General features: G+C 45.4%; 57 protein-coding genes, 1 pseudogene and 1 riboswitch (1 of these 59 only partly in view). Of the genes and pseudogenes, 28 read left to right on the top strand and 30 right to left on the bottom strand.

Features of this window, described 5'->3' with window-relative positions:
• From btuD to ACHUFZ_RS00250, 9 genes are all read right to left on the bottom strand, one after another.
• A protein-coding gene (gene btuD / locus ACHUFZ_RS00290) for a vitamin B12 ABC transporter ATP-binding protein BtuD (protein ID WP_394125370.1) crosses the window boundary here: on the bottom strand, window positions 1–626 show its 5' portion. It extends 130 nt beyond the left edge of the window; 626 of the gene's 756 nt are visible here — the first part of the coding sequence; it begins with the start codon at window positions 624–626; its stop codon lies off the left edge, out of view.
• Window positions 613–1,608, bottom strand: coding sequence for a vitamin B12 ABC transporter permease BtuC (gene btuC, locus ACHUFZ_RS00285; protein ID WP_394125369.1), 996 nt, complete (start codon window positions 1,606–1,608; stop codon window positions 613–615). The genes btuD and btuC overlap by 14 nt, the downstream gene beginning before the upstream one ends.
• A gap of 108 nt (window positions 1,609–1,716) precedes the next feature.
• Window positions 1,717–2,745 carry a succinylglutamate desuccinylase gene (locus ACHUFZ_RS00280; RefSeq protein WP_394125368.1) on the bottom strand — a complete coding sequence of 343 codons (1,029 nt, stop codon included), beginning with the start codon at window positions 2,743–2,745 and terminating at the stop codon, window positions 1,717–1,719.
• Window positions 2,746–2,944: 199 nt separating this feature from the next.
• Window positions 2,945–4,735 carry a M3 family oligoendopeptidase gene (locus tag ACHUFZ_RS00275; RefSeq protein WP_394125367.1) on the bottom strand — a complete coding sequence of 597 codons (1,791 nt, stop codon included), beginning with the start codon at window positions 4,733–4,735 and terminating at the stop codon, window positions 2,945–2,947.
• Between the two features lie 14 nt (window positions 4,736–4,749).
• Complete coding sequence (locus ACHUFZ_RS00270) at window positions 4,750–5,370, bottom strand: histidine phosphatase family protein (protein WP_394125366.1); 621 nt, start codon at window positions 5,368–5,370, stop codon at window positions 4,750–4,752.
• 4 nt (window positions 5,371–5,374) lie between these two features.
• A complete protein-coding gene (gene cobU, locus ACHUFZ_RS00265) occupies window positions 5,375–5,911 on the bottom strand; it encodes a bifunctional adenosylcobinamide kinase/adenosylcobinamide-phosphate guanylyltransferase (protein ID WP_394125365.1) in 537 nt (178 codons plus the stop codon).
• The gene (locus ACHUFZ_RS00260) at window positions 5,908–6,684 is read right to left on the bottom strand and encodes an adenosylcobinamide-GDP ribazoletransferase (protein ID WP_394125364.1); all 777 of its coding nucleotides are present in this window, start codon (window positions 6,682–6,684) and stop codon (window positions 5,908–5,910) included. Before ACHUFZ_RS00260 ends, cobU begins: the two co-directional genes overlap by 4 nt.
• Window positions 6,684–7,715 (bottom strand): nicotinate-nucleotide--dimethylbenzimidazole phosphoribosyltransferase, encoded by a 1,032-nt coding sequence (gene cobT, locus ACHUFZ_RS00255; protein ID WP_394125363.1) that lies wholly within the window; start codon window positions 7,713–7,715, stop codon window positions 6,684–6,686. The genes ACHUFZ_RS00260 and cobT overlap by 1 nt, the downstream gene beginning before the upstream one ends.
• Before the next feature lie 7 nt (window positions 7,716–7,722).
• Window positions 7,723–8,334: a flavin reductase family protein gene (locus ACHUFZ_RS00250; RefSeq protein ID WP_394125362.1), complete on the bottom strand. Its 612-nt coding sequence runs from the start codon at window positions 8,332–8,334 to the stop codon at window positions 7,723–7,725.
• A gap of 535 nt (window positions 8,335–8,869) precedes the next feature.
• Here ACHUFZ_RS00250 and ACHUFZ_RS00245 point away from each other — a divergent pair.
• From ACHUFZ_RS00245 to cdd, 6 genes are all read left to right on the top strand, one after another.
• Complete coding sequence (locus ACHUFZ_RS00245) at window positions 8,870–9,550, top strand: Rossmann-fold NAD(P)-binding domain-containing protein (RefSeq protein WP_394125361.1); 681 nt, start codon at window positions 8,870–8,872, stop codon at window positions 9,548–9,550.
• A 189-nt stretch (window positions 9,551–9,739) separates the two neighbouring features.
• The gene (locus tag ACHUFZ_RS00240) at window positions 9,740–11,113 is read left to right on the top strand and encodes an L-cystine transporter (RefSeq protein WP_394125360.1); all 1,374 of its coding nucleotides are present in this window, start codon (window positions 9,740–9,742) and stop codon (window positions 11,111–11,113) included.
• 144 nt (window positions 11,114–11,257) lie between these two features.
• Entirely contained in the window at window positions 11,258–12,682 is a 1,425-nt protein-coding gene (gene sbcB / locus ACHUFZ_RS00235; protein ID WP_394125359.1) for an exodeoxyribonuclease I, read from the top strand.
• 141 nt (window positions 12,683–12,823) lie between these two features.
• Window positions 12,824–13,189, top strand: coding sequence for a CidA/LrgA family protein (locus ACHUFZ_RS00230; protein WP_394125358.1), 366 nt, complete (start codon window positions 12,824–12,826; stop codon window positions 13,187–13,189).
• Window positions 13,189–13,866, top strand: coding sequence for a CidB/LrgB family autolysis modulator (locus tag ACHUFZ_RS00225; RefSeq protein ID WP_394125357.1), 678 nt, complete (start codon window positions 13,189–13,191; stop codon window positions 13,864–13,866). Before ACHUFZ_RS00230 ends, ACHUFZ_RS00225 begins: the two co-directional genes overlap by 1 nt.
• Window positions 13,867–14,109: 243 nt before the next feature.
• Window positions 14,110–14,997 carry a cytidine deaminase gene (gene cdd, locus ACHUFZ_RS00220; protein ID WP_394125356.1) on the top strand — a complete coding sequence of 296 codons (888 nt, stop codon included), beginning with the start codon at window positions 14,110–14,112 and terminating at the stop codon, window positions 14,995–14,997.
• Window positions 14,998–15,046: 49 nt separating this feature from the next.
• On the opposite strand, the gene ACHUFZ_RS00215 is transcribed toward cdd, so the two are convergent.
• Complete coding sequence (locus ACHUFZ_RS00215; protein ID WP_394125355.1) at window positions 15,047–16,252, bottom strand: HD-GYP domain-containing protein; 1,206 nt, start codon at window positions 16,250–16,252, stop codon at window positions 15,047–15,049.
• A gap of 295 nt (window positions 16,253–16,547) precedes the next feature.
• Between ACHUFZ_RS00215 and purT the strand changes: the two genes are divergently transcribed.
• A complete protein-coding gene (gene purT, locus ACHUFZ_RS00210; RefSeq protein ID WP_394125354.1) occupies window positions 16,548–17,723 on the top strand; it encodes a formate-dependent phosphoribosylglycinamide formyltransferase in 1,176 nt (391 codons plus the stop codon).
• Between the two features lie 66 nt (window positions 17,724–17,789).
• Here the strand turns inward: purT and ACHUFZ_RS00205 are convergent, their stop codons facing one another.
• On the bottom strand, window positions 17,790–18,437 hold the full coding sequence (locus ACHUFZ_RS00205) for a thiopurine S-methyltransferase (RefSeq protein ID WP_394125353.1): 648 nt from the start codon (window positions 18,435–18,437) through the stop codon (window positions 17,790–17,792).
• 338 nt (window positions 18,438–18,775) lie between these two features.
• Between ACHUFZ_RS00205 and ACHUFZ_RS00200 the strand changes: the two genes are divergently transcribed.
• A complete protein-coding gene (locus ACHUFZ_RS00200) occupies window positions 18,776–19,549 on the top strand; it encodes a nucleotidyltransferase family protein (RefSeq protein ID WP_394125352.1) in 774 nt (257 codons plus the stop codon).
• 102 nt (window positions 19,550–19,651) lie between these two features.
• Window positions 19,652–20,632 (top strand): DUF3187 family protein, encoded by a 981-nt coding sequence (locus ACHUFZ_RS00195; protein WP_394125351.1) that lies wholly within the window; start codon window positions 19,652–19,654, stop codon window positions 20,630–20,632.
• On the opposite strand, the gene ACHUFZ_RS00190 is transcribed toward ACHUFZ_RS00195, so the two are convergent.
• Window positions 20,625–21,368, bottom strand: coding sequence for a sporulation protein (locus ACHUFZ_RS00190; protein ID WP_394125350.1), 744 nt, complete (start codon window positions 21,366–21,368; stop codon window positions 20,625–20,627). The genes ACHUFZ_RS00195 and ACHUFZ_RS00190 overlap by 8 nt on opposite strands.
• Before the next feature lie 189 nt (window positions 21,369–21,557).
• Here ACHUFZ_RS00190 and hutC point away from each other — a divergent pair, with 189 nt between their 5' ends.
• The 5 genes from hutC (at window position 21,558) to hutH (ending at window position 27,919) form a co-directional block, all read left to right on the top strand.
• On the top strand, window positions 21,558–22,268 hold the full coding sequence (gene hutC, locus ACHUFZ_RS00185; protein WP_394125349.1) for a histidine utilization repressor: 711 nt from the start codon (window positions 21,558–21,560) through the stop codon (window positions 22,266–22,268).
• A gap of 107 nt (window positions 22,269–22,375) precedes the next feature.
• A complete protein-coding gene (gene hutI, locus ACHUFZ_RS00180) occupies window positions 22,376–23,587 on the top strand; it encodes an imidazolonepropionase (protein WP_394125348.1) in 1,212 nt (403 codons plus the stop codon).
• On the top strand, window positions 23,580–24,578 hold the full coding sequence (hutG, locus tag ACHUFZ_RS00175; RefSeq protein WP_134836109.1) for a formimidoylglutamase: 999 nt from the start codon (window positions 23,580–23,582) through the stop codon (window positions 24,576–24,578). The genes hutI and hutG overlap by 8 nt, the downstream gene beginning before the upstream one ends.
• A gap of 90 nt (window positions 24,579–24,668) precedes the next feature.
• Window positions 24,669–26,366 (top strand): urocanate hydratase, encoded by a 1,698-nt coding sequence (gene hutU, locus ACHUFZ_RS00170; RefSeq protein ID WP_394125347.1) that lies wholly within the window; start codon window positions 24,669–24,671, stop codon window positions 26,364–26,366.
• Window positions 26,367–26,371: 5 nt separating this feature from the next.
• Window positions 26,372–27,919 carry a histidine ammonia-lyase gene (gene hutH / locus ACHUFZ_RS00165; protein ID WP_394125346.1) on the top strand — a complete coding sequence of 516 codons (1,548 nt, stop codon included), beginning with the start codon at window positions 26,372–26,374 and terminating at the stop codon, window positions 27,917–27,919.
• A gap of 76 nt (window positions 27,920–27,995) precedes the next feature.
• Here the strand turns inward: hutH and ACHUFZ_RS00160 are convergent, their stop codons facing one another.
• Window positions 27,996–28,457: a methyltransferase family protein gene (locus ACHUFZ_RS00160; protein ID WP_394125345.1), complete on the bottom strand. Its 462-nt coding sequence runs from the start codon at window positions 28,455–28,457 to the stop codon at window positions 27,996–27,998.
• Between the two features lie 65 nt (window positions 28,458–28,522).
• A complete protein-coding gene (ydiJ, locus tag ACHUFZ_RS00155) occupies window positions 28,523–31,555 on the bottom strand; it encodes a D-2-hydroxyglutarate dehydrogenase YdiJ (protein ID WP_394125344.1) in 3,033 nt (1,010 codons plus the stop codon).
• Between the two features lie 202 nt (window positions 31,556–31,757).
• On the opposite strand from ydiJ, the gene ACHUFZ_RS00150 reads away from it, so the two are divergent.
• The 5 genes from ACHUFZ_RS00150 (at window position 31,758) to ACHUFZ_RS00130 (ending at window position 35,733) form a co-directional block, all read left to right on the top strand.
• Window positions 31,758–32,444 (top strand): DUF3334 family protein, encoded by a 687-nt coding sequence (locus ACHUFZ_RS00150; protein ID WP_394125343.1) that lies wholly within the window; start codon window positions 31,758–31,760, stop codon window positions 32,442–32,444.
• 250 nt (window positions 32,445–32,694) lie between these two features.
• Window positions 32,695–33,378 carry a DUF2786 domain-containing protein gene (locus ACHUFZ_RS00145; protein WP_394125342.1) on the top strand — a complete coding sequence of 228 codons (684 nt, stop codon included), beginning with the start codon at window positions 32,695–32,697 and terminating at the stop codon, window positions 33,376–33,378.
• Between the two features lie 143 nt (window positions 33,379–33,521).
• Window positions 33,522–34,190 carry a YiaD family glycine zipper/OmpA-like lipoprotein gene (locus tag ACHUFZ_RS00140; RefSeq protein WP_394125341.1) on the top strand — a complete coding sequence of 223 codons (669 nt, stop codon included), beginning with the start codon at window positions 33,522–33,524 and terminating at the stop codon, window positions 34,188–34,190.
• A gap of 155 nt (window positions 34,191–34,345) precedes the next feature.
• Window positions 34,346–35,377 (top strand): J domain-containing protein, encoded by a 1,032-nt coding sequence (locus tag ACHUFZ_RS00135; RefSeq protein WP_394125340.1) that lies wholly within the window; start codon window positions 34,346–34,348, stop codon window positions 35,375–35,377.
• A 170-nt stretch (window positions 35,378–35,547) separates the two neighbouring features.
• Entirely contained in the window at window positions 35,548–35,733 is a 186-nt protein-coding gene (locus ACHUFZ_RS00130; protein WP_134836117.1) for a hypothetical protein, read from the top strand.
• Window positions 35,734–35,850: 117 nt separating this feature from the next.
• On the opposite strand, the gene maiA is transcribed toward ACHUFZ_RS00130, so the two are convergent.
• Genes maiA through hppD form a run of 4 tightly spaced genes read right to left on the bottom strand, consistent with a single transcriptional unit; the run spans window position 35,851 to window position 39,715 of the window.
• Window positions 35,851–36,498 carry a maleylacetoacetate isomerase gene (maiA, locus tag ACHUFZ_RS00125; protein ID WP_394125339.1) on the bottom strand — a complete coding sequence of 216 codons (648 nt, stop codon included), beginning with the start codon at window positions 36,496–36,498 and terminating at the stop codon, window positions 35,851–35,853.
• On the bottom strand, window positions 36,491–37,504 hold the full coding sequence (locus tag ACHUFZ_RS00120) for a fumarylacetoacetate hydrolase family protein (protein ID WP_394125338.1): 1,014 nt from the start codon (window positions 37,502–37,504) through the stop codon (window positions 36,491–36,493). The genes maiA and ACHUFZ_RS00120 overlap by 8 nt, the downstream gene beginning before the upstream one ends.
• A gap of 14 nt (window positions 37,505–37,518) precedes the next feature.
• Window positions 37,519–38,649, bottom strand: a complete 1,131-nt coding sequence (locus ACHUFZ_RS00115; RefSeq protein WP_394125337.1) for a homogentisate 1,2-dioxygenase — start codon at window positions 38,647–38,649, stop codon at window positions 37,519–37,521.
• On the bottom strand, window positions 38,642–39,715 hold the full coding sequence (gene hppD, locus ACHUFZ_RS00110) for a 4-hydroxyphenylpyruvate dioxygenase (protein WP_394125336.1): 1,074 nt from the start codon (window positions 39,713–39,715) through the stop codon (window positions 38,642–38,644). The genes ACHUFZ_RS00115 and hppD overlap by 8 nt, the downstream gene beginning before the upstream one ends.
• Before the next feature lie 411 nt (window positions 39,716–40,126).
• Between hppD and ACHUFZ_RS00105 the strand changes: the two genes are divergently transcribed.
• Window positions 40,127–41,233, top strand: a complete 1,107-nt coding sequence (locus tag ACHUFZ_RS00105; RefSeq protein ID WP_394125335.1) for a M20/M25/M40 family metallo-hydrolase — start codon at window positions 40,127–40,129, stop codon at window positions 41,231–41,233.
• Window positions 41,234–41,373: 140 nt separating this feature from the next.
• Complete coding sequence (locus ACHUFZ_RS00100; RefSeq protein ID WP_394125334.1) at window positions 41,374–42,567, top strand: ISL3 family transposase; 1,194 nt, start codon at window positions 41,374–41,376, stop codon at window positions 42,565–42,567.
• 37 nt (window positions 42,568–42,604) lie between these two features.
• On the opposite strand, the gene ACHUFZ_RS00095 is transcribed toward ACHUFZ_RS00100, so the two are convergent.
• The 3 genes from ACHUFZ_RS00095 to ACHUFZ_RS00085 all read right to left on the bottom strand — a co-directional run bounded on the left by ACHUFZ_RS00095 (window position 42,605) and on the right by ACHUFZ_RS00085 (window position 45,455).
• Complete coding sequence (locus tag ACHUFZ_RS00095; protein WP_394125333.1) at window positions 42,605–44,389, bottom strand: putative bifunctional diguanylate cyclase/phosphodiesterase; 1,785 nt, start codon at window positions 44,387–44,389, stop codon at window positions 42,605–42,607.
• 155 nt (window positions 44,390–44,544) lie between these two features.
• Complete coding sequence (locus ACHUFZ_RS00090) at window positions 44,545–45,279, bottom strand: chromosome partitioning protein ParA (protein ID WP_394125332.1); 735 nt, start codon at window positions 45,277–45,279, stop codon at window positions 44,545–44,547.
• A gap of 17 nt (window positions 45,280–45,296) precedes the next feature.
• Window positions 45,297–45,455 (bottom strand): hypothetical protein, encoded by a 159-nt coding sequence (locus ACHUFZ_RS00085; protein WP_004413776.1) that lies wholly within the window; start codon window positions 45,453–45,455, stop codon window positions 45,297–45,299.
• A 221-nt stretch (window positions 45,456–45,676) separates the two neighbouring features.
• Here ACHUFZ_RS00085 and ACHUFZ_RS00080 point away from each other — a divergent pair, with 221 nt between their 5' ends.
• A complete protein-coding gene (locus ACHUFZ_RS00080; protein WP_394125331.1) occupies window positions 45,677–46,015 on the top strand; it encodes a 50S ribosome-binding protein YggL in 339 nt (112 codons plus the stop codon).
• Between the two features lie 38 nt (window positions 46,016–46,053).
• Here the strand turns inward: ACHUFZ_RS00080 and ACHUFZ_RS00075 are convergent, their stop codons facing one another.
• The gene (locus tag ACHUFZ_RS00075) at window positions 46,054–46,296 is read right to left on the bottom strand and encodes a hypothetical protein (protein ID WP_394125330.1); all 243 of its coding nucleotides are present in this window, start codon (window positions 46,294–46,296) and stop codon (window positions 46,054–46,056) included.
• A 416-nt stretch (window positions 46,297–46,712) separates the two neighbouring features.
• Window positions 46,713–46,828: riboswitch (glycine riboswitch) on the top strand.
• Window positions 46,829–46,935: 107 nt separating this feature from the next.
• On the opposite strand from ACHUFZ_RS00075, the gene ACHUFZ_RS00070 reads away from it, so the two are divergent.
• Window positions 46,936–48,309, top strand: a complete 1,374-nt coding sequence (locus ACHUFZ_RS00070; RefSeq protein WP_394125329.1) for an alanine/glycine:cation symporter family protein — start codon at window positions 46,936–46,938, stop codon at window positions 48,307–48,309.
• Between the two features lie 36 nt (window positions 48,310–48,345).
• On the opposite strand, the gene ACHUFZ_RS00065 is transcribed toward ACHUFZ_RS00070, so the two are convergent.
• Complete coding sequence (locus tag ACHUFZ_RS00065) at window positions 48,346–48,972, bottom strand: LysE family translocator (protein ID WP_394125328.1); 627 nt, start codon at window positions 48,970–48,972, stop codon at window positions 48,346–48,348.
• Between the two features lie 231 nt (window positions 48,973–49,203).
• On the opposite strand from ACHUFZ_RS00065, the gene ACHUFZ_RS00060 reads away from it, so the two are divergent.
• Window positions 49,204–49,371: a hypothetical protein gene (locus ACHUFZ_RS00060; protein ID WP_394125327.1), complete on the top strand. Its 168-nt coding sequence runs from the start codon at window positions 49,204–49,206 to the stop codon at window positions 49,369–49,371.
• 76 nt (window positions 49,372–49,447) lie between these two features.
• The gene (locus tag ACHUFZ_RS00055) at window positions 49,448–50,929 is read left to right on the top strand and encodes a carboxypeptidase M32 (protein ID WP_394125326.1); all 1,482 of its coding nucleotides are present in this window, start codon (window positions 49,448–49,450) and stop codon (window positions 50,927–50,929) included.
• An 84-nt stretch (window positions 50,930–51,013) separates the two neighbouring features.
• On the opposite strand, the gene ACHUFZ_RS00050 is transcribed toward ACHUFZ_RS00055, so the two are convergent.
• Window positions 51,014–51,352 (bottom strand): zinc ribbon domain-containing protein YjdM, encoded by a 339-nt coding sequence (locus ACHUFZ_RS00050; protein WP_394125325.1) that lies wholly within the window; start codon window positions 51,350–51,352, stop codon window positions 51,014–51,016.
• 167 nt (window positions 51,353–51,519) lie between these two features.
• On the opposite strand from ACHUFZ_RS00050, the gene ACHUFZ_RS00045 reads away from it, so the two are divergent.
• Complete coding sequence (locus ACHUFZ_RS00045; RefSeq protein ID WP_167489330.1) at window positions 51,520–51,732, top strand: hypothetical protein; 213 nt, start codon at window positions 51,520–51,522, stop codon at window positions 51,730–51,732.
• Between the two features lie 19 nt (window positions 51,733–51,751).
• On the opposite strand, the gene ACHUFZ_RS00040 is transcribed toward ACHUFZ_RS00045, so the two are convergent.
• From ACHUFZ_RS00040 to ACHUFZ_RS00030, 3 genes are all read right to left on the bottom strand, one after another.
• On the bottom strand, window positions 51,752–52,363 hold the full coding sequence (locus tag ACHUFZ_RS00040; protein WP_394125324.1) for a LysE family translocator: 612 nt from the start codon (window positions 52,361–52,363) through the stop codon (window positions 51,752–51,754).
• A gap of 173 nt (window positions 52,364–52,536) precedes the next feature.
• A complete protein-coding gene (locus ACHUFZ_RS00035) occupies window positions 52,537–52,953 on the bottom strand; it encodes a hypothetical protein (protein ID WP_394125323.1) in 417 nt (138 codons plus the stop codon).
• A gap of 135 nt (window positions 52,954–53,088) precedes the next feature.
• On the bottom strand, window positions 53,089–53,469 hold the full coding sequence (locus tag ACHUFZ_RS00030; RefSeq protein ID WP_394125322.1) for a SpoIIAA family protein: 381 nt from the start codon (window positions 53,467–53,469) through the stop codon (window positions 53,089–53,091).
• A gap of 91 nt (window positions 53,470–53,560) precedes the next feature.
• Between ACHUFZ_RS00030 and ACHUFZ_RS00025 the strand changes: the two genes are divergently transcribed.
• Window positions 53,561–53,767 carry a hypothetical protein gene (locus tag ACHUFZ_RS00025; protein ID WP_394125849.1) on the top strand — a complete coding sequence of 69 codons (207 nt, stop codon included), beginning with the start codon at window positions 53,561–53,563 and terminating at the stop codon, window positions 53,765–53,767.
• Here the strand turns inward: ACHUFZ_RS00025 and ACHUFZ_RS00020 are convergent.
• Window positions 53,665–53,886, bottom strand: a complete 222-nt coding sequence (locus tag ACHUFZ_RS00020) for a VF530 family protein (protein ID WP_394125321.1) — start codon at window positions 53,884–53,886, stop codon at window positions 53,665–53,667. The two genes, ACHUFZ_RS00025 and ACHUFZ_RS00020, sit on opposite strands and share 103 nt — an antisense overlap.
• A gap of 365 nt (window positions 53,887–54,251) precedes the next feature.
• On the opposite strand from ACHUFZ_RS00020, the pseudogene ACHUFZ_RS00015 reads away from it, so the two are divergent.
• A pseudogene (locus ACHUFZ_RS00015) lies at window positions 54,252–55,037 on the top strand (IS110 family RNA-guided transposase); the annotation flags it as partial.
• A 7-nt stretch (window positions 55,038–55,044) separates the two neighbouring features.
• Here ACHUFZ_RS00015 and ACHUFZ_RS00010 read toward each other — a convergent pair.
• A protein-coding gene (locus ACHUFZ_RS00010) for an IS3 family transposase (protein WP_394125320.1) occupies window positions 55,045–56,222 on the bottom strand; the annotation gives its coding sequence in 2 pieces (ribosomal slippage) (window positions 55,045–55,964 and window positions 55,964–56,222; 1,179 coding nt in all).
• A 67-nt stretch (window positions 56,223–56,289) separates the two neighbouring features.
• On the bottom strand, window positions 56,290–56,571 hold the full coding sequence (locus ACHUFZ_RS00005; protein ID WP_394125319.1) for a hypothetical protein: 282 nt from the start codon (window positions 56,569–56,571) through the stop codon (window positions 56,290–56,292).
• Window positions 56,572–56,700 lie beyond the last annotated feature (129 nt).

The raw sequence follows: 56,700 nt of genomic DNA, 5'->3' as shown, positions 1-56,700 counted from the left end.
AATAACAGTGCTTTATCAGCGTGCTTAAGTGTTCGATTAAGGTCGTGATTCGACATAATGACGCTAATGCCCATATCTGCCACACGCCTAATCAACTTATATAAAAGCGTTTCTTGTCCGATATCGAGTGGCGCAGCCGGCTCATCGAGAATAAGCAATTTCGCATAAGGGTTTAGCGTTGGCCATATCTGCAAACAAATGGCGCACAGTCGAACTCGTTGCCACTCTCCCCCAGAAAGATGGTGAATGGAGCGATGGAGTTTGTCATCGATCTCAAGTAGCTGGGATAGCTCATTGATTACTGACTCGATGTCTGGTGAGTGAGAGTCAATATGTGCAGGTAAAGACAGTGCCAAATACTGCACCACATCAAGATTGAATGCTGGTCGATCACTTTGGCATAAGAACGCGCGGCAAGTAGCGAGTGACTCGATAGAACTGCTGGCGACATCTTGGTCATAGATCTTTGCTTGACCATCAAAATCTAACAAACCTGCCACCGCTGACAGCAAAGTACTTTTACCACTGCCGTTAGGGCCAATCACGTGCAAGATTTCGCCTTGGTTGACCTCAAAGGAGAGCGGCAATAATCGAGAGCCAACCGATAAGCTATTAACGTGAATCATGATTATTCACCAACATCCAGATAAAGATCGGCGCGCCGATTGAGGTTGTCACCACACCCAATGGAAGCTCAGCAGCATCGAGCGCTGTTCTGGCGACAAGATCGGCAAACACCACCAGCGTGGCTCCAGATAGCGCAGACAGTGGGATCAAATAACGATTCTCACTTCCTATAGCCAATCGTAAAAGGTGTGGTACCACCAACCCTACAAAACCAATCACGCCGCCTAACGCAACCGCGCCACCAACAAGTAACGACACAGCTAGGATCAGCTTCCAGCGCACTGCATCGATATCAACACCAAGCTGCTTTGCGTGCAGTTCACCCATCATTAATCTATCAAGCAAGGTGCCTTTAAAGCACAGCCATAACAGCACTGGGATTAGGACAAGAGTCAGCATGTGGTGATACCAACTTGCGGCCCCTATGCTTCCCATCAGCCAATACATCAGTTGACGCAAACTTAGGTCATCGCTGAAGTAGAACGCCCAAGTCACTACCGCTCCGGACAAGATTCCCAGTGCGACACCGACTAATAACAAACGAGTGGTGGTCAAACGCATCGCTTTGGCGACAAAGACGAGCAGCATAGTGAAAGCCAGTGCGCCAAGCACTGCAGCAATCATAAAGCCAAAGGGGGTCGCTAGCGTCGGCGCAAAGAACAACAACAGTACCTTGAGTACGCTAGCGCCGCCGGATATGCCGAGCACACCAGGTTCTGCAAGAACATTACCCAATAAAACCTGCAATACAGCGCCAGAAACGGCAAGCGAAGCCCCAACGGCAATTGCAGCCAGTAAGCGAGGTAGACGTAATTGAACTATTAACTGTTCTTGTAAAGATGAAAGCGATTCAAACGGTGAGATAAACACTTCACCCACCATTAGGTAAAGCGCACTAATGATGAACAGTGAAAAAGCGCAGAGACCACCAAAACGTATCCATCTTTGTTGCCTGCGATTGAGTAGCTGAGTAAATTCCATGTGGTTGCTGAGTAACCGATCCTAGCCCCTAAAAATAATGGCTTAACGATACCGTTAAGCCATTAAAATAGAAAGTGTAATCACTATATTCAACTTGAATGATTGTTATCAATCGTAAACAAGTTGGCCTTCGTCATAGCGAGTTTTCACCGGGCAAACCATCAAAGCGGCACGCTGACCGATAGCAACATGACGATTAGGGAAAACAATCGCCTCCCCTTCATTTTTCGCCATCAGTGGTTTATCGCCATCATGTCCGAAAACTTCACCATGTTTAAAGGCGGTAAAGTTTGCAACGCCATCGTCAAACAAAAAGTCGAAGTCGTCATGCAGACGCACGATAGTACGACTGACTCGATACATGACCGGTTTACGCGGCAAATGCTCTGGTTCACTGTCTGAAATCAAATCACGTAGTGACAGGTCAAACGCGACCAGCTTATCAAGGTCGTTTTGGCCAATCTTAGCCACACGGCCAAGCTCAACAGTCAGTGCCTGCGCACCAAAGTTCTCCGCGCTGTACCAACTAAACGTACTGGATGGCGCATTAGAAAACATCACCGCTTCTAGATGGGCGCTAGAGACAAACTCCATTAACGCTTGGCTGCGCACCGGGTGTCTCACCTTCGGGCTAACGACAAATGAGTAATGCTTTGAATCACGAATCGCACAATGTAGGTCAAGGTGCCAACGTTGATCTTGCTGAGTATTTTCAAAGAATTCAGTGACGATTTGTTTTAGATTATTCGCAATATCGAGTTCTTTTGAAGGTTCATACTCTTTGTCGTCAAACAAACGATTTAAGTTCATTTCAATGAAGCGCGTATGGGCATTCGTTGCCTCAGGGTGCGCATTAATGAACAGAAGTCGCTCGGTAACGGTTTGAAAACCTGTTTGGATATCTGTGATGATCTTATCGACGATCTCCATTGGCGCTGTTTCGTCACCATGGATACCGCAAGAGATAATGATGTGTTTGCTCTCTGGTGAGAGATTTGAAGGGATCACCTCCAACACACCACGTTGATGTAATTTGAATACTGTTCCACCAGCCACAGTCATTTCATTGGCAGGCATTTCTTGTTCTAAGTCTAAGCTGTCAAAAAGAAAAGATTGGCGAAAGAGATTTTTCGTCATGCGCTACTCCTTTATTGCACAGCGGGTATGTTAAAGAATTGTTCATCTAAATTATGTAGGGGCGATCCCACTTATGGACACAAATTTTGTGCTTCATCGTAATTTATTAAATTGCCACCACCTTCTCGGCTGGTAGCGTCGCTGTACAAATTAGCCGAGCAATTGCCCGGCTAATGATAATACCATGATTTAGAACCTGTTATTTTTGATCTAGCAACAACTCAAACTCATCAATCTTGGCTTTTACTCGATCAATACTTTGCTGCCAAAAATCCGCATTCGATAAATCCATACCCAAATGTTTTGCAACAACCTCTTCTGCCATCATCGAGCCCGTATCGCGTAACAGGTTCACATAATCGGTATAGAAAGACTCACCTTTGCTTTCACGTTGAGCGTAAACGCCAATACTAAACAGATAACCAAACAGGTACGGGTAGTTGTAAAAGCTCACCTCAGAAATCGAGAAGTGCAGTTTACTTGCCCAGAAGTATGGATCCGGTTCGGACATAGAATCCCCGTACCACTCACTCCAAGTTTCGCTCATCAAGTTACAAAGTTCAGGGCCTGATAGTTCGCCGTTACTGCGCTGCTCATAGAATCGTTTTTCAAATTCGAAACGTACCGGGATATTAATCATCAATGCATAGCAGCTTGAAAGCTCTTCCCAAAGCATTTCTAGCTTTTCTTCTCGGCTAGACACTTGCTCTAGCAGATAGTCACGCACGATATTTTCCGCGAAAATCGACGCCGTTTCGGCCAAAGTCATCGGATAGCGAGTCTGACAAAGTGGCATGTCACGCATCACCCAGTTGTGGAACGCATGACCTATCTCATGAGCCAGCGTTAGCAAGTCTGAGCGACTACCACCCCATGTCATAAAGACTAATGGCGTTCTCGTGGCAGCAAACTTAGTACAGTAGGCACCTAAGCGGCGATTTTCTGTTGGCTCAGCATCAATCCAACCGTTTTCAACCATACGGGTAACAAAGCTCGCCATTTCTGGTTCCACTTGCTCAAAGGCGGCGTAGATGATCTCAATCGCTTCATCGAATGAGTACACTTTTGGCTCTGCGTCGGTCAAACTTGGCATTCCGGCTAAATGATTCCAAGGACGCATTTGTGGTAAACCATGAACGCGCGCCATTAATTGCCCTGCTTTCTGCCCAACCGCCCTATTCGCTTTGGCAGTCTCCATCATCGCATTTAATGTAGAAGCTTGAATTCGACTGTCATGAAGGCTTGGATCTAAAAAGCTCACATCAGCAACTTTTGAGCGCTTTTGATATTCCGTTAAGCGCCAACCTGCAAGTGCATTAAGAATCGCAGCGAACGACTCTTGATTGTCTTTCATCGACTCTTGGATACCACGCCAAGCGGGCTCTTGCGCTTCAAAATCCGTCCCATAGAGGGTACTCGCCGCTTGAGAGAAAGCTACTTTTGTTCCTTGGCCATCTTGCAAGGTGACTTGCAGCGAACCTGTGATGTTGTCGTATAAGCGACCCCAGGCATCTCGACCATCCACTTGCATTGCAGTCAGTAGCTGCTCTTCTGCTACCGATAATTTGGTATCAGCAATCTTTCGCGTGCATTCAATTTGGAAGGCTTGGCCATTTACATCACCACTTTCATGGTTAAGCACGTCCGTAATAAAGCTCTCTGGCGCGACCGTTAGGGCTTTTTCATAAGGCGTAAACGCCTGAGCAAGTTCAGAGTTTAGTTTAGCAATACGGCCAATGAGTGCTTTGGCCTGAGTATTGGTTGCATCAATCGAAGCGTTACATTGAGCAAAAGTGTTTACCGTCGCCAACAGCTTCCCTGCCGCTTCACTGGTTTGAATGGCATTTTGCATAACACTGACGGCGCTGCAGTTATCGACATGAAGCACCAATACTTCTATGCACTGCTTAATGAGCTCAATGTCTTGTTCTATCTTTGGGTCTTCAAGGTTTTGATAAGCAATGGATAAATTCCAACTCGGTGCTGTCATCTTGTTTCCTTACCTTAAATTAATGGTTTACCAATCATACAAACTCGTAGGTAGTTTTTATCAGCTTGAGTGAGTTGTATGTGGGTCAGTGTTTGGTGACCGATTTGTAGGGTTGAGTAGAGCGATGGATTAGCATAATCGAACTGCAATACCTTCGCTAAAATCATTCGAATCGTGCCACCATGACATATGATCAATGTATCTTGGTCAAGCGTTTGGATAAAACTTTCCCAAGCCTTCGAGATTCGATTGTAGAACTGTTCTAACGGTTCCGCATTGGGTAGTACATTGTTCGCGGGATCACGCCAAAAAGCGTCAAACTTAGCCCACTCAGATGATGCCTTTTCAAACGGCACACCATCTAAATCGCCAAAGTGGGTTTCTTTCCAATTGTCGCTCACTTTGAGAGCAAGCTCTGGACAATCATCGATTAGCTGCTTAGCCAATACTTGGCATCGTTTTAATGGCGAGCTTTCAATCGCGGTAAAGCCTAAGCCCTCTTTACTCAATGCGTTGCAAATCAAGTGCTGCGTAGCCAAAGAGACTTCAACATCGGTATGACCATACAGGGCCGGCGCACCTTGCGTTTTACCATGGCGCAATAGATAGATATTGAACGTCTTCACTTCACTCATTGCTTCAGTCACTCTCTTTTAGAGTCATAGGCAGACCAGCGGCGACAAACGTCACTTGCTCAGCCACTTTCGCAATCGCTTGATTCATCCAGCCGGCATTGTCGACAAAGAGCCTAGAGACTTCGCCCATAGGCACAACGCCTAAGCCAACCTCATTAGAAACCAGAATCACTTGTGCAAAAGTGTTATTAATAGCTTCAACCAATTCCGTCACTCGCTGTTGAATCTCAGCCTCACCTAACGTAGCACCATCATTATAGATGACGTTATTGAGCCACAGCGTTAAGCAATCAACCAGAACGACATCGTTACTATCAAAGCGACTTAATAACGGCGCAAGGTGAATCGGACACTCATGCTCTGTCCAGCTATCGCCTCTTGATTGCTGATGATGAGCGATACGCGCTCGCATCTCTTCGTCAAATGGGATGGCTGTCGCCACGTAATGCTTAGTTGATTGGTTGGCTAGCTCGCTCACACAAGCTTCAGCAAAGCGTGATTTTCCAGAGCGAGCTCCGCCTAAAATGAGATGTATACTCATGCGCCATTCACCACCCATGCAATCAAGGTTAGATAGATCAACAGTTCACTGAGTTGTTGCGCCGCACCTAAGCAATCTCCGGTAAAACCACCGATTCGCGCTAGAAGCCAACGCTTAAACAGAAAACGAAACACGATAATCACCGCCACTAAGGTAACGGCGACAGGCAAGCTCAGAATCAAACAAGGCAATACGCCTGTTGCCAGCAGTACGGTAAGTTCCAGTTTAGACTGCTGCTGAGCAAGAGGTTTGCTTTTACTCGCATCCGCATCACTGACATAAGGCATATCATAGATTAGCGATGCTGCGACAGCGCGCGATAAGGTATACGCGACAATAATAAACGTCGCAATTTGCTCAAACTTAACCAGTTCAGACAGCAGTACATACTTACTAAGTAGCGCCATCACCAACGCGCTCGCTCCGTAAGTACCAATGCGACTATCTTTCATAATGGTGAGGCGACGCTCTAGGGTCATACCGCCACCGATACCATCCGCCATGTCCGTCAAACCATCTTCATGAAACGCGCCAGTCAACATGAGGCTAAACACCATCATGATAATAATGGCGACTGAAGCAGGAAGAACAGACGATGCCAAACCGTATACGAGAGCGCACAAGCTACCTAACAGTAACCCCACCAGCGCAAAGTAACGCCCCGCTTGATTCATCCGCTCTTCGCTGTACGGAATTGAAGCGGGAACCGGAATGCGAGAGAAAAAACCAAGCGCTAGCATAAACAGTTGATACTGGTACTTGAGAGTCATCATTACTCGACAACCACTCCCGCTTCTTCAAAGCTGGCCATGTTGTTGTAGAACTCTGCCGCCGCACGAAGCAGTGGCATTGCCAATACCGCGCCCGTCCCCTCACCTAAGCGCAGCGACAGATCTAAAATCGGCTTCGCATCGAGCTCTTTAAGTAGATACTGATGCCCCGCTTCATGAGATTGATGAGCAAAGATCATGATATCTCGGCACTGTGGGTTAATCAGAGCCGCCGCATACGCCGCCGCTGTGACAATAAAACCATCGACCAATACAGGCGTGTTGTGCTTGGCTGCGGCAAGGAAGCCACCGACCATTTGCACAATTTCGAAACCACCGACTTCAGCCAATACCGACCATACGTCTTGATTTCGACAGCGTGAAACACCTTGCGCCACCAGTTCAACTTTTCGTTGCCACTGCTCATCACTGATACCTGTGCCGCGGCCAACGCAATCTTTGGCATCACGCTTAGACAAGGCACTTAAGATTGCAGCGGCGCTGCTGGTATTACCGATACCCATTTCGCCAAACATGACGATATTACTGCCATCTTCAATCAGCTTAGTGATCAACGACTGGCCAAGTTCGATGCCTTGTTCTACTTGCTCAACTGTCATCGCGGCTTGGTTGGCAAAATTTTCGGTTCTGCTGCCGAGTCGTTGAACAATAAAGTCAGCAGAGTCATGATCGACAGGAAGCAAGATCCCTGTATCAACGACCTTAAGTGCGACATCATTAACGCGGCAGAAACAGTTGATCGCCGCTCCGCCCGCTAAGAAATTCAGTACCATTTGCTGGGTGACGGCGCTTGGCGCGATGCTGACACCTTCATCGGCAATACCATGATCACCCGCGAAGACAACAGCAGTAGCCTTATTTAACTCAACATTTGTGACAAGGTCACCTGCATTGACACTTTGAATCATCGCAAGTTGGTGTGCAATGGCTTCTAGTTGACCTAATGCGCCTACAGGTTTGGTTTTTTGATTAATACGATGCCAAATAGCATCAGAAAAGCGTTGATCTAACATAGGTAATTTACTTAGGCCTTGCGACTGAAAATACGTTATTGATAGTGGCATATTGGCTACCACCAAGACGTGATAACGGATTCACTTTTAATGCATCCACGACCAATCGGTCACTTCGCTCACCAATCACTTCAGGCGAAATATAGATTTGTTCAATTTCAGCGAAGATAAGACTTTGCGGAGTTTCACCAATCTCTTTAACTTCAAATAGCTTACAGCCAAACGCGATCGGGCAGCCTTTAACACGAGGCAACTCAAAACCTTCAAAGTCGACAAGCTCTAACTCAGACGCATCCACCTCTGACTCACCATGGTCTAGTGTTGCGGCAGTTTGAGTCACTTCATTGGCCAAGGCTTCATGGGCGATATGGACAACCATTCGCCCCGTTTCAAGAACGTTACGAGTGGTATCTTTCACCTCACCACTTGGCTTTTTACCCACAGAAAACATTAATAGTGGTGGGTTGCTAGAAATAGGCGTGAAGTAAGAAAACGGCGCGAGGTTATAATTACTTTCCCCAGACTCAGTTAATACCCATGCGATAGGTCTCGGTATCACGGTTTGAGTCATAAGGTGGTAGATTTGGGTAGGTGCTAGTGTGCTGAGATTGATGTTCATCTCTTATCCTTTTCGCTGAAATCCTTCGCTCCGAGTGTAACTTGAAATCAGAGAGTTAACACCCCTTATCACCGCATGCCTCCACTGTTTTCTACTAATTTGACTCCTATTCTGAGTGGAAAAATGAAAGTTTTGACGGTTGTAGTCTATCTTATTAATAAGATGAGGAATTATAACGGCATGAACTCTGCATTCCTTTAGCCGTGATATCGCTTATCTCATCTGTAACGTGAAGGAGGCTTTATGTTTGCCAACCAACGATCGAATAAGCAAAAAACGAACAAATCTCCACAACGAAATCAAAAGAAAGTCCCTATGTCTCTAACATAGTTGTAAAAAGGCCTCGCTGATCTGGCGAGGTCTTCCGTGTTCCTACCGCTCTATACCATTCAAAATCGGCTGTTATTCTTTACTCACTGCCCAGTTAGTGTTGTGCAGTTTGTTTTCGATCACAGTAATTCCGCAGCGTTTGTTGGATCCTTACCGATTAAGCGCGGAGTTTTCCGCAGGACTGAAAACGCACTACACGTAACCTATGACAGATAACCTAATTGTGATCACCGCCGGTAGTACAGGACTGGTTGGTAATGAGCTTCTTAAGCAGATGTTGGACGCAGACCCAATTGAACGCATCTACGCGCTGTCACGTAAAGAGTTACCGTTTTTCCATTCTAAGCTAACGACTATCAAGCATCCTGAACTGCGAATACTTGACTGGCAGTCTGACGAACCCCAACCGAAATACGGGTTTATTTGTCTAGGGACCACACGAAAAGAAGCAGGCTCTAAGCAAGCATTAGAGAAGATTGATCATGAGCTAGTCTGCCAAGTCGCTCAAGAGATGAAGCTTCTTGGCGTGACTCATCTAGCCGTTGTTTCGAGTGTCGGTGCGTCTTCGCGATCGTTTTCTCACTACTTGCGCTGTAAAGGGCGTATGGAATTAGCCATCGAAAGAATGCAGTTTGAGCGAGTGGTATTCGCCAGACCTGGTCCACTTAAAGGGCTTAGAGAGAACCCGCGTAAAGACGAAGTCGTTACCCAAACCATGCTTAAAATCATGCAGCCTTTGATGATTGGTCCGCTCGCCAAGCTGATTCCAATCGACGCCGCTGACGTTGCCCAAGCGATGCAATACCAGTTATTCAGTCACTCAAATAAAAAAATCGAATTTATTGATTCAGTCGATATGAAAAAACTGCTCAAGAAATATCGCTAATCGATTAATATTTATAAACATTTGCCTAAATTCTCTTCAACCTCCCCCTTTAATAACTCAACGTTATATTTAATACCCAAATGTCACTTTATTTGGGTATATCAAATCCATTAACCTCTTACCAAACCACATTCCATAAGGTATAAATTTCACTTATACCTAACAAGAAAATCATAAGGACAATCAATTATGTCAGTCATGGCTATCGCTGCTTTAGTGGTATTTGTCGGCATTCTCTTCTTTCTCTATGGACAGCAGAAAAAAGAGAACACACTTTCTCGCTTAGTGCTATTGGGCTTAGTTTTTGGTAGTACGTTTGGCCTTGCACTTCAGCTTATCTTCGGCGAAGGCAACCCAGTTATCGCTCAAACTCTTGAGTGGGTAAATATTGTTGGCCGCGGCTACGTTGGCTTACTGAAGATGATCATCATGCCACTTGTGCTTGTGTCGATGATCGCAGCGGTAGTTAAACTGGAAAAAGGCAGCGCTCTGGGTAAGGTTTCGGGCCTGACGATTTCTGTACTACTCGCGACGACAGCTATCTCAGCGATTATTGGTATCTTAGTCACGCAAGCATTTGGTCTAAGCGCAGAAGGTCTAACCGAAGGCGCACGCGAAACCGCTCGTATTGCAGCACTAGAGAGCCGTGCAGCTCGCGTTAGCGATCTTACGATTTCTCAAATGCTGGTCAGCTTTATCCCAACCAACCCATTCGCTGATCTAACCGGTGCGCGCTCAACATCGATTATCGCAGTGGTTATCTTTGGCGTTCTAACAGGTATTGCTGCTCGTAAGGTAATGGCTGAGAAAGAAGAGCTTGAATCACCAATCCGCACGTTTGTCGTAGCATCGCAATCTATCGTAATGCGTTTAGTTAAGATGATCATGGCACTAACGCCGTATGGCATTGCTGCGCTGATGGCGAAAGTGGTTGCAACGTCAAGCGCATCAGACATTCTTAACTTGCTTGGCTTTATCGTTGCCTCTTACGTGGCGATTCTGTTGATGTTCGTTGTGCACGGTATTTTGGTCTCTTTTGTCGGCGTAAGTCCTAAAGAGTACTTCCAGAAAATCTGGCCAGTGCTAACGTTCGCGTTTACCTCTCGCAGTTCCGCGGCAACCATTCCGCTAAACGTTGAAGCGCAGATCAATAAACTGAATGTACCACCAGCGATTGCTAACCTATCGGCTTCATTTGGCGCAACCATAGGTCAAAACGGCTGCGCGGGTATCTACCCTGCAATGCTTGCAGTAATGGTGGCACCAACGGTAGGTATCAACCCGATGGAAATCAACTTCATTCTGTCTCTTGTTGCGATCATCGTGGTGAGCTCATTTGGTATTGCTGGCGTCGGCGGCGGCGCAACATTTGCTGCGCTTATCGTACTGCCAGCAATGGGCCTGCCCGTTACCATCGCAGCGCTGCTTATCTCTATCGAACCATTGATCGATATGGCTCGTACGGCGCTTAACGTATCAGGCGCAATGACAGCAGGCACGATCACTAGCCGCTTAATGAAACAAAAAGCTTCCGACGAACAGTTGGAAACGCAGCAAGCGTAAGCGCATTTAGTTCTGATTCAATGGCCGACATCATTTGTCGGCCATTTTTTTATCATTTGAACTGATTTGGCCTTATCTCGTTTGCTATGAGGTTGGCGCAATGGTCTAATACTCAGGTGAATTTCAAACACTTGGTAATAGATAATGCAACAAGAGCATCAACCTACGTTTTTCTTCTTCGACTATGAAACGTGGGGAACTAGCCCTGCTAAAGACCGTCCGTGTCAATTTGCAGGTGTGCGCACTGATATGGACTTCAATATTATTGGTGAGCCTCTTGTTATCTACTGTCAACCTCCGGCGGATTACCTTCCTCACCCTGAAGCTGCTCTGATCACTGGTATTACGCCGCAAACCGCTGAAAAGCAGGGTTTATCAGAGCCTGAGTTTATCGCCAAAATCCATGAACAATTGGCGACACCAAATACCATTAATCTAGGTTACAACAGCATTCGCTTCGATGATGAGGTCACTCGCTACACATGTTACCGCAACTTCATCGACCCGTATGCGTGGAGCTGGCAAAACGGTAACTCGCGCTGGGATCTGCTAGATGTGATGCGCGCTTGTTATGCACTGCGCCCTGAAGGGGTTGAGTGGCCTGTAAATGACGAAGGTTTTATCAGCTTTAAACTAGAGCATTTATCAAAAGAAAATGGCATTGAGCACGAAAATGCCCATGACGCGATGGCCGACGTTATTGCTACGATTGAAATGGCGAAAAAAGTTAAAGCCGCGCAACCTAAACTGTTCGATTACTTCTTAAGTATGCGTCATAAACGTAAGCTCAATGAGCTGGTCGACATCGTCAACATGACCCCGCTGATGCACGTGTCAGGTATGCTAGGAAAAGAGTGTAACTACACCAGTTGGGTTGTGCCGGTAGCTTGGCACCCAACCAACCAAAATGCGGTGATTTGTGTCGATCTAGCAAAAGACCCACAGGCGCTGCTTGACCTAGATGTCGAACAACTAAACGAACGCCTATACACCAAACACTCTGAGTTAGGGCCTGACGAACTGCCAGTACCGGTTAAACTCGTACACCTTAACAAGTGCCCTATTCTTGCTCCGGCTAAAACCTTAACGGCTGTAAACGCAGAAAAGATTGGCATTGATCGCGAGCAATGCTTAAAGAACCTCGCTCTACTGCGTCAGCACCCTGAAGTACGTGAGAAGCTGATTGGACTCTACACAATTGAACGAGAGTATGAGAAGAGTTTCGATGTCGACACCATGCTTTACGATGGTTTCTTCTCTCCTGCAGATAAAACTGCGATGGATATTATTCGCGAGACCGATCCGAATAACCTCTCGGCGCTGGATATTACGTTTAACGATAAACGAATCGAACCATTACTTTTCCGCTATCGCGCAAGGAACTTTCCTTGGACACTAGGTGAGTCGGAGCAACAACGCTGGGCAAATCACTGTCGTGACTACTTCGAAAGTCGTATTGAAGACTACATGCTTAATTTGGAAAACTTAGTTCACGAACATGAGAGTGATCAAAAGAAGATCGCTATTTTAAAATCCATCTACCAATACGTACAAAAGCGAGTATCCTAGAAACAAATTAGAACAATACTGACCAAGTCCTGCCCCTACAAGAATGCCTAATCACCCCAAATAATAAAAACTCGGGATTAGGCTCTGAAATCATTAGAGCTTTCATCCGACTGAAAGCTCACAGTTGGACATCACTAGATTATGACGAAAACCTTGCTTCAATATGTCGTCTCCATCGGCTTGATATTTCTCTGCCTGTTGGCCGGCATTAACATTCAACATCTTCTCGATATTTCGATCCCTGGCAGCATCATTGGTATGTTGATCCTGTTTGGTCTCATGGCAAGCGGCCTTGTCCCTTCCGATTGGGTCAAACCGGGTGCAACCTTATTCATCCGCTACATGGTGTTGCTGTTTGTCCCTATCAGCGTCGGACTGATGCAGCATTTTGATATGTTGATTGCTAACGCCCTACCAATTTTAGCCAGCGCCGTTGGCGGTACCTTCATTGTTTTAGTGCTACTCGGTTTAATGCTTGATCGCATGCTTAAGGGAGGACAAAAATAATGTGGTTACTGGTTACTATTTTGGTCTTCTTTGCGGCTCGTTGGCTTTGCCAGAAGTTTAATAGCCCATTTATGAATCCGCTGTTAGTCAGCATCGCCGTCATTATCCCGATTTTGACTTATTTAAAAGTGCCGTTTGAGACTTACTACGCGGACAACCAATGGATTAACTATCTACTTCAACCGGCTGTCGTCGCCTTGGCGTTTCCTCTTTATGAACAGCTACCACAAATTCGTGCTAACTGGCGAATCATCATGCTGGCTTGTGGTGTAGGCAGTGTGATGTCGATGTTTACAGCATCAATGATTGCCGTCTATCTGAAAGCGGATATTTCCTTGATTGCTAGCCTACTAGGTAAGTCGGTAACCACGCCGATTGCCATGGAAGTATCTAGCCACCTAGGCGGCGAACCGGCAATTGCAGCCATCTTGGTACTGATTGTCGGTCTATTTGGCGCGATTATGGCTTACCCAATCTATAATCTGCTCAACATTACTCACCCGATCGCCAAAGGATTAACCATGGGCACCGTTTCTCATGCACTAGGTACCGCGACTTGTGCCGAGAAAGATCCACAAGATGCCGCGTTTAGCTCACTTGCTTTGGTTGTCTGTGGCGTCATCACATCTATCCTAGCGCCATCATTCTTTACACTGGCCGTTTGGCTATCAGCCTAACGAAAATGTATCGAGTTGCTTATTACAGCTCGATACATATCACGAATTGATTCAATGCAATCGTTATCATGTGTGAGCTCACTCTAATTATGTAATTCTATATATCGTTACATTTATATGTGTGATCTATATCTCTGAAGTATTCTTCGTTTTACCTAAAATGTAATACCAATATCGTGGTTTATAGCCTGCCTTCACGCTCTAAACTCAATGATATCAACTTAGTTATTTAAAGGATTCACTATGAGAAGCCGCATTGAACAGGCGTTAGCTGAAGCGCCAAAAACCGTAGCAGATTTCCTATCTCCTATCCTTCTTGCTGACGATTTTGACGCGACGCTTTCTTCCGAGCAATTTGAACAGCTATTAGCCATTTCTGGCCTTGAAGATGCAGAGCTTCGTGTTGCTCTACTTCCATTCGCAGCAGCTTACTCCTATGCTCCACTGTCTAACTTTTACGTTGGTGCGATCGTTCGTGGCCTCTCAGGAAAACTTTATTTCGGTGCTAATGTTGAATTTGATGGTGTGCAACTGGGTCAAACCGTGCACGCAGAGCAGTCAGCGATCAGCCACGCGTGGATGAAGGGTGAACAAGGCGTTGCCGATATCACCATCAACTTCAGCCCATGCGGCCATTGCCGCCAATTTATGAACGAGCTTTCAACGGCCGATAAATTGCAGATTCAACTGCCTGAGCGTGACAGCAAATCATTGCAAGAATACCTACCAGAATCATTTGGCCCTGCAGATCTTGGTATCACGTCAGCCTTAATGACTCACATTGATCATGGCAAGCAGAGCCAAGAAGATGATGAAGTGTTACAACTGGCGATTGCCGCTCTAAACCGCAGTCATGCACCATATACGCATAACCTAAGCGGCATCGCGTTGAAAATGGCTAATGGCAGAGTGTATCAAGGTGCTTACGCTGAAAATGCGGCGTTCAACCCTAGCCTGCCACCACTTCAAGTGGCTTTAATTCAGCTACTGTTGGATCGTCAGAAATTTGAAGACATTGAATCTGCAGCGTTAGTTGAAGTGTCTGAAGGGACAATTAGTCACTTAGCTACGACTCAGTCGACGCTTGAAGCGCTCAACCCAGACATTCCAATGACTTACCTAGAACTGTAATCAGAAAAGGCGCTAAACAGCGCCTTTTTTAATGGTGTTTGGTTTTACATTAGGCTTCAAAGAACCGGGTCGCATCCACCTCTAACTGACTTTGCGCGATAGCCTTTTCAATTTTCACTTGTGACGTTTTCAAGTTAACAAACGCAACATCAATAAAGCGGTTATATTTGCGTGAGTAAAAACACTTTACCTCAGGTTTTAGAGGTTCGCTTGTATTCGATGTCCACACAATGCCGATGCGCCCATCAGTAAGTTCAACGATCGCCCCTACAGGATACACGCCAATGCAGTTAATGAACTTGTAAACCAAATCTTTATCAAGATGGTTAGGCGTCAAGCTGAGCAGAATCTTAAATGCCTCGGCGGGGCTCATCCCTTGCTTGTAACAGCGGTCCGCGGTCAATGCGTCATAGATATCAACAATACAGCTCATACGGCCATGCAGGGGAAGTTGGTCAGCCGTTAATCCATTTGGATACCCAGTGCCATCAAGCTTTTCGTGGTGCATTAAACACACATCTCGGCTGACATCGCTCAAGCCATCAATAGTCACAATAATTTCACTAGCAAAGACTTGGTGCAATTTCATGTGTTCGAACTCTTCTGGCGTCAATCTAGCTGGTTTGTGAAGAACTTTGTCATCCACTTTAATCTTGCCGACATCATGAACAATGCCGCCAATCGCCATCTGCTTGAGCATATCTCTAGGCAGTTCAAGGTACTTACCAAAGGTCACCAACAACGTGGCAACATTGACGGAATGCTCCAGTAAATACTCATCTTTGGTGCGTAACGCAGATACGCAATGCAACGCATCGGAATGTAGCAACACAGACTCAATCAAATCATCAGCCATGACATCCAGCTCATCCAGCTCGATCGGTTTGCCTTCAAAGGTCTGAGATAAGATTTTTTGCGCTAAACCTTTTGCATCACGAATGATTTTTTGTGCTTTTTGCTGCTGAGAAAAACGGCTGAGCTTTTTCTTTTTGACCGGTCTAACGTCCTCTGCCACCTCTTGTTCAGGCTTTGGATCAATGGCCGGCTTGAACACGCTGCCTTTTACCGACAATTCTGGGTCAACCCACGCAAACTTAATACCATTGTCAATCAACTGTTTAATTGCTTGCTGCGTTGATACGCGCCCAGCATTGGCTAAGTTAACTCGCTTGCTATCTTCAATCGCAGTGACAAACATACCTGTCGTCAACGTATTGATAGGGATTTTCACTGAATTTTTCGGGTCATACTGCATGAATACTGAAGCCAGTTAAATGTTAAAGAAAATACGATTCATAGAAATTATATGTCTAATCGTTAGGTTTTACTTAATTTGACCTAATTTAGATACAAATCCCTCAATACATTAATTAAAACTTGAGAACTAAGTCAGCATTGTTGATTAAATAGCCATGTTTTCATTCATTTAAACTAAGTGATGACATCTTATAGCTAAAATTGTCAAACAACGCGCGCAAACGTTTGCTTTTTCTCTAAGCTTGAGTATTATGCGTCACAGTTATTACTCCTCTTAAACGTTAAGGTTATTTATGTTTGGTACTGCGACAGCTAAAAATTCGACACGTGTTCTGCTCTTAGGCTCTGGTGAACTTGGCAAAGAAGTCGCCATCGAGTGCCAACGTCTTGGCCTTGAAGTTATTGCCTGTGACCGCTATGAAAATGCCCCAGCCATGCAAGTTGCTCATCGCAGTTACACACTTGATATGCTAGATGGTAAAGCGCTAGAAGAGATCATCGCTATAGAGCAACCCGATTACGTCGTACCCGAGATCGAGGCTATTGCAACCGATACGCTCGTCGAGCTTGAAGCTAAAGGGCTAAATGTCGTTCCTACCGCAAATGCCACTAAGCTAACAATGAATCGCGAAGGCATTCGTCGTCTTGCTGCAGAAGATCTAGAGTTGACCACATCACCATATCGCTTTGCTGATAACTACGAAGAGTTTGCTGCTGCCGTTGAAGCAGTCGGTATTCCTTGTGTGTGTAAACCTGTAATGAGCTCTTCAGGCAAAGGCCAAAGTGTTATCAAAACGCCTCAAGATGTTGAGAAAGCGTGGAACTACGCCCAAGAAGGCGGTCGTACTGGTGCGGGTCGCGTGATTGTTGAAGGCTTTATCGACTTTGATTATGAAATCACTCTATTAACAGTGCGTGCGGTTGACGGTGTACACTTCTGCGCGCCAATTGGCCACCGCCAAGAAGATGGGGATTACCGTGAATCATGGCAGCCGCAAGCGATGTCTGACAAAGCGTTAGAAGCCGCTCAAGATGCGGCTGGTAAAGTGGTTAACGCACTAAGTGGTTACGGTATTTTTGGTGTAGAGCTGTTTATTAAAGGCGATACGGTCATCTTTAATGAGGTATCTCCTCGTCCACACGATACTGGCCTTATGACACTGATGTCTCAAGACAGCTCTGAGTTTGCCCTTCATGTTCGCGCGTTTACAGGTATGCCAATTGCAGGCATCACTCAATACGGTCCAGCGGCATCTGCGGTAATTTTAGGTCAAGGTACGTCAACCAACATCCAGTTCGATGGTTTGACCGACGCACTCGCGCAACCACAAACGCAAGTTCGTCTATTTGGTAAGCCAGATATCGATGGCCGCCGTCGTCTTGGCGTTGCTATCACACGTCGAGACACGATCGAACAAGCTATTGAAGACGCAGTAGCAAGCGCAGCCAAAGTAAAAGTGATCTACTAAATCATTTTACTGTTCGAAAACTAAAAGGCCTGGTTCACTGACCAGGCCTTTTTCGTTGCAATCACTTTAAGCTTCGATGAGATACACTTCTTCAGCGAATCGAGATAGCCCTTTCTTGGCGATCTTAGGATGATCATCACCTGCTTCATCACGATAAAGTTTGGTCACTTTAAACTCAGAATAGAGTGAACGAATCTCTTGCTCCGCAACTGAGAACGGAGGACCTGTCATTTCTGATTGTTGATAATCTAAGCTTACCAGCAAGATTCGAGCGCCCGGCTTGAGTAGTGATTTGATTTTTTGCACATACTCCGCACGCATCTCTTCTGGCAGAGCCACCAAAGACGCGCGATCGTAAACAATATCGACTGGTTGAATCGGCGCAGTAAAGAAGTCACCGGTATAAATCGACAGTTCATCGAACTGAAATAGCTCATGCTGCCCATTTACAGGCATCACCATTGGGGTATAGAAATGTTCAGCAAAGAAAGCTCGAACGGCAATATTGCTTAACTCGACGCCTTGCACATCTTCATGCTTTGTCGCTAGCCAAACCAAATCTTCTGACTTACCACATAGCGGGACAAAGACTTTATCTTGATGATTAGGCTTAGTGTGACTCCAATATTCGATCAATAGCGGGTTCACATCTTCCAAATGAAAACCAATCTGGTTGGCCGCCCATTTACCATGCCAAAACTCGGGATCTCTCATTATCATTCTCATTGACTGACTTTAATGGGCATAGCCTATCTGAAAGCGCTCACAAGTGGTATCCCCTATTCACACCAAGATGAAAACTCTATTCAGATTAAGTTCATGTTCGCCGTTTATACTTGCTTACAAGTTAGCAATGAACCTTGATTCAAAGATGAACTCTAAACAATTGCTCGGATTTTTGAGAGTGACTTCAAAGTTCAGAATAAGAGTAAGGCGGTGCTGCTTGGAATAGTAAATAGCAGCCCCATTTAATAAGTACAGATGAGTAGCGCTAGTGATTGAATCCTTTTTCGACACCTTTTAGCTAAGCCCTACACATCTAAGGAGAGTGAATGAGCCTATTTTTGCGAACGACGGCCCTGATGCTTCTAATGCTCAGCCGCGCACCTGCATTTGCTGCTATTCCACCCGCACCAGGTAACGAGGAAAACCGTTCAACCAATCAGAACGAGGTTTGCTCGAAAGCATTCAAACATAACCTAAGCGGCCTTTACGGCATTCAATCTATTTCGTCTTCACCAGTACAACCTTATTCTGATTTCGATGTGCTTTACAGCAAAGCACACCAAGCTCAAGCCGAGCTAGAAACTCTATGTAAAAGCACCGCACTATTAACATCAACAGACGCATATTTTGCGGGTGTTAAGTCATCTCAACGTGCAAAAGAGAAAATCGCCTACGAGCTAGATGGTCAAACGGAGCGTATTACTGACCTAGCACGAGCAACTATCGTAGCGGATGATATTGAAGGCTTGATGTCTGCTTATGAGGTGCTAAACCGTGAAACTACCATCGTTAAAGTCAAAAACCGCTTCAAGAAACCCGCGGCTTCCGGTTATCGCGATCTTAACCTTTTAGTGCAATTGCCTAAAACGAATCTGGTTGCAGAAGTGCAGCTTCATTTAAAAGCGATTGCTGATGTGAAAAGCGGCCCAGAGCATGCTATTTACGAAAAGATCCAAAAAATCGAACGCACTGCTGCGATCGAATCACGCGATTTCAACGAGATTGAACAAGCGCAAATCCGCAACATGCGTCGTGAATCTAAAGAGCTTTATCAAAACGCTTGGCAGCCCTACATTACGACACACCTAAGCGCAGCTTAAACTCATTACGGCTTAGTATTACTAGGCCCTAATTTTTCGCAATACCCAAACTTTTAAACTAGCTTTTAATAGAAGGCTTAATAATAAAGTGGGGAGGCGGTTATGCGAGTATACGCTGGTTTGTTCACTGCGTTTGCTAGCCTCCTAATGCCTGCCAAAGCCTTATCTGACGACGGCTTTGGCCCAGTGCAAACCTATACTCAGTCACCTTTTCATACCAATAATCTCTCCCCTCAACTTCGCTCTGGCTTCTCGATGCCAAACTCGAACTATGAGGTTTATACCGCTGGTGTTATCTCAAGTATTTGGGCTGTGACGGATAAATATGAGCTCGATTACTATCAAAACCAAATCGCGCTCGGGACCAAGTGGCAGTTAAGTTCAAACTGGCAATTGGATCTTCATTATCGTTGGAACTACGCTGGCAATAATCATCTTGATAGCCCAACAAAAAAGTTTCACGAGTTTTTTGGTTTAGAACAGAATGGCCGAGATAATGTCGAAAATCATCGCTTTGTGATTCATATGCCTGAATACGGCATTCAGCTAGAGGGATTTAGAGGGGAGACGTTAAGCCATGCTCTGACTGGTTATCTTCAGTATCAACTTTATACGCTACCCCACCACGGGGCATCGCTTGGACTGTCACTCTATTACAATGATACTTCACATGGCATCTTCAGCTCATCAGATTTTGAGCAAGCATTGCAGGTTAACTATGGCTATGTTCGCGGCGCACATTCATTAGACGCGACTGCCGCTATTACTTTTCGTAACACGCCCACCGTGTTTGAACAGATGCCTTATCGTGATCGCACTTGGATGGTTGGCGCCAGTTACCGCTATCAGCTTTACGATAGACACACGCTTATCGCACAGCTAGTGGTATTGCAAGGTGTGACGGACGATGATGGTGAGTTTTCAGAGCCTTCAACCGAGTTTACTTACGGCTATCGCTATACACTCAAAAATACCGCAGTGGAGCTCACTGCGGTGGAGAACATGTTTAACGCTGACAACAGCACTGACATCGCTTTTGGTGTCGCTTTCCGCTATCGTTTTGGCGCCGATGAGGCTAGATAGACAAGATGCGATTTACCACCGAGCTAATTTCGCTGTCAGAGGCACCTTTTGCCAACGAGAAAGAGACGTATTGGTCGCCTCTCATACTAAATGAGCGATCCACTTCCGCTAAGCAATGCACCAGATTGCCATCAAGGATAAATGAGACTTCAATTTCTTTGCGGTTGATAAAGCCATTGCTACGAAATTCAATTTCTTGGTAACAGCCAGACTTAGAAGAGAAGTTACCACCTCGTAAGTGCCCTTTCTCCACATCAGCTTTAACCATCGCAAAGCCCGCCTGTTCAATAGCGGACAATACCTTTGCCACAACTGGCAATGGTTTTACTTCTACAAAATCACGATCTTTCGGGTCAATGGCAAAATCAATATCAAGGGTCGTTTCTACCCAAACATGACACAGATTTTTAAGAACATTTAACGCTGTAATCGGCGTTTCGTCATTCAACCTGAATTCAAAAGGCACCTGTTTGGTTTCGTTTGGCTGAATAATAAAAGGTTGAACCGCTTGAAGTTTACCAATGATAAAATCTTGGTAGCTGGTGCTTTCATCACTTTCAACTTTCACTTCAGTACACAGCTTTAGGTTGATCGCATCAATTTGCTGCTCAACATCGCCACCTTTGATGTGAACGGTGCCTTTTAATGTGTCGCCTTGAAAAACAGACATGCTGTTTAACACGGTATCGACCTTAGCTGCGCCTATTCCCAAAGAAGCCTTTAACTTTCCAAACATACATTATCCTTATCATTTATTGTGTTTAATGATTTATCTTGATGAGGACCTTTATGCAAGTGCTTTTGAGTCACATCCCTAAAAAACGTGCGCACTAGAAAGATTTAGCCATCCCCCTAGTCTCATCACTTGCATTAATCGTATAAATATATAACCATTTGTATAGTCAAACATGAAAATGATGATTTTATGAGTAGTTCGCCCCTTTACCTGCAGATTAAGCAATATATTTCCGACCAAATCGATCAGGGTCTATGGCCCGTTGGCCATCGCATTACCACTGAGCTTGAGCTGACCAAACAGTTTAAGGTCAGCCGAATGACGGTGAATAAAGCTATTCGAGATTTGGTTGCTGAAGGCCGTTTGGTAAGGCGTCCTCGACTGGGCACGTTTGTTTGCGCTCCTGACGATAAAGCGGAATCACCACTACTCGATATTCGTAACATTGCCAAAGAAGTCGAGCAACGCGGCAAACAATACAGCAGTAAAGTGATCAAGCAGGTTTCACTCACCGCTGATGACACTGTGGCAATGAAACTCGGCGTTATGCTTGGCAGCGAAGTTTTTTATAGTGAAATCATCCACTTTGAAGATAAGTCACCAATTCAGCTAGAACTCCGCTGGGTGAACGCTAGCTACGCGCCGAATTACTTAGAGCAAGACTTTTCGCAAATGACACCTAACCAGTACCTTTCGGAAAACTGCCCACTCAGTGCCATCGAACATACTGTTGAAGCGATTGTTGCAGATGACGCCGTTCGCTCGGCGCTCAGACTGGCAGTCAAAGAGCCTTGCCTTCTACTAAACCGTAGAACTTGGAGTGACGAACGCTTAGTCAGCACCGCATTACTCTACCATCCGGGCACAAGATACAAATTAAGCTCTAAAGTTTTGCTCTGATAAAGAATTTCATACTTTTTACTGATCACATTTTCGCAACATTAAACTTGATCAATTGACTGATTTGAACGGATAATTGTATATACATTTAAATCAGAGCAACCGATATGAGTTTTTGCAGTGATCTCGTTTTGTCGAACGCCAAGGTCGTCTCAATGACACCGGGCCAAGATGGCTATGCCCTCTCTCCTCTTTGCCATTTACTGATCAAAGATGGTCGCATCGCCTCTATATCGCAACAACCGTTCGAGTCGCAAAACACTTACGATTGCCAAGGCAAACTGGTCACCCCCGGTTTCATTGATTGCCACACCCACCTTATTTTCGCTGGTAGCCGCGCAAACGAGTTTGAAATGCGTCTTAACGGCGTCCCTTATCAAGAGATCGCTAAGCAAGGCGGCGGTATTCTTTCCACGGTTAAAGCGACTCGTCAAGCCAGTGAAGAACAGTTAACCGAACTGGCGTTACCAAGACTCGATGGTTTAATCCAAACGGGCGTCACCTCTGTTGAAGTTAAATCAGGCTATGGCTTAACTATCGATGACGAAATCAAGATGCTACGTGCTGCGAAAGCACTCGAAGCGCATCGAAAAATTCGTGTTTCCACTACACTTCTCGCAGCCCACGCTCTACCTCCAGAATACGCTGGCCGCCCAGATGATTACATCGAACTGGTTTGCAAAGAGATCATTCCTCTGGTAGCCGAAGAGCAGCTTGCAACTAGCGTTGATGTCTTTTGCGAATCGATAGGTTTTAACCTGACGCAAACAGAAAAGGTCTTTCAAGCCGCAGTAGAACATGGCCTTAATGTAAAAGGCCACACTGAGCAATTGTCTAATTTAGGTGGCACCGCACTTACTGCGCGCTATTCAGGCCTTTCTGCCGACCATATAGAGTTTTTGGATGAAGATGGCGTCAAAGCACTCGCGGCTTCAAATACTGTTGCGACGCTTTTACCGGGGGCATTTTACTTTCTTAAAGAAACCCAACTTCCACCTATCGAATTACTGCGTCAACATAAAGTCCCAATGGCAATCGCGACAGATTTGAACCCCGGCACATCGCCGTTTGCAGATTTGACTATGATGATGAATATGGGTTGCACTTTGTTTGGCCTGACTCCTGAAGAAACACTACGTGGAGTGACCGCAAATGCAGCCAAGGCACTCGGCTATGGTGAGTCAAGAGGTCAGATTGTCACAGGCTTTGATGCCGATCTGGCAATCTGGGATATTTCTCATCCTGCTGAGTTTAGCTATTTACAAGGCGCGCCACGACTTTCTGCACGCCTTGTGGCTGGAGAGTTAGATCATGTCTAATCAATTAACCACAAGCCTAGAGTTTCATTGGCAAGGCCGTCACGACGCTGAAGATGGTGCGCAAGGAAAACGTGTTCACCATGTGGTAAAGCAAATGCAAGTCACTGAATTGCAGCCATACCACAATGCCATCAGCATTCTTGGTTTTTGTTGTGATGCTGGCGTAGCTCGCAACAAAGGGCGTATTGGTGCTCACCGTGCCCCAGATTTAATCAGACGCGCTCTGGCTAATATGGCGTGGCATAAAGAGAGCCACCTCATCGACTTAGGCAATGTCATTTGTGATGATGATTTACTTGAGCAAAGCCAAGACCAATGCGCCAATGTGATTGCTACGGCGCTAAAATCTACCCCTGTGATTACTTTAGGTGGGGGCCATGAAGTCGCTTGGGCATCGTTCCAAGGGTTAGCGCGCTACTTTGAGTATATTAATCCAGCCAAGCCACCTAAGATCGGTATTATCAACTTCGATGCACATTTCGATTTACGCGCGTTTGAAAGCGAACGTGCTGAAGTAAAACCGAGCTCAGGAACCCCATTTAATCAAATTCAAAAATATTGCTTTGAGAACGACTGGCCATTTCACTATGCCTGCTTAGGGGTAAGTAAAGCCAGCAACACTGAAGCGCTTTTCAAACGCGCAGATGAATTAAATGTCTGGTACATAGAGGACAAAGAGCTCACGCCTCTCAATCAGGTCTATCACTTAACTCAGCTGCAACACTTTATCGATAATTGTGACTTTATCTATCTCACCATCGACTTAGACGTTTTCCCGGCAGCCACGGCCCCAGGTGTCAGTGCGCCAGCGGCACGCGGTGTGAGTATTGATACCATCGCGCCTTTTATCGACCGAATTTTGCACTACAAACAAAAACTGGCCCTAGCCGATATCGCAGAGTACAACCCAACGTACGACGTAGACAGCCAAACCGCCCGTCTCGCCGCACGTTTATGCTGGGATATCGCGAACGCCTTTTCAGAAAAATAACAATCAACCAAATAGCGGGCAGTGAATAGGATGCATCAGCATCAAAGACCCCTATTTGTCTGAATAACGTGAACCACAAGGAGTTTTACCATGACACAGCGCCAAGTAGAGGATATGCGTCTCGATACCACAAGGACTATACGTGCCCCACACGGGACAACCTTGAGAGCAAAATCTTGGCTAACTGAAGCGCCGCTTCGAATGCTGATGAACAACTTAGACCCTGATGTTGCTGAGCACCCGCACTCATTGGTTGTTTATGGTGGTATTGGCCGTGCAGCCCGTAACTGGGAATGTTATGACAAGATCGTCGAAGTACTAGAGCGTCTAGAAGATGATCAAACGCTGTTAGTTCAATCAGGTAAACCTGTCGGCGTTTTTCCAACGCACAAAAATGCCCCTCGCGTACTGATCGCTAACTCAAACCTTGTACCTCACTGGGCGAACTGGGAGCACTTCAATGAGCTCGATAAAGAAGGTTTGATGATGTATGGTCAGATGACGGCGGGGAGCTGGATCTACATTGGCTCTCAAGGCATTGTTCAAGGCACCTACGAAACCTTCGTCTCAGTGGCTAAAAAGCACTTTGATGGTGAAGCAAAAGGCCGTTGGGTGCTAACGGGGGGTCTTGGTGGTATGGGTGGTGCTCAACCTCTCGCTGCGACAATGGCAGGCTTCTCAATGATTGCCGTTGAATGTGATGAGTCACGTATCGACTACCGTCTGCGTACTGGCTATGTTGATAAGAAAGCCACCAGCCTAGATGAAGCATTGGCGATTATCTATGAGTCAGAAACGCCAGTTTCTGTTGGCCTATTAGGTAACGCTGCTGACGTGTTCCCGGAGCTAGTTGAACGTAACATTACACCTGATGTTGTCACTGACCAAACATCAGCCCATGATCCGCTAAACGGCTACCTGCCAATTGGTTGGTCAATGGAGCATGCAGCGGAAATGCGCCTAAAAGATGAAGCTATGGTGGTTGACGCAGCAAAAGAATCGATGGCAATTCAAGTTAAAGCGATGCTGGCTCTGCAAGATCGCGGTGCAGCGACACTCGATTACGGCAACAACATCCGTCAGATGGCTCTAGAAAAAGGCGTCGAAAATGCCTTCGACTTCCCGGGTTTCGTTCCTGCTTACATTCGTCCGTTGTTCTGTGAAGGTATCGGTCCATTCCGCTGGGCTGCTCTATCTGGTGATCCAGAAGATATCTACAAAACAGACCAAAAAGTAAAAGAGTTAATTCCAGACAATCCGCACCTACACAACTGGCTAGATATGGCGCGTGAACGCATTCAGTTCCAAGGTTTGCCTGCTCGTATCTGTTGGGTTGGACTCAAAGATCGTGAACGCCTAGGCCAGGCCTTCAATGAAATGGTTAAAAATGGCGAGCTAAAAGCGCCTGTCGTAATTGGTCGTGACCACTTAGACTCAGGTTCCGTTGCCAGCCCTAACCGAGAAACTGAAGGCATGATGGATGGCTCAGATGCGGTTTCTGACTGGCCACTAATGAACGCATTATTGAACACTGCTGGCGGCGCGACGTGGGTGTCTCTGCACCACGGCGGCGGCGTTGGCATGGGCTTCTCACAGCACTCAGGTATGGTAATTTGTTGTGATGGCAGCCAAGATGCATCAGAGCGTATTGCTCGCGTTCTACATAACGACCCTGCAACGGGTGTTATGCGCCACGCAGACGCTGGCTACGATATTGCTAAGCAGTGTGCCGCAGAGCAAGGTCTAGACCTACCGATGCTAAACGAAGAACTGCGTAAGCTTAAATAAGGATTATGAAGATGTTAAACCTCACACTTAAGCCGGGACAACTTAACCTAGCCCTACTGCGTCAAGTGAGCCGTTCGCCAATCAACCTGACTCTTGATTCCGAGGCGGTACCAGCGATTGAAGAAAGCACTCAAGTGGTAGAGCAAGTTATCGCAGAAGATCGCACTGTCTATGGCATCAACACTGGCTTTGGTCTATTAGCCAACACGCGTATTGCCCCAGAGGATTTAGAAACTCTGCAAAAGAGTATTGTTCTGTCACACGCAGCGGGTATTGGCGAGTTTATGTCTGACGAAACCGTTAGACTGATGATGGTTTTGAAAATCAACAGCTTGTCACGTGGATACTCTGGTATTCGTTTGAAAGTGATTCAAGCGCTGATCGACTTGGTAAACTCTCAGGTCTACCCATGTGTGCCACAAAAAGGTTCAGTGGGTGCTTCTGGCGATTTAGCTCCCCTAGCCCACATGAGTACAGTACTACTTGGTGAAGGCCAAGCTCGTCATAATGGCAAAATCATCTCTGGTACTGAAGCGCTCAAGATCGCTGGACTTGAACCTATTACGCTTGCGCCAAAAGAAGGCCTAGCGCTTCTAAATGGAACTCAAGCCTCGACTGCTTTTGCACTAGAAGGCCTGTTTGCGGCAGAAGATCTATTTGCATCAGCAACAGTATGTGGCGCGATGTCAGTTGAAGCCGCTCTAGGTAGTCGTCGTCCATTTGACCCTCGTATTCACCGCGTACGTGGTCATCGTGGACAAATGGATGCCGCTGCTGCGTATCGCCATTTACTTGATATCAACAGTGATATTGGTGAATCGCACACTGGTTGTGAAAAGGTTCAAGATCCTTACTCTCTGCGCTGCCAACCGCAAGTAATGGGCGCATGTTTACAGCAAATTCGTAATTCGGCAGACATCTTACAAGTTGAAGCAAACTCAGTGTCAGATAACCCGTTAGTGTTTGCTGAAGATGGCGACATTATCTCTGGTGGTAACTTCCACGCTGAACCTGTTGCAATGGCGGCAGATAATCTTGCTTTAGCAATTGCTGAAGTGGGCAGTCTGTCAGAGCGCCGTATGGCTCTGTTGATTGATAGCGCGCTTTCGAAACTACCACCATTCTTAGTCGATAACGGCGGCGTTAACTCAGGCTTTATGATTGCTCAGGTAACCTCAGCAGCACTGGCGAGCGAAAACAAAACCCTTGCTCACCCAGCGTCTGTAGATAGCTTACCAACCTCAGCCAACCAAGAAGATCATGTTTCCATGGCAACCTTCGCTGGCCGACGTCTACGTGATATGGCAGAGAACACTCGCGGCATTCTTGCGGTCGAGTACTTATCAGCTGCACAAGGTCTAGACTTCCGCGCACCAAATAAGTCATCGGCTCGCATTGAAGAAGCCAAGCAGATCCTGCGTGAAAAAGTCTCGTTCTACGACAAAGACCGTTACTTCGCACCAGACATCGAAGCGGCCAATGCACTGCTTAAACTAGCGGTACATAACCATTTGATGCCAGAGGCACTGCTACCAAGTGTCAAAGTCGCTTAAGACATTTGAACAGCACATAAATACAAAGCCCTGCAATATCAGCAGGGCCTTTTCGTTGCGGACTAAATAAGCGACGCTAAATCCAACGTCTAACCTTTTGTTTGTAATCAATATATGACGCACCAAACAGAGACTCTAAAGCTCGCTCCTCAGGTAAGATTTGGAAGCGGTTCATATAGAGGATGAATGTAAAAGAAAACGCGATTGAGAGAAGGTTTTGCTGCCAATAAGCAAAGCCAAATAGAAGCAGAAATAGGCCGAGATACATAGGATTGCGTGTATAGCCGAAAATGCCACTATCCACCACTGTAGAAGCAGTATCTACTTTTACCGGGTTAACCGTTGTCTGAGCTCGTCTGAACTCATATACACCGGCAATACCAACAAAGCCTGCCACGACAAAACAGACTAAAAACACCACTAAGTTCAGCGGCAAATTAACCGTAAAACGAATAAACTCATGGCTGAGATGATTGATAGCAACAACAAATAAGACAAACAAGGCCACAGGCGGGATTTTGCGCTCTAATACATCCATGTACTTTCCCTATAATTGAGTTACCTATAAAAATAGCTCAACCATTAAGGCTGAGCTATTTAGATTTACACTATCTTCAGCAATGCTTGTAGTGGATGCTGAACTTTTTCCTGCTCGAAGCGTTTCACTTGGCTTCGACAAGAATAGCCCGTCACAAGGCAACGCTCTTTCGGTAAGTCTTGCAACCTTGGCTTCCAGCTTAGGGCATAAATATCCTTCGACATTTGCAGCTTATCGACTTCATGGCCAAAGGTGCCCGCCATGCCACAGCAGCCGACCGGAATGGTATCCAATCGAGCGCCAAAGTGGGCAAAAATAGCTCCCCACTCTTTCTCAGCATTTGGCATCTTGGTCTTTTCAGTACAGTGAGCAAACAAGTACCAAGGCTCGTCGCCATTAGGCGTTTGCTGCTCAAACTCGGCTAACTTCGGCTCTAGCCATTCGTGCACCGTTAGGACTTGGAAGTCACCACGTTTTTCTTGTAGCACTTCTTGATACTCATCTCGATAGCAGAGCACCAGTGCAGGGTCGACACCAACTAAAGGAATATTAATGTCAGCTACTTGCTGTAAGAATGCCGCAGTGCTTTTCGCGTTATCGGCAAATTTCTTAAGGAAACCTTTCACATGCTGAGCTTTGCCATTTGGCTTAAATGGCAGTAATACCGGTGTCTTACCCAACTTACTCACTAACGTAGCAAAGTCTTCAACCACTTGGGCATCGTAGTAACTCGTAAACGGGTCTTGAACGATCACAACGTGATTGGCTTTGTCTTCTCTCGACAATGCAGCTAACGCCTGAAGGTCAAACGTTTTGAGCCCTGTAAGTCGTTTACTCAAGGTTGGAATAGAAAGCAGCGGCGAGTCCACATAGCCAACCGACTTAGCCGTGAGATCTTGAACCCATTGCTGCTTTAACGCACCATTAACCAGCTTAGGCGCTTTGGCTAATACCGGTAGCATACTTTCAATATTCGCCACTAAATAGTCTTTAGCGGGACGCTGGTAACGCGAGTAATAGATATTTAAAAAGCGCGAACGGAAACTTGGGACATCGACTTTAATCGGACATTGGCTCGCACACGCTTTACAAGCCAGACAACCATTCATCGCCTCATACACTTCATGAGAAAAGTCGTACTCATGGCGCTTATTTAGACTGTTGCGCACGCGATCAATCATGGTCTTGATTGAAGCGCTCTCTTGTAACGACTGCTTTTCTAAGTCGAGAATATCGACACCTTGATCCGTAAGCTGACGGAGCCACTCTCGCACCATCCCTGCGCGCCCTTTTGGCGAATGTCTTCTATCCGCGGTCACTTTCATCGACGGACACATTGGCGACGAGGTATCGTAGTTAAAGCATAAACCGTTGCCGTTACACTCCATCGCTTGCTTGAAGCTGTCGCGTACTTGCACGTCGATTTGGCGATCATAGTAGCCACGTTTGGTGTCGGTCACTTTGACCAATTCATGGTTACTTTCCAGCGGCGTACAGATCTTACCCGGGTTCATTTTATTGTTTGGGTCAAACGCAGACTTGACTCGGCGAAGCTCAGTAAACAGCTCTTCACCAAAGAAGTCAGGACCATACTCTGAGCGGAAGCCTTTACCATGCTCGCCCCACATCAAGCCGCCATATTTCGCCACCAGCTTGACCACTTCATCAGAAAGCTCATGCATCAGAGCTTCTTGTTTCGGATCGCACAAATCTAACGCTGGACGAACGTGCAATACGCCCGCATCGACGTGACCAAACATACCGTAGTTGAGCGATTTCGCATCAAGCAACTCTCTAAACTCAACAATAAAGTCCGCTAAGTTTTCAGGTGGCACACAGGTATCTTCTGCAAACGCGACTGGCTTTGCTCGCCCTTTTGCTGCGCCAAGTAAGCCCACGGCCTTTTTACGCATGTTGTAGATGCGACCAATACTCGCCACATCGCTACACACTTGATAGCCAATGATGCCCGCTTCATTGTTCTCCATCATGGCATCAAGGCGCTGGCTTAATGCTTCAACCTGAGCACTGACCTCTTGCTCATCTTGCCCAGCAAACTCAACCATGTTGATGCCCTGCATATCTTTGCCAGGAACATCAGTGAGCAAATCACTAACGGTATGCCAAACAATATCTTGCTTAGCTAAGTTCAGCACTTTCGAGTCAACCGTTTCGACCGACAGCGCTTTTGCTTCGACCATAAATGGCGCGTTACGTAGAGCCGATTCAAAACTGTTGTACTTAACGTTCACCAAGGTGCGCGCTTTCGGGATTGGGGTAAGGTTAAGCTTAGCTTCGGTGATAAAGGCCAAAGAGCCTTCAGCGCCACACAGCACGCGAGTAAGGTCAAATTGGTCTTGTTCTACGTCTAACGCGTTCTTTAAGTCATAGCCGGTTAGGAAGCGATTGAGCGGGGGAAATTTCGCATCAATCTGCGCGCGTTTATCACGACAGACTTTCTCGGTTGTATGGTAAGCATTAAACGCGTACTCGCCCTCTTCTGGCATTCCGCGAGATAAATCGGATTCAATACACGAGCCGTCAGCAAACACCGCTTGCAAAGAAAGCACGTGATCAGACGTTTTGCCGTACTTTAGAGAGCCTTGGCCGGATGCGTCGGTGTTGATCATGCCGCCAAGTGTCGCGCGGTTACTGGTTGATAAATCCGGAGAGAAAAAGTATCCGTATGGGCGAACCGCGTCATTGAGCTGATCTTTGACCACACCGGTTTGAACACGAACCCAGCCTTCATCTTCGTTGACTTCAAGGACCTTGTTCATGTGACGCGACAAATCAACCACAACCCCTTTCGTCAAAGATTGACCATTGGTTCCGGTGCCACCTCCACGCGGAGAAAAAGTAATGCGTTCATACTGAGGGTCATTGCTCAGCTTACCGATGAGCACCACATCCTGAGTAGTTTTTGGGTGAACAACGGCTTGAGGCAACTGCTGATAAACACTGTTATCAGTGGCAACCGCTAAACGACTAGAAAATTGACTTTCAATATCGCCTGTAAAACCAGCGGCTTCGAGTTCTTTTAGAAAGGTGAGTACAATCGGATCCACATCCGACTGAGAATGTAATCTTGGTAACATTGGCTTCCTGCTCCCTACGACGCTGATCCAATCAGCACTGGGTTCGCTATAATTTGAACTATTATTTGAATCTCGTCACTTTACAACATTTAAAAGGGTGATCAAAACAGAAATGCAATGTCAGAATGGAACTTATCGCATTTTTTTCCCACACTTAAAATGAATAAAAACAATTTAAAGTGTTTCTATGAGCGAATCATCCATGAAAAAAAATAAAGTTGTCACAACAGAAGATATTCTATTAAAGCTATGCCAGTCCGTTTCTGGTGTCTTGAGCTCTGCAACCAGCTCGCAAATTACATACTCAGCCATGGTGCAAAAAATCACCAAAACCAGTTTAAAACCTGACTTTGGCTGTTTTGTTCTTTTCGATGGTGGCTTCTCAGGTTTAGTGGTTATTAACTTCACCTCTAAAGCTGCGCTAGAAGTTTACACAAACTACATGCGCAATATGGGCATGCCTGAGGAAGAACTTGCTGTCCTGCACACCTCAGATGAAGTTGCTGATGTACTTGGGGAGCTGATGAACCAATTGGTCGGTAACTTTACCAACCAGGTCCGTAAAGATCTTCACACTCACATTACTCAGAACCAACCGAAAATGCTGGCGCTGAATAAGCAAGTGAACCTCTCGGTTGATACTAACCTTGATCGTCCACAAGCTCGTCGCGTGACCTTCTCTACCGACCAAGGCAACATTTTCTACTTAGAACTTGCGATGGATAAAACTGAATTTATCCAACTAGAAGAGTTCGAATCAGTTGAAGACGAATGTCCAGATACAATTTTGGAAAAAGCCCAGCAAAAAATGAAGTCGGATAAAGAAACAAAGTCTGAGGCGGCGAGTGGTGCCAATGCAAATGACTTGCTTGATGAACTAGGCATCTAACTCGTCGCTTGTCCGCAATCTTCTATACGCGCTACCACCATCAGGTGGTGGCGTGTTATTGGCTTTTTATAAACCACCCAAAATGAAACTCACTGCATAATACCTATTCGCTTTCGGTACCGTGTCCCGCCCCTATCTGGGTTTCTATCTCCTCTGACATCCACCGTTCATACGCTGGATTATTTCCGTTTTGACTCATAACACGGTAAAATGGCCGACTTCGTAAAATTATTGAGATTTGTTCCGGTCAATGGATAAACAGAAAGCCCTTAAAAAAATTGCAAAATGTTTAGAGCTTGGTAACTCAGCCAACGTAAACGAAGCAGCAAATGCGATTAAAATGGCTCATCGTCTAATGCTGAAATATGGCTTAGATAAAGACGATATCGAGTTTATCAAAATGGGCAAAACTCAATCGACACACCTGCTCCCATCCAACGTCGGTTCAAATATCCTAAGAATCATTCGTGGCATTAACACCAAGTTTGGTGTTGAAGCAGTCCTACTGAATCACAAAGGGTTAAAGCGCGTCGAATTTATCGGTGAAGCAGACCGAGCCATCTTCGCAGCCTTTGCCTTCGATATTATTTACCGTGAAATGAACGAGCAAACGGGCCGTTTCCGTAACGGTTTTGCTGGTTCAGGCACCTCTAATGCTGAAGTCACACGACGCGTGAATTCATTTCTTTCGGGCTGGGTTGAAGGCGCGCTCGAAAAGCTGCCAATTATCAGCCCTGACGAAGACTCAGCGAAGAAAATTGATGATTACATCGACAAAGAGTTTCAAAACATCGATCGTGAGACTTTCAAGCAACAACTTAGAGAAGCAATGAAGAACCTAACTGATGACTATGAAGTCGGCTTGAAGAAAGGTCGCACTGTTTCAGTCAGTCGCCCGATCAATGGTGCACAAGCGCCTAAAATGCTCAGGTAGTTCAAAAAACAGACGTCAATTGTCATATTCTGTCAAATTATGCTTATTGGATTTGACATAACGAATATCATAAGGTTTATTCACTAGTGATCGAAACCCCGTATGAATCTCGGGGAACAAGCATAATACACGGAGATGTTATCGTGAAAAAATTGACACTCGCATTAGCTGTCGCAATTGCACTGTCTGGCTGTCAGGCAACTCAACGCCAAAACGCAACCACTGGTGAATCAGAAACGAACTCAGCAACTAAAGGCGCATTAATTGGCGCTCTTACTGGTGCTGCTGTTGGCCTAGCGACTGGCGATGACGCGGACGAACGTCGTAAGCATGCGCTAATTGGCGCTGCTGGCGGTGCTGCTGTAGGTGGCGGCGTAGGTTACTATTTTGACCAACAAGAAGCTGCACTTCGTAAAGAGCTGCTAGATTCTGGTGTTCAAGTTGAGCGCGTTGGTGAGAACCAACTACTGCTTCGCCTAGAAAATGGCATCGGCTTCCATTCGAGCTCTTACGCACTTGACCCAAGCATCCACAACACTCTACGTGGTGTGGCACGTATCCTTGTTGAATACCCAGATACTAGCCTAGTGATTGATGGCCACACAGACAGCACTGGTAGCGATACCACAAACCAAGTGTTATCTGAGCGTCGCGCTGAATCTGTCCGTTCATACCTAGTTTCGCAAGGTGTTGCTGCTGGCCGTGCCATTGCGCGTGGTAATGGTGAGCGTTACCCACTATGTACTAACGACACTACAACAGGTCGTGCATGTAACCGTCGTGTAGAGATCCAAATTCTACCGCTTAAATAAGTCACCGTGCACCAGTACATTGACTAATAATTGGCTTCTTCGGAAGCCAATTTAGTATTAGTTACACAATTTTCACTCATCTTGCTCTATCTCTGCGTACGAATTGATATACTTAGCCAATAGTTAAGCTGGTTTTAGCCATTTTGAGGTCACTTTTGCGCGCACTCCCCCTACTTTTATTATTTCTGTCTTCTTCATGCCTCGGGCAATCTATTGAAGAGCTTATCCAAAGTGCGCAGAGCCAAAACGTCCAAGCCCAGCTAGAGCTGGCTAACCGCTACTCCACAGGTGACCAAGTCGAACAATCGCAATCAGAAGCCTTTTACTGGTACCAGCAGGCCGCGCAAAGTGGCAACAGCACCGCCGCTTCGGCAGTCGGACACGCTTATCTTAGCGGTGAGGGAACCAAATCAGATACTGAAAACGCGATTTTCTGGCTCAGCCAAGCAGCAAGCAATGGCAATTCGGATGCGGCGAGATTACTCGGTAAGCTTTACGAAGATCTCAAACAAAGCCCAGACACCCTCGACTTAGCGGAGCTATGGTATCAAGAAGCGTCACGCACGAACCCTCAAGCAGAGGAAGACTACGCGCGCGTGTTAGAAGCGCAATTTAATACCCGTCGCGCAAAGCAAGTTGCGGCGATTGATCAGCTTGAAGTCGCCTTTGATACGACCGATATTGAAGTGAGCCCAAAAGCACAGTCGATAGCCAACAGCCAAGATGCGCAGAATATGACGTTATACGGGATTTTGGCCCTACTCGGCACAAGCTTACTCGTCATCGGTTGGCTATTTCGTCGCAATCAGCGTCTTTCTCTCTCATCATCAGAACTTGACGATGAAGCTAAGCGAAAACAGATTAAGCTAGAGCGAGAGCTAAAACGCAAAGATGAGCTACTAAAGCAGCAAAAGCGCCAATTAGAAACACTCTACCGCCATATCAAAAAACAGCAGGCAGCGACGCCTAAAGCTCCTAGCGCAGATTCTACCCCTAAAGACAAACCACTCACCCTCGCCTGCGCTGTATTTGGTTATAGTCCGAACGCTATTCCCGATGAAAAGCAGGTAAAAGCCCGTTACAAGCAATTGTCTAAAATCTACCATCCAGATTTGAAAGGCAGTGACGCAGAAATGAAACGTTTAAACCAAGCGTTAAAACTGATCCTTAAAGTTATTAACAAATAGTTACAAAATGCGTATCAATAGGTGGTGTAAATACGATAAGCCTTGCAATACCAAGCTGCGCAATCGATCCCCCTCCCATTAAACATAACAAATGCTTAACCAATCCATGTTCTCTATGCCATAATTTGCCGCGAAAATAACACCTAAATTATAAAGGTGAGGAGAGTATTATGTTTACGATCGAAGGCATCTGTGACTGGTGTAAAAAACCAAGTATGCTTGCCAAGCATGAGTATGTTGATGGTTTGTGCCACCACTCATGCAAAGAGTGCAATGATTTAGCGACACTAGACGTACGTCAGTTTAACATTGCCGAGCTGCAACAAAGAGAGCGTAACCCTAACGCTTTACGCTAAGTTGTTCGCTTCTCCGAGAAGAAATAAGGGCCGCCATTGAGTGGCCTTTTTGCTTTCTAGCATTAGCCACAATGACAGCCCATTATGTAGGTCTTTTATTCTTATGGGATGTGTGAGCTACACCGCATCCGGCTGATGTTCAGGGGCGGCTTGAATAAATGCCCTTACCTTGCCAAGTGACGTTGTCACATCAACTAAATTCGGATAACTCGTCAGATCGACACCAAAACGCTGCGCATTGTACATTTGTGGGACTAAACAGACATCCACCAGCGAGATTTCGTTGCCCACACAGTACTGACCTCGCGTAACTGAGACACGTTGCTCCAAGGCTTCAAACCCGGTGGCTATCCAGTGCTTATACCAAGCACTTTTTGCATCTTCATCAACCTGAAGTTCATTACTCAAATACTGTAGAACACGTAAGTTGTTTAATGGATGCACATCGACAGCAATATCTTGCGCCATCGCTTTCACCAAATAACGTGACTCGCCACTTTTTGGAACCAGTAAGGCGTCGCTATAGGTTTCGTCAAGGTAATCGATAATTGCCAATGACTGGTTAAGTACTAAGCCATTATCCATCAAGACGGGCACCAACTGATTGGGGTTAAGGCGCTTAAATTCGGTGGAATGTTGCTCTCCACCGTTATTGACCAAGTGCACAGAGCGCTGTTGGTAGTCTAGACCTTTTAGGTTTAGTGCAATACGTACTCGATAAGCCGCCGACGAGCGCCAGTAACCATAGAGAATACGATCATGCATACTTCACCACCTGCTGATCGATTGAACCGAAAATCGACTCACCACTGTGATTTAGCATTTCCATCTTGATTCGATCACCAAACTTCATAAACGAGGTCGATGGAGACCCATCACGGATGGTTTCAATCATGCGCACTTCCGCAATACAAGAGTAGCCCACCCCACCTTCAGAGATTGCCGTGCCATATTCCGTGCCCTGCTTATTCGATACCGTGCCTGAGCCAATAATCGCTCCAGCAGACAGAGGACGAGATTTGGCGGCATGCGCGATTAGCTCAGGAAACTCAAAGGTCATATCGACGCCAGCATTCGGACAACCGAAAGGTTGATTGTTATAGAAGCTCAGCAGTGGCAGATTCACCTTACCACCATCCCAGTCTGTACCTAATTCATCTGGCGTGACTGCCACCGGCGAGAAGACCGAAGAAGGTTTAGATTGGAAGAAACCAAAGCCTTTACCGAGCTCATTAGGAATTAGACCACGCAAAGAGACGTCATTGACAAGCATCAGTAATCGAATCGATTTAGCAGCACCTTCAACCGATATTCCCATAGGCACATCACCTGTGACTACTGCAACTTCTCCCTCAAAATCAATCCCCCACTCTTCACTGAGGACCGGGATATCATCTCTTGGAGCAATAAAGGCGTCAGAGCCACCTTGGTACATCAAAGGGTCAGTCCAAAAGCTTGGCGGCATCTCAGCACCGCGCGCTTTCCTCACCAATTCAACATGATTGACGTAAGCGGAGCCATCCGCCCATTGATAAGCACGAGGTAATGGCGATTCACACAACGCCTGATCAAAGGCCATCTCTTGAGTCAATTCGCCATTATTGAGCGCCATATACACTTCGTTTAGCTGTGGTTCAACATCGTCCCAGTTATCCAACACATATTGCATCGTCTGAGCCACTTCAGGAACAGCAACGCATTTGGTAAGATCTTTACTGACAACGACCAACAAGCCATCTCGGCTATCATTTTTCAAGCTAGCTAATTTCATACCTTATCCTCGCGTTACTTTTCCTGCCAACTGTAGATATATTGCTGATTTTCTACTTGTTTTGCTTCATCACTAAACTCAAGTGCATGACGAGTATCAATCATCACTGCCACTTCATCGGTAAACTTTTTCTTGTATTCTTGTCCCGCTTTGAACGCTCTTGGATGAGGACCATGAGCAAATCCCGCCGGATGGAATGTCACCATACCCGCTTCGATATTGTCTCGACTAAAAAAATCACCGGCGTGGTAAAACAGCACTTCATCGTAGTCATCATTGCTGTGATAGAAAGGTACTTTCAGCGCACCAGGGTCGCTTTCAATTGGCCTTGGCACAAAAGTACACACGACAAAGCCTTGGCCGACAAATGTAGTATGCGCTGAAGGAGGCAAGTGATAGCGATGAGACATCAGTGGCCTAATATCACGCCAGTTGACACGAACCACAGCAAGGTCGCCATGCCAGCCAATGGCGTCGAGCGGATTAAATGGGTAAGTTACGACACTGATCTCACCGTGGCGCTTAATGTGTACCTGCGTCGATTGCTCTGAGTATTGCGCCTTAAACGCCTCATCAATCTTGGGCACATCTAAAACCGCAGGGTCAAATATGGCGTGATTACCGACCATCCCCTTCTCTGGCAAGGTGTACGCGGCATCGGTATTTTCAATCATTAGAACAAACATTGGCTCATGTGGCTCAATTCGCCATGTCGTCGAGCGAGGGAGCATCACGTAATCCCCTTCCGTTACTTCTAAATGGCCATAGTCACAAAATAGATCTGCCTTACCTTGGTGGATAAACAGCAGCTCATCACCGTCAGCATTGCGAACCAAATGGCTCATCTCTTTATCAAACTTCCACACTCTGACTTTGCAGTTGGCATTGTGCAGCAAATGAGGCACCGCCCAAGGTGACGTTTGAGTGGCCTTTTCGACATCATTGAAATCAAACGCGCGAGGTTTTAACTCCCCTTCCCACTCACTCCAGCCCGTCGGTGCGTGTTGATGATGGAAGTGCGCAGCGGGACCGAAGAATCCACTTCGACCAGCCTCTCGCTCGTAAATAGCCTCCTCCGGGAAGTCCGCATGTGCTTGCTTAGAGCACACTCCCTCCCGGTGAGGGAATGTAATCCACTTATGCATCGTCTAATACCCCACGGCGAATTTGATCTTCTTCGATGGATTCAAACAGCGCTTTAAAGTTGCCCTCGCCGAAGCCTTCATTACCTTTACGCTGGATAATTTCAAAAAATACTGGGCCAATCACCGTTTGTGTGAAGATCTGCAGCAAGATGCCATCTTTCATTGGCGCGCCGTCAATCAGGATACGTAAATCACGCAGTTTCGCTACATCTTCACCGTGACCTTCTACGCGATCATCCACTTTTTCATAATAGGTATCTGGCGTCGGCATGAAGTCCATACCTCGGTCGCGCAGAGTTTGAACCGTTTGATAAATGTTATCTGTGGTTAGAGCGATATGTTGGATGCCCTCGCCATTATATTCACGAATGAACTCTTCGATTTGCGATTTATCGTCTGACGATTCATTAATTGGGATACGGATTTTTCCGCATGGCGCAGTCATTGCTCGGCTAACAAGGCCCGTCAGTTTACCTTCAATATCAAAGTAGCGGATTTCTCTGAAGTTACCGATACGCTCATAAAAGCCAGACCACACGTCCATATTGCCTTGTTTTACGTTGTGAGTCAGATGGTCGATTTCATACAGACCCACATCCATTTTAGCTAGACGCTCTTTGGCATCATCATAGAAACGGAAATCGACTTCATAAATGCTGCCGTCTTGGTAACGATCGACAAAATAGAGCAAACTCTCGCCAATGCCGTAAATCGCCGGGATACTCAACTCCATCGGGCCAATTTCCGTCACGTACTCTTTTCCGCCATTCTCTAACGCTTGCTTCATCGCCACTGCTGCATCTGCAACGCGAAAAGCCATGCCACAAACAGACGGACCATGTACCTTAGCAAATCCATGCGCCTGGCTATGAGGCTGTGCGTTGACAATAAAGTTCACATCACCTTGGCGATATAACCAAGCTTCCTTTGAACGGTGCTTCGCGACTTCTGCAAACCCTAGAGAGTTAAATAGATTTTTTAACTTCTCAATGCCCTCTTGATCTGCCGCCGTGTATTCAACAAATTCAAAGCCATCGGTGCCTAGTGGGTTGTACGCTTCGTTCATTTTTTATCCCTCGTTATAAGTTAACTCCGTGTTTCTCCTAATAACTTGGATCACATCGAGGAAGAAATGAACCTTTTGCCTACAGTTGACAATCTCCATACCACCCGAGCACAAGCGTAAACAACTTGTTAACACCAAACCCGTTACCTATAAATCAATGACTTAACACACAATCGAAAGTAACATTTTTTTTACATCACCAGTTTGCGTACACCTTGATGGACACCTTTTATAGCTATTGCACCTTAGCTCTCATTGAGTGACAACATGTACCTTCAACGCCAATTTTGCTTAACCTAAACAGAATTTGCTGAAAATTTACCAAGAGCGGCCGATTACTTGATTTAACGCAGGCTTTGTCTCGTGCCACAGCGATAAGGTAATGCCTCTGTTCCCATACTAGGTATTACAATGACTCAAATAAACCGTGAACGCCTAATCGACCATTTCTGCCAACTGATCCAAATCGATAGTGAATCGCGTGATGAAAAGCTGATCGCTGAAACACTCTCTGAACAACTTGGGGAACTTGGCTTTACTGTGCACAAGTTGCCAGTACCGCAAGAGATCTCTAACGGCTTCAACATCTACGCTCGTCTTGAAGGCCAATTAGAAGAAAGCATCGTATTAAGCTGCCATATGGATACGGTTACTCCAGGTAAAGGCATCGAGCCCGTGATTGAAGACGGCATCATTCGCTCAAAAGGCAATACAATTCTTGGTGGTGACGACAAATCGGGCATCGCAGCCATTATGGAAGCGGTACGTATTATCCAAGAACAAAACGTAGACCATAAAACCATTGAGATTGCCTTTACTGTTCACGAAGAAGGCGGATTGTTTGGTTCTGAACACTTCGACATGTCATTCATTCAGTCTGACAAAGCGATCGTGTTAGATACTGGCGGCCCAATTGGCACCATCGTTAACGCTGCCCCTGGTCAGCAAAAGATCGTTGCTAAGTACATTGGTAAGCCTGCTCATGCTGGTCTAGCGCCAGAAGAAGGTATCAGCGCGATTCAAGTTGCGGCTGACGCAATCACGCAAATGAACCTGTTACGTATTGACGAAGAGACTACCGCCAACATTGGTATCGTCCAAGGTGGCTGTGCAACGAATATCGTTATGCCTGAACTGAACGTGATCGCGGAAGCACGCTCACTGAACGATGAAAAACTGACGGCACAAGTTGAGCATATGATTACAACGTTCCAAGCGGCTGCCGACAAGCACGGTGCTCAAGTAGAGATCGAGTCAACTCGCGCATATAACGCCTTTGTTATTGATGATAACCACCCGCATATTCAAGCGGTGAAGAGCTCGTTTGAAGCAATTGGCGCTAGCCCTTATACCAAAGGCACCGGTGGCGGTAGCGATGCAAACAACTTCAATGCTAAAGGTCTAACAACGGTGAACATCTCAACGGGGATGGCTAAAGTGCACACAACGGAAGAGTTCATCGCTATTGAGGATATGGTTAAGGTAACAGAGTTTATGTATCACTACCTGACACATTAATCCTCCACTCCTTCTATTGAAAAAGCCGTATTATGCGGCTTTTTATTGGTTCATCGCGGATTAACGGGAACACAAAACAAAAACGGTAGTAAGTGATAGAGTTTTATCGCCAAACAAAACTTACACAAACTACCGTTCTCATGCCGAATCATACTTTCCTATCTTCATTCTGGGAAGGCTTTCATATCGTAAAGTCTCATCAAACTACTTCGCTTATTACGCTCACCCTAAAACCTGACTCTACCGCTAAATGTCCCTGTGGGCGTCACGCTCAAGCTATACATGAGTACCAATGGCGTAACGTGAAAGAGGCAACATTGCTTGGAACACCTGTTGAGTTGCTTGTCCAAACTCGACGCATTAGGTGCAGGCACTGCGGTATCAAGACTGAACGATTATCTTGGTTGGAGCCTTATGCTCGTATCACGAATCGCTTGAGGAGCTATATTGAGCAGTTGCTGCCTCTGTTACCCATTAAGCATATTGCCCAACTTACTGGGGTTCATTGGCACTCAATAAAAGAGATAGATAAGCGTCGCCTTCAACAAGTTGTACCGCCAGTTAAATGGGGTGAATTGAGGCAACTCGTCATGGACGAGTTCGCCATCTTTAAGGGGCATCGCTATGCCACTGTCATTGCTGACGCTAAAAGTCATCAAGTTATCTGGGTAGGGTTAGGTCGTAGCCGTAAGGACATTCGGCCGTTCTTCGAACAGTTAGGCGAATATGGTAAAAATATCGAAGCGGTAGCGATGGATATGAATACTGCTTTTGACCTTGAAGTTCATGAGCATTGTCCAAATGCACGTATCGTTTACGACTTATTCCATGTTGTGGCTAAGTTCGGTCGTGAGGTCATGGATAGGGTCAGAGTCGACCAAGCCAACAAGTTAAAACATGATAAAAAAGAAAGGCAATGGGTTAAGCGCTCACGTTGGGTGTTACTGAAAAATCGAGATAACTTGAATACACATCAGGACAGCTACCTCACTGAAATATTGAAGGTAAATCAAGACTTGATGACCACTTACATACTCGGAGCACAATTAAAGGAACTCTGGCGTTGCAGCACAGAGCTACAGGCCAAGAATTTATGGGAAGCATGGTGGAAACAAGTGAATGAAAGCGGAATTAAGCCGTTAAAAGAGTTTGCTCGAAAACTCCGACCTTACCTTCATGGAATTACCGCTTCAGCAAGTTATCCGCTGAATACTTGCACCCTCGAAGGAATAAACAACAAGATAAAATTAATCAAGCGGATGGGATATGGCTATAGAGATACCGATTACTTCTTCTTAAAGATAAAAGCGGCTTTCCCCGGAAAGCCACGATGAACCTTTTTTTTGTGAGTCATTATTTGCGGGCAACGGATTACTTTCTAATAACGACAGGCTCACTCACCACTTGCTGTTTTAGCATTGAGAAAAACTCGTCGCGAGACAATGGTTGAGAGAATAGATAACCCTGATACTGGTCACACTGCTCTTGCGCCAGCACATCTAACTGCTCTTGAGCCTCTACCCCTTCAGCCACAAGCTTGATGCCTAAGCTATGGCCCATTTGAATGATGGTTCGAATCAAAATCCGATCAGAATGACTGGTCGCGCACTCATCAACAAAGCACTTATCGATCTTAATAATATCGACCGGTAATTGCTTAAGGTACTTGAGACTTGAGTACTCAACACCGAAATCATCGATCGCAATAGAGACACCAATCGCTCGCAGCTGTCGACAAATATCAGTGATGTGCTCCGGATCGCTCATTAACGTCGATTCCGTAATTTCTAGCTGCAGTAAGTGAGAAGGTAGCTTGATCTCTTTTAGCGCTTTAACCACCACATCAAACAGATCAGCATGAGCAAACTGAACCGTGGACACATTCACTGCAATACACACTGGCGTTCCTGCGTCATTGAACATTCTCGCCTGTCGGCACGCCTCATAAATGATCCAGTGGCCGACAGGGACAATTTGGGTGGTCTTTTCAGCCACTGGAATAAACTCAGTAGGCGGCACCATACCTAACTGGGGGTGATTCCAACGTAGCAAAGCTTCCGCCCCCATAACTTGAGCTGAATCCACCGAAACTTTCGGTTGAAACATCAACACAAATTGCTCACTTTTCAGTGCCGATTTGATTTCCGTTTCTATTTGATGCTGGCGTATCGTCTCGCCAAGTAACTCGTCATTAAACCAACAAACATTATTGTCATGATCAGAACGAGCTTTGAATAAGGCAAAGTCGGCGTTCTTTTCCCATACTTCGTTACTGCCAGATGCATCTTCTGCAAGTGCAATCCCCATACAAAAGCTCAAGCGATGCGATGTGTCATCAACACTGTACATAATCCTTTGATTTTCGTTGAGTTTAGATACCAAATCCTCGAGTTTATTGGTTAGCTCTTCACTCTCAACCAATACCAGAAACTCATCCCCACCCAAGCGATAGACCGTGCCATCCGTACCAATCACGTCACGCATGTGCTGGGCGAAAGCCACCAGTAAATCATCACCATGCCGATAACCCAACCTGTCATTCACATTTTTAAAGCCAACCAATCCGATATGAATTAAGCCAAAGTGAATTGCGTTCTCTTTATTGACCTGTGCTATCGCTTCTTTGTAGGCATTCATGTTTGGCAGTTTGGTCAGATAATCAGTCTGACTTTTGGTTCTAAACTCTGCCGCTTGTTGCTTGGTTTTCACATAGTAGTAAGTCATTAGAGTGGCAAACAGCGTAATGGCGGTTAGCTCTAAAGAGGTGTCAATAAACGCATCAAAATCCGATAGAGACAATTGGTATAGATAACCATTGATCAAAGCAGCACACACCGCTATTGGCCACAACGTGCCAGGGAATAGCACGATGTAGCAGAAAGGCAGTAGAAACAAGCATTCTTTAATCGCATCTAAGGGAAACGATTGGACTAACCCACCAAAAATAAACAGCGCCGTGGCAGAAAACGCAAAGATATGTTTTAAAGATTCTGATGTGACGATCAATGCCATTAGGAGAAAAGCGGGAAACAGGTAATAGGCGTATTCCCAAGGGTGAGGCTGCGAAATCAATCCGTGCGAAGTAATGCCTACTGCCCCTATATACGCAATATAGACGATTACCTGCATACCTTGATTAATTTTAACCAGTTGCATCCGATGCCTTACCAATCCCTGTGCTCATATAAACAGTAGCGCAAATTCAACATTTCGAGAGGACGAAATGAACATATTGTTCTATTTAGCTTAGGTGACCTACAAAAAAGCGCCTCAGTAGGCGCTTTATATGAATTCTTTGATTGTGGTAGGGCTTACAAACCAAGCTCTTCCGATAATGCTTGCATCTGTTTCAAGTCCATTTGATGAACTCGAATCATTTGCTCAATTTGGCTCAAACGAGAGTTCGCTTCATCTTGCTTATCGCACGCATCTGATTTCGCATCCCACGACGTCCCTTCAAGATAAACATCACAGGCTTTTTTAAGCGCTACCAGTTTCGGCTCTAGCTCGTCACGCTCTTTCTCTAACGCTTCTAGCTCTTGCTTCACTTTCAATTCTTGCTGGAACAACTCTCTTGAACGTTCAAACATGGTCGCCTGCATATCAGCTTGGCGGTTAAGTTTGCTGTTTTTAGAGTTAGCACTATCAAGTTGTTCACGTTGCGTTGTGACTTGCTGCTCAAGCGAAAGATTCACTTTTTCCAACTCTTTCACGTGCTGCTCAAGCTTGCTCATAGACGCTTGGTGAGCTTCTTGTTGCTCTTGGATGGCCAGTTGTAGCTTCTGCTCAACTTCATCATCGACTTTAGCGACTTTTTCTTCCACTCGAACAGCCATCTGTTTCTTGTCAGCGGCCAGCATTTGATACTGTTGTTCCAACGTATGGTAAGTCTCTTCCCATTTTTTTGCGGTCAACGTCGAGCCAATCAAGCCCCCTAATGCCAAGCCTAAAACGCCAGCAATAATGATATATATCTGAGTGCGTTTATCTCGCTCTTCAATGACAACAACGTCATCATTTTCTTGGCTATCGGTTTGTTCGTTCAATTCTTTGCTCCGAGTCGTTAGCGGATGAGTTCTGTGACCATTAATGTCGCGGTATAGATTAAAAAGCCAGATACCATGGTAATCACAACGTATTTTTGTAGTTTCTCGCTGGTTCGATAACGTATCAGCACATAAGCTAGCGCGATCAAAAATACTATAGCCAATAACCTTGTCATAACCTCTCCTTAGGCAGACTTTCTACTTCTTACTTTATACCATTTTTGTCCCTAAATAGTCAGAATTACGTAGGTTTCTTGTTGAGCAAACAGAGCACACTGGCTCAAAGTCGCACTAACAGGACAAACAATCATCAACTACCGGTGCGAGCTAGCATTTAATTTGGTGACGACGGCAATTTGGGGTATAAAGGACTCACAATTATCAGTGAGATATTAGAATGAAACCATACCAATTAGACAACAAAAAGCGTCGTATTCAGAAAAAACTGTTCTTAGGTGAGTTTGCAATGCTTGGCTTCGAACTAAGCTGTGAAACGACGATCAACGACTTCGATCGTTACGACACGTTTGTTGATGACTTCATTGATTATGTAGACGCTCTTGGCTTATGTTTCGGCGGCGGTGGCCTTGAACTTTTTGAAGGTTTCCTATGCTGTACTGAACGTTATGCCGATGTAACTGAAGAGCAGAAAGCACAAGTTGTCGCTTGGCTAGAAGCTCGTGAAGAAGTGACATCAGTAAAAACGAGCGAACTCGTTGATGCTAACTACTTCTAAATAAAGAATAGCGCCATAACGGCGCTATTTTTTATCTGCTACCTTACCTCTAGCCCTAAATTGTACTGAGCTAAACATCTCAAAACGTAACTGACTTTGAGAAACGCAGCGATCACTATCGTACTTATATGCGCCGCGATTTGTTGAGGCAAAGAGAATGCGTCTGCATAAGGGTAAGAAATCAGTACACTCACAAGCATAGCCAACACCGTTACCGCTAAAGCAACGTTAGAGAATGAGAGTAACATACTGAAATTTTTTTTCGTTGGTTGAGCAATCATATCGACCTCACTGTGATCTTTATTTTGTTTTACCCTTCTATTGCAGTTTCCTTGCCAAATAAATTAATCCTTATAAAACAAACAAATAAAACAAACCCAACCCAACAAGAAGTCATATTGACTCACAATCAGAAAGGGTCAAAATGACACCACCAAACCATTAAGACATTAAAATTCAACCGCGAAATTATTGTTATTTCATATGAAAATTTTGGTTGAATTACACCAAAAGAATGATAGAGTTCACACGTCAGCATAATTTCAGAACTGTTGACTAACTTTTATCCACTAGTTGGATGATCGTTCCGATGAAGACTGCAGGAGAGTGGTTATTTACCAAATTTTAACATTTGGCAAGAATAACCTACCGAAGAAGTAAATCTTTCAGGTGCCACGTTGTGGTGAGGACTGTCGTTGGAGGAACCTCTGGAGAGAACCGTACTACTTTGTTGTAGAAAGCGGTCGCCGAAGGAGCAAGCTCTACCCTAATTGGTAGTGTGAAACTCTCAGGCAAAAGGACAGAGGAGTGGAAAGACCTATTCTGCTGCATGGCGTTTGTTGTGCATCAATACCAGAGATCCGCGATCTCTGCGCTTTCACTCTTCTCCTTAAATAAGCATTATCACTTAAGGGGAAATCATGGATAATCTACAATCTTTACTTAAAACAATCGACAATTTTGTCTGGGGCCCACCGCTGCTCATTTTGCTCGTTGGTACTGGTGTCTACTTCACTTTTCGCTTAGGCCTACTACAGTTTCGACACCTGCCTACTGCCCTCAAAATGGTCTTCAGTAAAGATGACTCTAATAAGCAAGGCGACGTTTCAAGCTTCGCCGCGTTATGTACTGCTCTATCTGCCACCATTGGTACTGGTAATATTGTTGGTGTCGCAACCGCGATAAAACTAGGTGGTCCAGGCGCACTGTTTTGGATGTGGCTGGCAGCCTTATTCGGCATGGCAACAAAATACGCTGAATGCTTGTTGGCAGTAAAATACCGCCAGCAAGACAGCAACGGTCAGATGATCGGTGGCCCAATGTATTACCTGCAATATGGCGTAGGTTCAAAAGCGTTAGCCGTTATGTTTGCGGTCTTTGCTTTAGGCGTGGCCTGCTTCGGTATTGGTACCTTCCCTCAGGTAAACGCTATTTTGGACGCGAGCGAGATCTCTTTTGGTGTCTCACGCGAGATTTCAGCCAGCGTACTAACCCTTCTGGTTGCATTCGTTACTTTGGGCGGTATTAAATCCATCGCTAATGTCGCTGGTAAGGTCGTTCCAACGATGGCGCTGTTCTACGTGCTTGCCTGCTTAAGTGTGATCATCATGAATGCTGATAAGCTGCTTGAAGCAGTAGAATTGGTGCTTGTTTCTGCGTTTACTTCAACGGCAGCAACAGGTGGTTTCTTAGGCGCAAGTATTATGCTGGCTATTCAGTCTGGTATCGCACGCGGGGTATTTTCTAACGAATCGGGCCTTGGTAGTGCGCCAATGGCCGCAGCCGCAGCAAAAACAGACTCATGTGTTAAGCAAGGCCTGATCTCAATGACAGGTACGTTTTTCGATACCATCATCATCTGCACCATGACAGGCCTAGCGTTGATCCTAACTGGCGCATGGCAAAGTGATTTTGCGGGCGCAGCGATGACCACCCATGCCTTTGCTGTTGGTCTTAACGCACAGACATTTGGCCCAATGCTGGTCTCTATTGGCCTAATCTTCTTCGCCTTCACGACGATTCTAGGCTGGAACTACTACGGTGAGCGCTGCGTTGTGTATCTGTTCGGTACCAAAGCTGTATTACCTTACAAGTTTATCTTTGTCGCTTTGGTCGCATCAGGTGCATTCCTTCACCTCGATATGATTTGGATTATTGCCGATATCGTTAACGGCTTGATGGCGATACCTAATCTGATTGGCCTCATCGCGCTGCGTCAGGTAGTGATTGAAGAAACCAAGCAGTATTTTGCCGCGAGTGTTAACTCACTAAAAGAGCCTCAGTTACAAAACTAACCCAGTAAAAAAACAGCGACCTCGGTCGCTGTTTGTTTATTCTTCTACTATTAACTTTATTCCCAAACCAACTAACACGGCCCCGGTTGTCGCTTCCATCCTCTTCATAAAGGTCGCGCTTTTTAATAAGCTCTTTGCCGAGTTAAGTAAACCCGCCAATCCACACTGCCAGATCATCGCTATCACAAAGTGGATACTTGCCATCAAACAAGATTGGACAAAAGCCGAACCTTCAGGGTTAATGAATTGAGGTAAAAAGGCCAAATAAAACACCGCGGTTTTAGGGTTAAGAACATTAGAAAGAAAGCCTTCTCTCAGTGAGCGTTTAACATCAACTCGGGTATGTGCGCAATCTGTCGCCAAGGAGCCAACCTCCCCTTTCCAGACGCTCTTTAGAGTCGTGATACCAAGCCAAATCAGATAAGCCGCACCGACCATTTTAACAAGGTTAAACAACTCGGCTGACTGGGCCAAAATGGCCGAGATGCCTATCGCTGAAAACGTGGCATGAACAAAAAGGCCAAGACAAATCCCCAAACTGGTTGTCGCGCCATCCTTAAAACCTCCGCGTGAGGAGTTACGCACCACCAGCGCGGTGTCTAAACCCGGCGTCAGCGTAAGGATCGTTATGGCTAATAGAAAAGCTTCAAAATTATTGAACACGTCAACTCCTATGACATTGGCTTGTATGGGACTGATATCGATATTGGACCGCCTTCAGCCAATTTAGCAATAAAACATCTCGAACAAAACGTGATCATTGTTCCAGTAATGATTGAACTCACATTTTCAGATGCACATACATGTACCACATGACAGCCTGTAAAATATTATTTAGTATGACGTCAGGTAATAGTCAATTTCACAATATGTCACTTCGGGGGGAAGCAACGCATGGTAATGGTACAACTCTCTTACCAAGTCATGGGCATTGGTAAATGGATACAAGTTAACGTCAGCCAGGATGTGGCTAACGCACTGCTGATTGAATACGAAAGCTACGGTTGGCCAGTCAAATTAACAATGCAAGAAACAGAGTTGCAATTCGCCAGCAATGGATAAAACAAGCGGTAATCACTTGGTCTACCTGCTTTAGGTTGGTAGACTTTGTTTTTTATCCAGTCACGGAAGGCGATTTATGAGCGCATTCAACAAATTAGTAGCCCACTCTCAGAAAACATCTCACTTCAATCACTTAGCCGCTATTGTCGGTTGGGACCAAGCCGCAGTGATGCCCACTGGCGGTAATGAAGTTCGAAGCAGCGCCGTTGCCGAGTTATCAGTTCATATCCACTCTCTTCATACTCAACCACAACTAGCAGATTGGTTTGAACAGGCCGAGCAAGAGAGCCTCAACACTCAAGACAGTGCCACCTTGCGTGAACTCAAGCGTCAATGGCAGCAGGCAAACTTACTGCCTGAGTCTTTGGTGCAAGCGAAATCATTAGCCGGTTCAAAATGTGAACATGCATGGCGCAGCCAACGCGGTGATAACGACTGGCAGGGTTTCGAAAAGAACTGGGCAGAAGTGGTTAAGTTATCTCAAGAAGAAGCGCAAATACGTGCGGAAGCGAACAATTTAACCCCTTATGATGCCATGCTCGATATTTATGAGCCGGGCACAAGCTCTGAGTCTCTTGACCAACTGTTTAATGATGTAAAAACTTGGCTTCCGGATCTGATTGATCAAGTCATCGACAAGCAATCAAGCGAGCACTACCTTCAGCCACAAGGGACATTTGATACCAGCAAACAAAAAGCGCTTGGTTTAGAAGTGATGAAGCTATTGCAATTTGACTTTGAGCACGGTCGATTAGATGAAAGCGTGCACCCATTTTGTGGCGGTGTACCAAGTGATGTAAGGATTACTACTCGTTACGATGAGAGCGAGTTTGTACAATCATTAATGGGCATTGTCCACGAGACGGGCCATGCTCGTTATGAACAAGGACTACCAACTGCGCTCGCAGGATTACCTTCAGGCGAAGCGCGTTCAATGGGTATTCACGAATCGCAGTCACTGTTTTTTGAAATGCAGGTCGGTCGAAGTGACGCCTTTATTGAGCACCTTGCTCAGCTCGCTGGAAAGCACTTCACTCGACATGACGAAGCACTGTTCACCCAAAACAACTTCCAGAAACTTTATACTCGAGTGAAGAAAGACTTTATCCGCGTCGATGCAGATGAGCTCACCTACCCTGCCCACGTTATTTTACGTTATGAGATCGAGCGCGATCTTATCAATGGCAACATCAAACACACCGACGTTCCTGAGCTGTGGGATAGCAAAATGCAGCAATACCTTGGTCTATCAACTCAAGGTAATTTTAAGAATGGTTGCATGCAGGACATTCACTGGACAGACGGCTCCTTCGGCTACTTCCCTTCTTATACCTTAGGAGCGATGTATGCGGCGCAATTTATGGCGTCAATGAAGCAAACTGTTGATGTTGATGGTGCGATTCGAAGCGGCGACCTTAGCCCGATATTTACCTGGTTATCAGACAATATCTGGAGCAAAGGCAGCTTACTCACAACCGATGAGTTAGTGAAACAAGCGACGGGTGAAACGCTAAACGCAAGTCACTTTAAGCAACACTTAGCTAATCGCTATCTATAACCGTTAGTCAGCAACAAAAAAACGCCTCAATGATCCGTCGATTATTGAGGCGTTTTTATCACTACAAACTTTATATCAAGGGCATTAAGCCTTTTTGACATATTTGGCCGTGACCATCATTTCACCACCTTTATCCAGCTTACAATCAAGTTGATGATCTTTGCCTTCAACAATGCGTCGAACAGTCGCTTTAGTGCCAATCTTGAGCACTGCTGAGCTGCCTTTCACTTTGAGATCTTTAATGAACGTGACCTTATCACCTTGTTCCAATACTGCACCGTTCACATCTTTGATCGCATTGGCTTCTTTTTCTGCTGCAATCTCTTCAGGGTTCCATTCGTACGCACACTCAGGACACACTAAGTTGCTTTGATCTTGATACACATATTCAGAGGTACAATTTGGACAAGGAGGGAACGACATAACTATCTCTTTATTCAGTGACTATTGACTCTATGGTAAAGCCTAATGACTGCTTAAGCGAGCAATATGCACCGCTTTCATTGCATATAAAATTAACTTAAGTTGTATAAGCATTCATTTTCATACTACGCTTTATCAGCAACAGATAAACCAAGGAGGAGATGATTATGGACAAACTGCTTTCATCAGCGTTAAAAATTGGCCAACGAACTCAAGTCACTAGCTTATTTGCGAGTAAAGGTTTTAAAATAGCGATGACCGACTTTGACGACGTTATATTTGAAAAAGCCGGTGTTCGAGTCAATGTGCATTTTGACCGAGCCTCCAACGCACAATCTGTTTCTATTCTAGGTGGACGCTCTGAACAGCTTTTGAAGTAAATCGCTAAACGTTTCACCTTTAGACAAGTTGGTCCACAATTTCTCCTAGAACAGGTAAGACCGATAATACCAGCAAACCTGACATGACCAGGTTAAAGCATTTCTTGTTGCGCTCGCTGTTTAACAACTTTTTCAAGACTGATCCAAATAGCAGCCAAACGCCTACACATGGAAAAGAGACTAAGAAAAAGGTCAATGCAATCATCAGGTTTTGGCTTAAAAAGCTCGCCCCAGTGGTCGTGAATGCGGCAATTGCACCCGTGGCAACGATCCACGCTTTTGCATTTACCCATTGGAACAAGGCACCTTTCATAAAGGTAAAGGGTTGCGTTTGATGGTTTGACTCTACTGACGTCGAAGAGCCCGCGATAAGGTAAGCGAGATATAAAAGATAAACGACACCAACACACTTGATGATAAAGTGCAGAGATGGAAAGAGCTCAAACAATTCGGAAAATCCTAACCCCACCATTAATAGCATGATGGTGAAGCCAACGCAGATACCTGTGAGCAGTGGCAAACTCTTCTTTATGCCGAAGTTTACACCTGACGTCATGACCATGATGTTGTTTGGTCCTGGTGTGACTGACGATGACACAGCAAATAAAACGACGGCTAGTAGGTATTCCATATAATTGACTCTTCTCACTCATCCATATACTGCACATGAGGGCTGAGTGTTTATTAATCAATACTCTTTAATCAATCTCATACATATCTATTAGACTGACGCCGCTCAAGATCAGTACTTTGAAATACCACAAATAAATAAAAAGCCCGCCATATGACATGGCGAGCTTTTCATTACTTTTGATTGCGTAAGGCAAGTTCAACATCTTTAAAGACTTGATACTCTTCTTTAGTGCAGCCTCTTGCAAGAGCAACCCAATGGTCACCGGTTTCATCTATCCCGATAAACTCTGCTCTCAACTCATGTTTTCGCCAACAAGAAAACCCGATAACGAAGGTAAGCGCCAAAGCAATGAATCCAAATTGAGGGACAAACGCCCAAGTTGCCGCTGAAAGTACTAAAGCAAGCGAAACAATATTCACTGCATTATCTCTCCAGCCTAACTGGCGTACCTCTACACGTTTGATTTTGTTCAGACTATAGAAGTCTTTGCCAACGAACAGGCCGCTATGGTTCACTTGAAAATCATCCGCCTTGTAATACTTACGAATTCGATCCACTAGCCTTTTGCCATCAATGTTACTTCTCATCGCCTTTCTCCATGTTATTAAAGGTTAGTAAAAACTAATATAATCATAGAGTTATGCTTGAGAACTCATTTTATAAACCAAGCAAATAACACAATCAAGAAAAATCGAAATTTTTAATGGTAAAAGTAGCCAGAACTAGTCGGTTAGCCACTCGATAGCGGACTGATAATCGCCAAAAGAGCGCATCTCTCCAGAGATAAACCACCCGCCCACTTTTGATGCTAATTCTTGCCAATTTTTGTCGCCATAAATCGCGACTTTCTCCAGTTTGAAACCGAGCTTTAATCCCAGCTCAAAATCATCCCATGCTGCACGTAACTCCCAGCCTGAGAACTCGGTGATATCAACAAGCATCTTAATATGTTTGCCGTTTACAGCCTGAAGTGTTGAGTCGAGAACCGGAGTAATGGCTTGATAGTCCTGATGGGTAAGCTTTCCGGTAACTTTAAAGACGAGGATAGATTGATCGCGTATACGCTCAATCCCAAGGGTAATGCCATGACGTTCATTGTTCATAACCAGCTCCTTTACATTGTCTGCTGGCTATAGACTAGAACATCTCTTTAGCGGCGAGTGAGAACTAGACTCCAGTTTTGAAGGAGTCTAAATGAATCAATCAGGTAGAGGACTTAGCAATTACAAAACAGCGGCTAATCACCAAGTAGCCTTCCGTGGTTGCCTAGATATTCTGTATTGCTCTTTTAGTGTGTTCTACTTGCAAAAGGTCTCAATATACAAAGCTTCAACCTTATCTCTTGCCCACGGAGTTCGTCGTAAAAACTTTAAAGAGGACTTGATTGAAGGATTACTATAGAAACAGTTGATTTGTATTTCTGCATCTAGGCCTTCCCAACCGTAATGCTCTTGTAATCGCACTAGGATTTTTTCTAAGGTCAATCCGTGCAATGGGTTATTGGGCTGCTCTTGGCTCATGTTTGGGTATTCCTGCGATGCTAATTTTGAAAGCCGGAGTCTATCAGATCAAGTCTTGCGATACTGCGGTTTTCTCGTAAAAACCAATAATGACAACATGCACTATTTTTTGGTTTGATTCCAAGCCGAAGCAAAATCTTTATTCTGATTTCCCAACACGTATTCCTGAATAGCTACCCTACTTAAGGTATTGTCATTCTATGGTTTTAGCTACCACTAAAACCTTCTATGTAGTAGTTCGATTGAATGCTGGCTCCTCAATTGAGAGACCGATAACAAGCAAGAACGCTACGTAGACTTTAAACACTCACCTCGAATAACCACAGGGCTCGAGCAACTTTTAAGTCAACAAGAGTTCGCTAATTATGAATCAAACCATCACCGTCGGCGTAGACACGGGTAAATTACAATTAGACATTCACATTCGACCTTTAAATCTATTTTTCTCCGTAGAAAATTCAGATATCGGCATCCAATACGCACTGAAGATCATTAAACTGCACCGGCCAGATCGTATTGTTATCGAAGCGACTGGCCGTTTAGAAATGCCTTTTGTACTCGCTTGCGTAAAAGCAAAACAGCCAATTGTGAGAGCGAATCCTATCCACATTAAAAGATTTGCGGGTGCCATTGGCCGACGTGTGAAAAGTGACAGACTCGACGCGGAACTTATTGCTCATTACGGCGAAGCTATTCAACCTCCCCTAACATCGATAAAGCCCAATAATCTGCGTCTAATGAGCGACCTGATTGCTCGTCGAGAACAGTTGATTTCCATGCGCACAATGGAGAAAAATCGTATTCAGATATTGCCTAAGCCATTGCATTCCACCATAAAGCCTGTACTTACAGCATTAAACCGACAAATCACCAAGCTTGAAGAAAAGTTAGTTTCGCTCATTGACCAGTGCCAAGAGTATCGGGGAAAACGTGTAATTCTGAAAAGCGTCCCCGGAATTGGCGATATTGCAGCTGCCTCCCTTATCTGTAACCTTCCTGAGCTCGGTTACATTACCAATAAACAAGCCGCTTCACTCGTAGGTGTCGCCCCTATAACCAAGGAGAGCGGTGGTTATAAAAGGAGGCGTTTAACCCAAGGAGGAAGAACTCAAGTCAGAACGACTCTTTATATGGCGATGATGTCGGCCATTGTAGTGGTCAACTAAAATTGGCCACGGTTTTAGAGTTTTCCCAATATAATCGTTCTGACTCATTGGGAGTTAGACCACCGTTATACTGATGTGGCCTGAGTTGGCAGTAATATCCAATGATGTAGCGAGTGATCTCTTGCTGAGCCTCAGCAAAGCTACGATAGCCCACCGTTGGCACCCATTCCGTTTTCAGACTTCTAAAGAAGCGCTCCGTCGGCGCATTATCCCAGCAATTTCCTCGGCGAGATAAACTCTGCTTTATTTGAAAACGCCACAGTAATTGGCGGTATTTACGACTGGTATAGTGACTACCTTGATCGCTGTGGAACATGACACCTTTAAGCTTACTACGAGACTCATAAGCCATCGAAAGAGCTTTGCCTGTTAGCCTAGAATCAGGTGATAACGACATCGACCAACCAATCACTTTGCGGGCAAAAAGGTCGATAACAACCGCTAAATACATCCACCGATTACCTGTCCAAATATACGTAACATCACCAGCCCAGACTTCATTTGGCGCGGTAACCGCAAACTGGCGACCTAAGTGATTTGGAATTTCAATGTGTTCTTGTGAAGCCTTTCTGTAACGATGCTTTGGCTCTTGGCAACTCACTAAACCAAGAGTTTTCATAAGCTTTGTTGCTCGGTATCGGCTCAGCTTTACGCCCTGATTTGTGACTATATCTGCAATGGTTCTCGCTCCCGCTGAGCCATTGCTTGCGGCGTGAGCCTCGCTCACCAAGCTGCGAAGTTTTACAGCTTCAGCATTGATTACCGTTGGGCGTTTATGCCAATAGTTATAACTGCTTCGATGAACATTGAAGACTTCGCATAATGTTTTTATGCTGTAGCTCTGCTTGAGTTTCTTGATTATCAAGAATTGTTCAGTGAGCCCGACATCAACAGAGCCGTGGCTTTTTTTAGTATTTCATTATGCTCTTCAAGGCGAGCCAGCTTCTTTTTTAATTCCCGAATTTCTATTTGCTCAGGGGTCATAGGTGAAGCTTTCGGTGCTTTCCCTTGGCGCTCTTCTCTTAACTGGCGAACCCATTTATCCATCGTGGATTTGCCCACATTCATGGCTTGTGCTGCTTCAACCACGGAGTAGTTTTGATCTAGGACTAACAGCGCTGCTTCTAACTTAAACTCTGCGCTGAATAGTCGTCTTATACGTTTTGTCATAGTGTCACCTGTTAACTTATGAAGTGATGATATCACCTCTAACTAAGTGACCAAATTCACTATGCCACTACAAAACCACCCTAAGTCCAACCAAGTCAGATATATGATCTTTGATACAATATTCAGTTTGTTGATTCTCTAAATCCGTCCGATATTTGAGATTGAATTTTTTGATACATTCTTCGCGGTCCTTAACTCGCCCTTCTACTTTAGAGATCGCTAAATCACCTTTTGTTAGCGACTCAACGAGCGCAACAAAAGGTGATTTAGCGGTTTCTAAAGAGCTAAAATTACGATCATAGTAATCTCTAAACTCTTGTTTTTCAGTATCAAAATCTAATGAAGCCATTTATTTTTCCTAACCTAACTAACCTAAATTAAATCTAAACTCGAACTGACAGCTAACGCCAAATTAAGTAGTGAGCAACGCTACCACTCACCTAACCCATTGTGCCGTAAACACGAAAGCTGATTCAAA

The sequence above is a fragment of the Vibrio hepatarius genome (assembly GCF_043642085.1).
In the GTDB taxonomy this organism is placed as follows: domain Bacteria; phylum Pseudomonadota; class Gammaproteobacteria; order Enterobacterales; family Vibrionaceae; genus Vibrio; species Vibrio hepatarius_C.
Note: the sequence above shows the minus strand (reverse complement) of the source record. Positions and strands in the feature narration are given on the sequence as shown.

Bases quoted from the DNA above. Each gene is read 5' to 3' on its own strand.
- hutH (WP_394125346.1), top strand. From the start codon at position 26,372: ATGAAGATGTTAAACCTCACACTTAAGCCGGGACAACTTAACCTAGCC.
- ACHUFZ_RS00205 (WP_394125353.1), bottom strand. From the start codon at position 18,437: ATGAGAGATCCCGAGTTTTGGCATGGTAAATGGGCGGCCAACCAGATT.
- ACHUFZ_RS00060 (WP_394125327.1), top strand. From the start codon at position 49,204: ATGGTAATGGTACAACTCTCTTACCAAGTCATGGGCATTGGTAAATGG.
- btuC (WP_394125369.1), bottom strand. From the start codon at position 1,608: ATGGAATTTACTCAGCTACTCAATCGCAGGCAACAAAGATGGATACGT.
- ACHUFZ_RS00035 (WP_394125323.1), bottom strand. From the start codon at position 52,953: ATGAGAAGTAACATTGATGGCAAAAGGCTAGTGGATCGAATTCGTAAG.
- ACHUFZ_RS00200 (WP_394125352.1), top strand. From the start codon at position 18,776: ATGAGCCTATTTTTGCGAACGACGGCCCTGATGCTTCTAATGCTCAGC.
- ACHUFZ_RS00115 (WP_394125337.1), bottom strand. From the start codon at position 38,649: ATGCATAAGTGGATTACATTCCCTCACCGGGAGGGAGTGTGCTCTAAG.
- ACHUFZ_RS00105 (WP_394125335.1), top strand. From the start codon at position 40,127: ATGACTCAAATAAACCGTGAACGCCTAATCGACCATTTCTGCCAACTG.
- ACHUFZ_RS00215 (WP_394125355.1), bottom strand. From the start codon at position 16,252: ATGCAGTATGACCCGAAAAATTCAGTGAAAATCCCTATCAATACGTTG.
- hppD (WP_394125336.1), bottom strand. From the start codon at position 39,715: ATGAACGAAGCGTACAACCCACTAGGCACCGATGGCTTTGAATTTGTT.
- purT (WP_394125354.1), top strand. From the start codon at position 16,548: ATGTTTGGTACTGCGACAGCTAAAAATTCGACACGTGTTCTGCTCTTA.
- ACHUFZ_RS00270 (WP_394125366.1), bottom strand. From the start codon at position 5,370: ATGAGTGAAGTGAAGACGTTCAATATCTATCTATTGCGCCATGGTAAA.
- hutG (WP_134836109.1), top strand. From the start codon at position 23,580: ATGTCTAATCAATTAACCACAAGCCTAGAGTTTCATTGGCAAGGCCGT.
- ACHUFZ_RS00085 (WP_004413776.1), bottom strand. From the start codon at position 45,455: ATGACAAGGTTATTGGCTATAGTATTTTTGATCGCGCTAGCTTATGTG.
- ACHUFZ_RS00055 (WP_394125326.1), top strand. From the start codon at position 49,448: ATGAGCGCATTCAACAAATTAGTAGCCCACTCTCAGAAAACATCTCAC.
- ACHUFZ_RS00280 (WP_394125368.1), bottom strand. From the start codon at position 2,745: ATGACGAAAAATCTCTTTCGCCAATCTTTTCTTTTTGACAGCTTAGAC.
- maiA (WP_394125339.1), bottom strand. From the start codon at position 36,498: ATGCATGATCGTATTCTCTATGGTTACTGGCGCTCGTCGGCGGCTTAT.
- ACHUFZ_RS00245 (WP_394125361.1), top strand. From the start codon at position 8,870: ATGACAGATAACCTAATTGTGATCACCGCCGGTAGTACAGGACTGGTT.
- ACHUFZ_RS00240 (WP_394125360.1), top strand. From the start codon at position 9,740: ATGTCAGTCATGGCTATCGCTGCTTTAGTGGTATTTGTCGGCATTCTC.
- ACHUFZ_RS00150 (WP_394125343.1), top strand. From the start codon at position 31,758: ATGAAAAAAAATAAAGTTGTCACAACAGAAGATATTCTATTAAAGCTA.
- ACHUFZ_RS00260 (WP_394125364.1), bottom strand. From the start codon at position 6,684: ATGATGACTCTCAAGTACCAGTATCAACTGTTTATGCTAGCGCTTGGT.
- ACHUFZ_RS00250 (WP_394125362.1), bottom strand. From the start codon at position 8,334: ATGAACATCAATCTCAGCACACTAGCACCTACCCAAATCTACCACCTT.
- ACHUFZ_RS00075 (WP_394125330.1), bottom strand. From the start codon at position 46,296: ATGATTGCTCAACCAACGAAAAAAAATTTCAGTATGTTACTCTCATTC.
- ACHUFZ_RS00030 (WP_394125322.1), bottom strand. From the start codon at position 53,469: ATGAACAATGAACGTCATGGCATTACCCTTGGGATTGAGCGTATACGC.
- ACHUFZ_RS00040 (WP_394125324.1), bottom strand. From the start codon at position 52,363: ATGGAATACCTACTAGCCGTCGTTTTATTTGCTGTGTCATCGTCAGTC.
- ACHUFZ_RS00095 (WP_394125333.1), bottom strand. From the start codon at position 44,389: ATGCAACTGGTTAAAATTAATCAAGGTATGCAGGTAATCGTCTATATT.
- cobT (WP_394125363.1), bottom strand. From the start codon at position 7,715: ATGTTAGATCAACGCTTTTCTGATGCTATTTGGCATCGTATTAATCAA.
- ACHUFZ_RS00025 (WP_394125849.1), top strand. From the start codon at position 53,561: ATGAATCAATCAGGTAGAGGACTTAGCAATTACAAAACAGCGGCTAAT.
- hutI (WP_394125348.1), top strand. From the start codon at position 22,376: ATGAGTTTTTGCAGTGATCTCGTTTTGTCGAACGCCAAGGTCGTCTCA.
- ACHUFZ_RS00195 (WP_394125351.1), top strand. From the start codon at position 19,652: ATGCGAGTATACGCTGGTTTGTTCACTGCGTTTGCTAGCCTCCTAATG.
- ACHUFZ_RS00230 (WP_394125358.1), top strand. From the start codon at position 12,824: ATGACGAAAACCTTGCTTCAATATGTCGTCTCCATCGGCTTGATATTT.
- cdd (WP_394125356.1), top strand. From the start codon at position 14,110: ATGAGAAGCCGCATTGAACAGGCGTTAGCTGAAGCGCCAAAAACCGTA.
- ACHUFZ_RS00120 (WP_394125338.1), bottom strand. From the start codon at position 37,504: ATGAAATTAGCTAGCTTGAAAAATGATAGCCGAGATGGCTTGTTGGTC.
- ACHUFZ_RS00145 (WP_394125342.1), top strand. From the start codon at position 32,695: ATGGATAAACAGAAAGCCCTTAAAAAAATTGCAAAATGTTTAGAGCTT.
- ACHUFZ_RS00070 (WP_394125329.1), top strand. From the start codon at position 46,936: ATGGATAATCTACAATCTTTACTTAAAACAATCGACAATTTTGTCTGG.
- ACHUFZ_RS00050 (WP_394125325.1), bottom strand. From the start codon at position 51,352: ATGTCGTTCCCTCCTTGTCCAAATTGTACCTCTGAATATGTGTATCAA.
- ACHUFZ_RS00100 (WP_394125334.1), top strand. From the start codon at position 41,374: ATGCCGAATCATACTTTCCTATCTTCATTCTGGGAAGGCTTTCATATC.
- ACHUFZ_RS00130 (WP_134836117.1), top strand. From the start codon at position 35,548: ATGTTTACGATCGAAGGCATCTGTGACTGGTGTAAAAAACCAAGTATG.
- ACHUFZ_RS00160 (WP_394125345.1), bottom strand. From the start codon at position 28,457: ATGGATGTATTAGAGCGCAAAATCCCGCCTGTGGCCTTGTTTGTCTTA.
- hutU (WP_394125347.1), top strand. From the start codon at position 24,669: ATGACACAGCGCCAAGTAGAGGATATGCGTCTCGATACCACAAGGACT.
- ACHUFZ_RS00005 (WP_394125319.1), bottom strand. From the start codon at position 56,571: ATGGCTTCATTAGATTTTGATACTGAAAAACAAGAGTTTAGAGATTAC.
- ACHUFZ_RS00190 (WP_394125350.1), bottom strand. From the start codon at position 21,368: ATGTTTGGAAAGTTAAAGGCTTCTTTGGGAATAGGCGCAGCTAAGGTC.
- hutC (WP_394125349.1), top strand. From the start codon at position 21,558: ATGAGTAGTTCGCCCCTTTACCTGCAGATTAAGCAATATATTTCCGAC.
- ACHUFZ_RS00275 (WP_394125367.1), bottom strand. From the start codon at position 4,735: ATGACAGCACCGAGTTGGAATTTATCCATTGCTTATCAAAACCTTGAA.
- ydiJ (WP_394125344.1), bottom strand. From the start codon at position 31,555: ATGTTACCAAGATTACATTCTCAGTCGGATGTGGATCCGATTGTACTC.
- ACHUFZ_RS00225 (WP_394125357.1), top strand. From the start codon at position 13,189: ATGTGGTTACTGGTTACTATTTTGGTCTTCTTTGCGGCTCGTTGGCTT.
- ACHUFZ_RS00045 (WP_167489330.1), top strand. From the start codon at position 51,520: ATGGACAAACTGCTTTCATCAGCGTTAAAAATTGGCCAACGAACTCAA.
- ACHUFZ_RS00080 (WP_394125331.1), top strand. From the start codon at position 45,677: ATGAAACCATACCAATTAGACAACAAAAAGCGTCGTATTCAGAAAAAA.
- sbcB (WP_394125359.1), top strand. From the start codon at position 11,258: ATGCAACAAGAGCATCAACCTACGTTTTTCTTCTTCGACTATGAAACG.
- ACHUFZ_RS00020 (WP_394125321.1), bottom strand. From the start codon at position 53,886: ATGAGCCAAGAGCAGCCCAATAACCCATTGCACGGATTGACCTTAGAA.
- cobU (WP_394125365.1), bottom strand. From the start codon at position 5,911: ATGAGTATACATCTCATTTTAGGCGGAGCTCGCTCTGGAAAATCACGC.